This is a genomic window from Hydrogenophaga sp., from assembly GCF_019264445.1.
In the GTDB taxonomy this organism is placed as follows: Bacteria; Pseudomonadota; Gammaproteobacteria; order Burkholderiales; family Burkholderiaceae_C; genus Hydrogenophaga.
Genome location: NZ_JAHVAB010000069.1, coordinates 1 through 53,519 on the forward strand (window position 1 = coordinate 1; position 53,519 = coordinate 53,519).

The window sequence follows — 53,519 nt, forward strand, 5'->3', positions numbered from 1 at the left end:
GAGCGCAATGGCGGTTTCGGCATCGGGCACACGCAGCAAGGCTTCGGCCAGCCGCATCAAGGCCAGGCCCTCGGCGCTGGAAATCGGGTATTCCTTCAGCAGACTCTCCATCGCCCAGAACGGCGGCGGGTTGTCGCGCACCGAGCGCACCCACGGCGCTGCTTGCGCCGCCGCGGCCATCCAGTCGAGCGCCCCCTGCAAAGCCTGGAGCCGGTGGGCAAGCACCCCGGCTTCGGGGCGATAAGGGAAGGGCAAACGGTCCTGAGGGCGGGGCATGATGAACTCCAGGCGGCATCAAGTTGGTGAATTCACGCATCGTGCCGCCAAAACGAACGAGTTTTTCACCAAATATCCATTCCATGACTGGATAATCCTCGGCCATGCCGGACAACCCCGAACCCGACCGCATCGACCTGAAGATCCTGCAGCTGCTGCAGGCCGATGGCCGACTGACCAACCTCAAGCTCGCCGAAGCGGTGGCCCTCTCGCCCACCGCCGTGCTCGCCCGCACCCAGCGGCTGCAGCGCGACGGCTACATCCTGGGCTACGAGGCGCGCCTCAATCCGCTGAAACTGGGGCGCGGCATGATGGTCTTCGTCGAAGTGCTGCTCGACCGCACCACCCCCAACGTGTTCAATGAGTTCAAGGCGGCGGTGCAGGTGCGCGACGAAATCATGGAATGCCACATGGTCGCCGGCGGCTTCGACTACCTGCTCAAGACCCGCATGGCCGACATGGCCGCCTACCGCGACTTCGCCGGCAGCGTGCTCTGGCAACTGCCCGGCGTGCGCGAGACGCGCACCTACGCGGTGATGGAAGAAGTGAAGAACAGTTCGCGGCTGCCGTTGTGACGCATTGCCACCTGCGTTGACAGTCGCCTCCGGCTTCGCACAATGGCCCCATCACCATCAGGAGCCGCCATGCCACCCCACATCAACACCATCCTCCTGCTCGGCGGTCTCACCTTGAGCCTCGGTGCCCACGCCCAGAGCATCAAGCCGGGCCTGTGGGAGATGAACCAGAAGATGGGGGGCAATGCCGAGATGGACCAGGCGATGGCCCAGATGCAGAAGCAGATGGCAAGCATGCCGCCCGCCCAACGCAAGCAGATGGAAGACATGCTCGCCAAACAGGGCATGAGCATGCCCACCGCGGGCGCTGGTGGCGGCATGGCCATGAAGGTGTGCATCACGCCGGAGATGGCCGCTAAGCAGGAGATGCCGATGCAGAACGAAGGCGATTGCACCACCCGCATCACTTCGCGCAGCGCCAGCGCCATGAAGATGAGCTTCGTCTGCAAGAACCCGCCTTCGTCCGGCGAAGGCACCTACACCTTCAGCGGCGACACCGCGTACACCATGAAGATGGTGATGAACAGCACGCACCAGGGCAAGCCACAAACCACCACCCTGGACGGTCAGGGCAAGTGGCTCGCCGCCAGCTGCGGTTCGGTCAAGCCGGTGAAGTGAGCTTGGCGGGGCGCCCGCCAAACACGGCTCGGCCCACGCGCACCATGGTGGAGCCGGCGGCCACGGCGGCCTCCAGGTCGTCGCTCATGCCCATGGACAAGGTGTCCAGCGCAAAGCCTGCTGCGTTGAGCCGATCGAACACGGCCCGGGCCTGCTCGAACACCGCGCGCTGGGCATCGAAGCCCTCGGCCGGTTCGGGAATGCACATCAGGCCACGCAGCTTCAGCCTCGGCAGGCCCGCCACCGCCTGGGCCAGCGCGGGCAGCGCGTCGGGCGTCACGCCGGCCTTGGTCAGACCTCCGTCCACATTGACCTGCAGGCACACCTGCAGAGGCGGCAGGTGATCGGGGCGCTGTTCGCTCAGGCGCTCGGCAATCTTCAAGCGGTCCACCGACTGCACCCAGTCGAAGTGCGCGGCGACCAACCGGGTCTTGTTGCTCTGCAGCGGGCCGATGCAGTGCCATTCCATCGGCATCGACGCAACAGATGCATCGCGCAGCGCCAGAATTTTCTCGACGCCTTCCTGCACGTAGTTTTCGCCGAAACACCGCTGGCCGGCGGCCAAGGCCTGACGAACGGCATCTGGTCCGAAGGTCTTGGAAACAGCGAGCAAAACGACCTCGTCTTCATGGCGGCCTGCGCGTGAACAAGCACTCGAAATGCGCGCCTTCAGCCCTTGGAGATTGCATTCAATGGTCGTCATAATCTGCCGTCATACCTCAACACCGCACGGGACCCCGGGATGGATATCACCCAATTGCTCGCCTTCAGCGTCAAGAACAAAGCATCCGATCTTCACCTCTCGGCCGGTCTTCCACCCATGATACGGGTGCATGGTGATGTGCGACGCATCAACGTCGAACCGCTGGACCACAAGCAGGTCCACGGCATGGTGTACGACATCATGAACGACAGCCAGCGCAAGCAGTACGAAGAGTTTCTCGAGTGCGACTTCTCGTTCGAAATCGAAGGCCTGGCGCGTTTCCGTGTGAATGCGTTCAACCACAACCGCGGCGCTGGCGCGGTGTTCCGCACCATCCCGAGCAAGATCCTCACGCTGGAACAGCTCAACGCGCCCAAGATCTTCGGCGACCTCGCCTTGCGGCCCCGCGGCCTCGTGCTGGTGACCGGCCCCACGGGCTCGGGCAAGTCGACCACGCTCGCCGGCATGGTCAACCACCTCAACGAAACCGAGTACGGCCACATCCTCACGGTGGAAGACCCGGTGGAATTCGTGCACGAATCCAAGAAGTGCCTGGTGAACCAGCGCGAGGTTGGCCCGCACACGCTGAGCTTCTCCAACGCCCTGCGCTCGGCGTTGCGCGAAGACCCGGACGCGATTCTGGTCGGTGAAATGCGCGACCTCGAAACCATCCGCCTGGCCATGACGGCGGCGGAAACCGGCCACCTGGTGTTCGGCACGCTGCACACGTCGAGTGCGGCCAAAACCATTGACCGCATCATCGACGTGTTCCCCGCCGAAGAAAAAGACATGGTGCGCGCCATGTTGTCCGAGTCGCTGGTGGCCGTGATCTCGCAGACGCTGTGCAAGACCAAGGACGGCTCGGGCCGCGTGGCGGCGCACGAGATCATGCTGGGCACCAGCGCGATCCGAAACCTGATCCGGGAGGCCAAGGTGGCGCAGATGTATTCGGCGATCCAAACCGGCAACAGCGTGGGCATGCAGACGCTCGACCAGAACCTCTCCGAGCTGGTCAAGCGCAACGTGATCAGCCCTGCAGAAGCGCGCGGCAAGGCGAAGATCCCCGAAAACTTCCCCGGCTGAACCCGACAGGACCATCGAGGCAGGACACATGGAACGCGACCAGGCATCCAAATTCATCAACGACCTGCTGCGCCTGATGCTCAGCCGCACAGGCAGCGACCTGTTCCTCACGGCGGATTTCCCGCCCGCGATCAAGGTCGATGGCTCGGTGGTGAAGGTGTCGCCCCAGCCGCTGAACGCCTCGCACACGCTGGCCCTGGCGCGCGCGATCATGAACGACAAGCAGGCCGCCGAGTTCGAACGCACGAAGGAATGCAACTTCGCCATCTCGCCGCCCGCCATCGGACGCTTTCGCGTGAGCGCCTTCATCCAGCAAGGCAAGGTGGGCATGGTGTTGCGGACCATCCCGGCCGTGCTGCCCACCATCGACAAGCTGGGCCTGCCGCAGGTGCTCAAGGACGTGGCGCTGTCCAAGCGCGGCCTGTGCATCCTGGTGGGTGCCACGGGCTCGGGCAAGTCCACCTCGCTCGCGGCCATGGTGGACTGGCGCAACGAGAACACGCACGGTCACATCATCACCATTGAAGACCCGGTGGAGTTTGTGCACCCGCACAAGAACTGTGTGGTGACGCAGCGCGAAGTGGGACTGGACACCGACAGCTGGGAAGCGGCACTGAAGAACACGCTGCGACAGGCGCCTGATGTAATCCTGATGGGCGAGATCCGCGACCGCGAGACCATGGAGCATGCGATCCAGTTCTCCGAGACCGGCCACCTCTGCCTGGCCACGCTGCACGCCAACAGCGCCAACCAGGCGCTGGACCGCATCATCAACTTCTTCCCGGAAGAACGTCGCGCCCAGCTGCTGATGGACCTCTCGCTGAACTTGCGCGCCCTGGTGTCCCAGCGGCTGGTGCCACGCCAGGACAACAAGGGCCGGCACGCGGCGGTGGAGATCATGCTGAACTCGCCACTGATCTCTGACCTGATCTTCAAAGGCGATGTCGCCGAGATCAAGGAGATCATGAAGAAGAGCACCCAGCTGGGCATGCAGACCTTCGACCAGGCGCTGTTCAACGCCTTCGAGGCCAACCTCATCACGCTCGAAGACGCGCTGCGCAACGCCGACTCGCTCAACGATCTGCGCTTGCAGATCAAGCTCAACAGCCAGCGCGCCAAGTCACTGGACCTCGCTGCGGGCACCGAGCACCTCACGATAATGTGATTTCCCCCGCGCCGCGCCTGCGGCGCGTACCCCCCAGGGGGCAATGCCTGCGGCCTGGCAAAGCCAGTTCTGCGGCATTCTTGAACACCCAACAGAGAGCACTTCATGAGCAGCATTGCCGAACGCACCTACGAATCCACTCCCGCCCGCAAAGTGGCCTTCATTGGCCTGGGTGTCATGGGCTATCCCATGGCGGGCCATCTGGCGCGCGCCGGGCACACCGTGACGGTCTACAACCGCTCCACCGCCAAGGCGGCCGCCTGGGCTGCCGAGTTTGGCGGTGCGCACAAACCCACACCACGTGAAGCGGCGCAGGGCGCCGAGATCGTGTTCGCCTGCGTGGGCAACGACGACGACCTGCGCTCGGTCACGCTGGGCGCTGACGGCGCGTTCGCCGGCATGTCGCCAGGCGCGGTGTTCGTGGACCACACCACTGCATCGGCGGACGTGGCGCGCGAGCTCTATGGCGCGGCCAAGGCGCTGGGCATCGCCTTCGTTGACGCGCCGGTGTCCGGCGGTCAGGCGGGCGCGCAGAACGGCGCGCTCACCGTGATGTGTGGTGGCGACGACGCGGCCTTCAATGCCGTCAAACCGGTGGGCGTGGCGTTTTCACGCGCGTTCACGCTCATGGGCACCAGCGGCGCAGGTCAACTCACCAAGATGGTCAACCAGATCTGCATTGCTGGTCTGGTGCAGGGCTTGTCAGAAGCGATCGCCTTCGGGCAGAAGGCCGGGCTGGACATGAACCAGGTGCTGGATGTCATCGGCAAGGGCGCTGCGCAGAGCTGGCAGCTCGACAACCGTGGCAAAACCATGGTGGCCGACAAGTTCGACTTCGGCTTTGCCGTGGACTGGATGCGCAAAGACCTCGGCCTGGTGCTCGATGAAGCCAAGCGCAACGGCGCCCGGCTGCCGGTGACGGCACTGGTGGACCAGTTCTATGCCGACGTGCAGGCCATGGGTGGCCAGCGCTTCGACACCTCAAGCCTCATCAAGCGCCTGAAGTAGGCGCCCCCCGCGCACGCAGCAACTTACTGTTTCTGCGTGGCGATGTTGGCGAGTTCCTGCTCGCTGATGACCTCCAGCACCCGCACCACGCGCGCCACGCCCTGCGTGTTGCGGGCGATGTCGGTGGCGCGGTCGGCTTCGCGCTGGGTCACACGGCCCATGAGGTACACGGCGCCCCGCTCGGTCACGACCTTGAAGGCGCTGGCCGACAGGTCTTTGGCGTCCACCAGCGACGCCTTCACACGGCCGGTGATGAGCGTGTCGCTCGCGCGCTCCTTGAGCGAAGGGCTGCTGGTCACACCCAGCTCATTGATGACTTCCCGGACATTCTCGACACCCGAGACGAGTTGCGTGATCTGCGTCTTGATGGCCTCGTTGGACGCCTCGCCCGTGATCAACACGCGGCGGTTGTAACTGGAAATCGAGAAGCGCGCGCGCGCATCGCCGATTTCGTCCTTGATGCGGTTGCTGGCGCGCAGCTCGATGCCCTGGTCGTCCAGTTGGGCGCCGGAGGTGCGCCGGTCCACCGCCACCAGTGCGGTGACCGCAGCGCCGCCCACTACCAGTGGGGCACACGCGCTCAGCGTGGCACCCAGTGCGGCCACCGCGAGGGTGGCGGCAGCGATGCGTTGAAAGGAAGCTGTTTTCGAAGGGGTCATGGGGCACTCTCCATAGGGGTGTTGGATTCATCGGGCAGGCCCAGCAACTGGGCGTCCACACCGTCGCAAATGCAGTGCAACACCAGGTGATGCACTTCGAGGATGCGCGCCGGCAATTCATGCGGCACACACAGGTGGACGTCGGTGTCGCGCAGCTGCATGGCCAGGCGACCACCGCGCGCGCCGGTCAGCGCCACCACAGTCATTTCACGTTCGTGCGCCGCATCCACGGCCGCGAGCACGTTGGCCGAGTTGCCACTGGTCGACAAGGCCAGCAACACGTCGCCGGCCTGCCCCAGCGCGCGGACCTGGCGGGCAAACACCGCGCGGGCATCGAAGTCGTTGGCGATGCCGGTGAGCACCGCCGCGTCGGAAGACAGGGAGAAGGCAGCGAGCTCGGGCCGCTCGCGTTCGTAGCGACCCACGAAGCTGGCCGCAAAGTGCTGGGCACCCGCAGCCGATGCACCGTTGCCACAGGCCAGCACCTTGCCACCGCCCGTGACGCTGGCCAGCACGGCGCTGATGGCCGACTCGACCTGCGGTGCCAGCGATTGGGCGCACTGGTACTTCAGGTCGGCACTGTCGATGAACTGTTGCTGGATGCGTTGCAGAAGCATGGGGCGATCATAGCGGTGAGGGGTGTATCAAAATGCGCCAGATGCATCGAAGGCCGCGCGCAGCCAGTCGATGCGCGGACCATCGGGAGCGTCCAACGCTCCCTCGAGCAACACCACATCGAATCGGCATGGAGGCTCTGAGCCCAGCCGCAGCAAAAAGTGCCGCGCAGCAAACACGATGCGCCGTTGCTTCACGCCCGTGATGCTCGCGCCGGCCCCACCCCGGCTCGCACTGGCGCGCTGTCGCACCTCGACGAAGACCAGCGTGCCATCGGGCTCGCGCATAATCAAATCGACCTCGCCGCCACCCCGGCCCGGCGTCTTGAAGTTGCGATGGACCAGCGTCAGGCCATGGCGCCTGAGGTGCGCCAGGGCCGCATCTTCTGCGGCATCGCCCCGGACCTTGGTGGTCTGCCTTGCGGCACCGTTGGCGGCGCTCGCTCCCTGTTTTCTGGATGTCCACATTGTCTGCAAGCACTCCATCCCTGTTGGCGGCCGCCCGTGACGCGGCGACGCATCAGCATTATCCGCAGGGTGCCCTCTACATGGTCGCCACGCCCATCGGCAACCTGGCCGATATCGGGCTGCGTGCACTGCACGTGCTCTCGATCGCCGACACCGTGGCCTGCGAAGACACCCGCCACACCGCCGGGTTGCTGCAGGGGTACGGTTTGCACAAACCGCTGCTCGCGCTGCACGAGCACAACGAGACCGAGGCCGCACAGACGGTGGTGCAACGCCTGCAGGCGGGCCAGCGCGTGGCCTATGTGAGCGACGCCGGCACACCCGGTGTGAGCGACCCCGGTGCGCGGCTGGTGGCGGCCGTTGCCGCCGCGGGCCTGCGCAGCGTGCCCATTCCGGGCGCCAGCAGCATCACGGCACTGCTGAGCGTGGCCGGCCATGTGGGCTGGAGCGGGCAGTTTGTCTTCAACGGATTCCTGTCGCCCAAAGCGGCCGAGCGGCAGCGCGAGGTGCAGCAGATCGGCGCCGATGCGCGGGCCTGCGTGCTGCTGGAGGCGCCTCACCGCATCGAAGCCTTGGCCAGGGACCTGGCCTCGCTCGGGCCCCGCACCGTGACCGTGGGACGCGAGCTCACCAAACAGTTCGAAGAGGTCGCGCAACTCCCGGCGCACGGTCTTCCAGACTGGCTGCAAGGCGGCGCCCACCGCACGCGCGGCGAGTTCGTGCTGATGGTGCATCCGCTCTCGGCAGACGCCACGAGCGCGGGCGAGCTCGATGCCACGGCCCTGCGCACGCTGGACCTTCTGCTGGCCGAACTGCCTTTGAAAACGGCGGTGCGCCTGTGCGCCGAGATCAGTGGGCAGCCTCGCAATGCGTTGTACGACGCGGCGCTCGCCCGCCGCAAGGGCAACGACGAGGCGTGAGACCTCAGCGGACGACGCGCGCCATGTGATCAGGACCCGAGCGCGGTGCGGGAGCCGGCTTGTCGGTCACGTCTGTCGCTTCCACATCCACCACATCGCCCATGGGCCGACGCACAGCGCCCGGCCAGACGCCCTGCGTGTAGCGCTGTGAGGTCTGACGAAAGCGGCTGAACACCACCGCTGGCGCAGGCTTGCGTCCGGTCACCAGAGCCCAGAGAGAGAGGCCCAACACCACCACCAGCGAAGCCAGGAGCAAGCTGAGCACAAACACCAGCGCAGCCACGGCCAGCACCAGCCTGAGCACAGCGCGCAGCACGCGGCCAAAGAAATCGAAAAGTGCGTTCATGGATGAAAGAGCCCGCGGGCTCCGTGGAGTTCCGGAACTGGCACGAGCGCCAGACGTGCGGCCCGGCATCGGGCGTGCAACGGGCAGATGGGGCCATTGTCGGCGTTTGCAAGCACCCGGCTGATATGCTCCCGCGAGATGGCAGGCGACCGGCCTGCGGCAACCTTCAGAGCCCCATGAAACCGATTTACCAGTACTTCTTCCGCGGCCTGATCACCTTCCTGCCGGTCGCGATCACGGTCTACGTGCTGTACCTGTTCATCGCCTGGCTGGAGTCCATCGCCATGTGGGCCGTCCGCCCGCTCATTGGGGATTACTACCTGCCCGGGCTGGGCATCGTGATCGGCGCGGCCATGATCTTCGGGTTGGGCTTCCTTATCTCGCAGCCGGTCGCGGCGCGCTTGCTGTCGTGGCTGGAGTTGCCCTTCACCAACCTGCCGGTGGTCAAGAGCATTTACTCCTCCCTCAAGAGTTTTGCCGACTACTTCTCGCCCAGCAAAGGCGAAGCGCAGCAGCAGGTGGTGATGCTGAAGATGCCGGGCAACGAAATGACCATCGTCGGCCTGGTGACCCGCCAGAGCATGGCCGGCCTGCCTCCGGCGCTGGCCGAGCTCGATCACGTGGCGGTGTACCTGCCCATGGGTTACATGATCGGCGGCTACACCGTGTTTGTGCCGCGCAGCTGGACCACGCCCATCGAGATGTCGGTGGAAGAAGCCATGCGCGCGTCGCTGCTGGCGTGGATGGGGACGAAGTAGGTCCCCCCCCTGCGCCGCCTGCGGCGTCACCCCCCGAGGGGGGCAACACCTGCGGCCCGGCGGAGCCGGTTCCGCGGTGTTCTGGATCTGGAACTTGCGCGCCGGATGCTCTTCCAACAGGGCCCTGTCGCCTGGAGTGTTTCATGCCTGTTCTGCCTCGCCGTCGCCTTCTTCTGGCCGGTGCCGCCGCCGTCGCCGTCGCCGCGCCAGCCTGGCTCACGCCGGCTTTGGCGCAGGGGCCGGCGCTGCGGCCCACGCCGCGCCAGACCGAAGGACCTTTCTACCCCGTCACACTGCCGGCCGACAGCGACGCCGATTTGCTGAAAAACGGTCAGGTGGTCTATGGCCGGGGGCAGCCGGCCTGGGTGGAGGGCACGGTCACGGATCTGGCGGGTGTGCCGGTCTCGGGCGCGGTGGTGGAAATCTGGCAGTGCGACCACCAGGGCCACTACCACCACCCGGGCGACGGCGACCGGGCCGACCCCGCGTTTCAGGGCTTCGGACGCGTGAGCGTGGGGCGTGACGGGCGCTACCGCTTTCGCACGCTCAAACCCGTGCCCTACACCGGCCGCACGCCTCACATTCACGTCAAGGTGCGGCTGGAGCGCCGCGAGCTGCTCACCACACAGCTCTATGTGGCGGGCGATCCGGGCAACGAGCGCGACGGCATCTGGCGCCGGCTGGACGAGCAGGCGCGCGCCGCCGTCACGGTGCCGTTCACGCCCGGCAGCGATGGTTTGCGGGCGCTGTTTCCCATCGCAGTGCAGGCCTGACGCGGCGCACTGCAGCTAAGCTCGCGCCATGGATTCATTGACGCAAATTGCGCTGGGCTCGGCCGTGGGCGTGGCCGTGATGGGGCGGCGCACCGCCGCGTGGAAAGCCGCGCTCTGGGGCGCCGTGGCCGGCACCCTGCCCGACCTCGATGCCTTCATCGACCACGGTGATGCCATCCTCAACATGACGCGCCACCGGGCTGAAAGCCACGCGCTCTTCGTGCTCACCCTGGCCGCCCCCGTGCTGGCCTGGATCGTTTCGCGCCTGCATGGCGAAAGCGCCTTGTTCAAGCGATGGTGGCTGGCGCTGTGGCTCGCCCTCATCACGCACCCGCTGCTCGACACCATGACGGTGTACGGCACGCAACTGCTGCAACCGTTCAGCGACCACCCGTTTGGTGTGGGCAGCGTCTTCATCATCGACCCGGCCTACACCGTGCCGCTGATCGTGGGCGTGATCGCGGCGTTGCGGTTGAAGTCCACGCGCGGTCTGGCGTGGAACACCGCAGGCCTGGTGCTCAGCACGCTCTACCTGGTCTGGAGCGTGGGAGCACAGCAGCACGTGACACAGATCGCGCGCGCTTCATTGCAGCAAGACGGCGTGGCGCCCGACGGGCTGCTGGTCACGCCCGCCCCTTTCAACACGTTGCTCTGGCGGCTGGTGGCCACCACGCCCACACAGTATCTGGAGGGCCACTACTCGCTGCTGGACGACTCGAAGCGCATCGTCTGGACAGTGCACGCGCGCGGCGCCGAGCTGATCGAGAAACACCGCGACGACCCCTACATCGCGCGCATGGCGGCGTTCACCCATGGCTTCTACAGCGTGTCGGCCGCCGATGGCCGCCTGTTCGTGACCGACCTGCGCATGGGGCAGGAGCCCACCTACACCTTCCGGTTTGACCTGGGCACCGACGCCGCGCGCGCCAGTGGCGCCCACCGACCCACGCGCAGCGTGATGTCGCCCGACCTGCGCCAGGCCCTGCCGTGGCTGTGGCGCCGTTTGCAGGGTGAGCGCATGGCCCCCCCGGGTGTGCCACCTGCCACGCCGAGACTGGGCGCGGCGCCCGCCTGAAACCTGGGCCTCAGCCCATCAGCAGCGTGACGACGATGATGGCGATGCCGATGCACAGGTTGACGAACACCCAGGTGCGGATCGACGCCATCGCCGCGCTCGCAGCGGGCCAGTCACTCGCCTCCAGGGTGCGCGTGAAGCGCTTGAACAGCGCGAAGCGGATATGGCCGAAGATGGCGATCATCACGATGCCCAGCGTGGCCATGATGGTCCAGTCCAGCGGCATGTTGAACGCGAGACCGGCCTGCACGGTCTCCTTGGCCACGCGGCCGATCATCCACAGGCCGGTGACCAGCACCACCAGCGACGCCACCAACACCGCCGAGAAGAAGCGCTTCATCACCGCGTGCAGCAGCCGCAGGCGCACCGGCGCTTCCAGCGTCTGCACCGACGGGCGCAGGAAGAAGTGCGCGAACGCCATGCCGCCCACCCACAGGATGACGGCCAGCACGTGAATGAGTTTGAGGGCGGAGAAGATCATGGGCGTGTGGCTTTCGGGTGGGGGAATGGACTTCAGGCGTCGGTGAGCACACCGTCGACGCGGCGCTGCAGCCGGTAGGGCGGCAAGCCCTTGAGCATGCGCCGGCCGTAGGACTGGCGCAGCAGCCGGGCATCGTAACAAACGACCACCGCTTCGTCGGTCTCGGTGCGCAGGGCGCGACCGGTCCATTGCAGCAGGCGGGCACCCGTGGCGGGCACCACCAGTTCGCTGAACGGATCGCGGCCCTGGCTCTTGAGCCAGTCGGCGCGCGCCTGGCCCACCGGGTCGCTGGGCGAAGCAAACGGCAGCTTGGTGATGAACACCCATTCGCACAGCTCACCGGGCAGGTCGAGCCCTTCGCCAAACGACTGCAGGCCAAACAGCACCGAGGGCTGGCCGTCGGCCACGCGCTCGGCGTGGCGGCGCAGCAGCACGGTGCGCGAGGCTTCGCCCTGCACCAGCACGCGCTCGCGCAGGGCGCCGTGTTCACCGCGCTCCAGCAAGGCCTGCGCCTGGCGCATCTGCGCGCGCGAGGTGAACAGCACCAGCGCGCCGCGCGACACCTCGCGCAGGTCGACCAGCAGCGCGGCGAGCATCTCGCGGGTGTAGGCGTCCACGTCTTTCGGGTCGGCCGCGGTCTGCACCACCACCAGGCGGCCCTGGCGCGCGTGGTCAAACGGGCTCTGCACTTCGCGCGCGGCCACCGCGCCATCGAAGGCCAGGCCCGACTCGTGCAGGAAGTGATCGAAGCTGCCGCAGGTGGTCAGCGAGGCCGAGGTGACCACCGCCGCGCGCACCTGGTTCCACAGGTGGTTGCGCAGCAGGCTGCCGGGCTGCAGCGGGCAGGCGTGCGCAGTGAGCGTGACCAGCCCGTGGCTCACGCCCGCCTCCAGCCACTTGGCCAGCGGCGGGCGGCCTTCGCCCGCGTCCTGCATCCAGTAGGTCGCGGTTTCCTGAGCGCTTTGCAGGCGCGGCGCGAGCGCACCCAGGCGGCTGTAGAGCTTGGCGCAGCGCGCGGCGTCACCGGGGTTTTCGCGGGCGGTGGCCTTGAGCTGCGTGGCCAGTGCCTCGAACACTTTGAGCAGGCTGCTGGCGTGGGCGTGCATGCGGGTCACCACCTCGCGCCAGTCGGCGGGCAACACACCCCCCTCGAAGCGCTCCACCACGGGTGCGCCCTCGGCACGGCGTTCGGGTGCAACCAGCCGGTGAGCGGGGCGCTCAGCGCCGGTGAGCTGCGCCCACGCCGGCAGCGCGCCGATGCGCTGCATCGCCAGGCGGGCCAGCTCGCTCTGCGCGCTCTTGAGTTCCTTGGCAAACGAGGCCACGTCGATGGTGGGCCGGTACTCGATCGCACTGGCCACCTCGTCCACCGCGCGCGGCAGCTTGTCGAGCCACTGGCTGCGCATGAGGTCCATGGACGCCGTGAACTGGCCTTGTGCGACCGAGCCGAGGTGATGCGCCTCGTCGAACACGAGGTAGCAGTCTTGCGGCGCGGGCAGCGCGTGCAGGCCCAGCGTGGAGAGCAGCAGGTCATGGTTGACCACGATCACCTTGGCCTGGGCCAGCCGCGCGCGCGCCTGGTAGTAGCTGCAGCTGTTGTAGCTCGGGCAATGGCGCGCGGTGCAGGTGTGGCGCTCGGCCGCCACGGGCGCCCACAGGCCGCCCTCGGGCGGTTCGTCGAGGCGGTCGCGGTCGCCGTCCCAGGTGCCGCCGTCCAGCGCCTCGGCCCAGCGGGCGTACTGCACGCCGCGCTCCTGCCAGCGCGCGGCCGCAGCCGCCGTGGCCACGGCCTGGGCGGCCACGCCGGCTGCGCTGGTGTCGGTGGCGCTGTCGTCGGCGTCGAACAGGTCGGCGCTGGCCGCGTCGCCACCGCTGAGCTGGTCGAGCTTGAGGCGGCACACATAGCGCCCGCGCCCTTTGGCGAGTGCAAACGTGAAAGGCTCCGGCAAGGCGCTGGCCAGCGCCGGCAGGTCTTTGGCGATCAGCTGCTCCTGCAGCGCCACGGTGGCGGTGCTGATGATCACGCGCTTTTGTTGCGCCAGCGCCAGCGGAATCACCGTGGACGCGTACGCCGCCGATTTGCCCACGCCGGTACCGGCCTGCACCACCGCAATACCGCGCGCGGGCAACGCCGCGTCGCTGGCCACGGCACCGTCGCCCAGCGTCACGCCCGAGAGCGTGTGGGCGATGTGGGCCGCCATCTCGCGCTGGCCTGCGCGCGCGCGGTAGCCGGGCGCGTGCGACACCACATGGTCGAAAGCCGCCAGCGCCAGGGCTTCGCGCGCCAGCGGGCCGGACACCGGCGGTGCGGCGCCTGCGTCGGTGGCAGAGGGTTCGTCGAGAAGGGGGGAGGACATGCGCAGCGCGAAGGCAAAGCGCGATTGTCCCAGACGGTGCAAGCCCTCGCCGAGTCATGGTGCAATGCAGCAAGCCGTTCCCGGAGAACCCCGCCATGCCCACCCGCCCAAGCCCCAAACCCACCGCGCGCAGCCGCCCCGGCAAGCACCCGATCGACCTCGCCCTGCAGGGCGGTGGCTCGCACGGCGCCTTCACCTGGGGCGTGCTCGACCGGCTGCTGGAAGACGAGACACTGGAAATCTCCGCCATCAGCGGCACCAGCGCGGGCGCCATGAACGCCGTGGCGCTGGCCGCCGGCCTGATGGAGGGCGGGCGCGAAGGCGCGCAGCGCGTGCTGCGCCAGTTCTGGACGCGGGTGGCCGAACTCTCGCCTTTCCACCGCCTGCAGACCAGCCCGCTGGGCGCCCTGCTCGGCCCCGCCGAGGCACTGATGGAACCCTGGCTGGCGCCGATCAAGCAATTCAACGAAGCCCTGGGCAGCCAGCTCTCGCCCTCGCAGCTCAACCCGCTCAACCTGAACCCCCTGCGCGACATCCTGCTGGAAACGGTGGACTTCGAGCGCGTGTGCCAATGCCACAAGACGCAGCTCTTCATTGCCGCCACACAGGTGCGCACCGGCGCCCTGCGCGTGTTTGGGCAGCACGAGCTCACGGCCGACATGGTGATGGCCTCGGCCTGCCTGCCCATGCTGTTCCAGGCGGTGGAGATCGACGGCGAGGCGTACTGGGACGGTGGCTACGCGGGCAACCCCTCGCTCATGCCGCTCATCACCGACTCGCCCGCGCACGACATGCTGCTGGTGCAGATCAACCCCACGCAGCGCGACACGGTGCCCACCAGCACGCAGGAGATTGCCGACCGCATCAACGAGGTGACCTTCAACGCCAGCCTCATCAAGGAGCTGCGCACGCTCGCGCTGATGAAGCAGCTCATTGGCGACGCGCCCGCCAAGGGCAGCCCCGAGCTGTTCCAGCGCGTGCAGCAGCTTCGCGTGCACTTCATCGACGGCGGCACCGCGCTGGCCGACCTGGGCGCGGGCAGCAAGACCCACACGCAATGGACCTTTCTCTCGCGCCTGCACGAGCTCGGGCGAGACGCCGCCGCCCAGTGGCTCAAGCAGCACCGGCGCGACCTGGGCCAGCGCAGCAGCTTCGATTTGAACCAGGTGCTGCAGGGGTGATAGCCTGAAGGCCTTGTTCAACGTCCCGCCAGGCCTGCGAAGGAGCCCCTGCATGCAACCCTCCATCGAACACGAAGAAGCCGGATCGCGCGGCGCGTTTCGCATTCAACGCGACGGCCGGCGCGTGGCCGAGATGACCTACAGCCGCACCAACCCGTCACTGGTGGTGGTGGACCACACCTTTGTGGACCCCAGCCTGCGCGGTGGCGGCGTGGCGCGCCAGCTGCTCGACGCCATGGTGGCCTGGGCCCGCGAGACGCACACGCGGGTGGTGCCCCTGTGTTCCTACGTGCAGGTGCAATTCGACCGCGACCCCTCCACGCGCGACGTGCAGGCCTGATCCCCACCCCCCACCGGAGACCCCATGACCCACCCCATCCAGCAGCAGGAAACCGAATCGCGCGGCGCCTTTGTGTTTCTGCACGAAGGCCGGCGCCTGGCCGAGATGACCTACAGCCGCACCAACGCATCGCTGATCGTCATCGACCACACCGAAGTGGACGAAAGCCTCAAGGGACAAGGCGTGGGCCGGCAACTGCTGGACGCGCTGGTGGCCTGGGCGCGCGAGACCCACACGAAAGTGATCGCGCTGTGCCCGTTTGCCAAGGCGCAGTTCGACAAGGACCCGTCGATCCGCGACGTGCTGAAGTGAATTCGGCGCTCACGCCGATCGGTGCATCGCCCGCGACAAGGTCGACGGCCCGGCGTAACCGGTTTCACGCGCCACGCGCTTGAGCCCCATGCCCGTGGCCACCATGCGGTGGGCCATGGCGAGACGCAGGTTCTCCAGGTACTTGCCCGGTGGCACGCGCATCACCGCCTTGAAGTGGTTGGCAAACGAGGTGCGCGACATGCCGGCTGCCTGCGCCAGTGTGGTCAGCGTCCAGGGGCTGGCCGGCGCGGCATGCATGGCCACGAGCGTGCGCGCAATGCGCGGGTCGGCCAGTCCATTGAACAAACCGAAGGCGCCCTGCGGCGCCGACACGAGGTGGCGCAGCAAACCGATCAGCAAGATGTCGCCCGCGCGGTTCATCAACAAGGGCTGACCGCAGCGCCGCGTCTGCATCTCCGAGGCCATCAGGTGGACGATCTGCACCAGCGACGGATCGGCTTGCGCCAGGCCGATCTCCAGCGGCTGCTTGAACTCGTCCAGAAACAGCGGGCCCACAGGGCCGTCGAAAGCGACTTCGAAACTCATCCAGACCGACAGGCCTCGGGCCTGCACGGCCATGGCATCCAGCGCCTGGCCTGGCGGGTTCACCCACAGCATCAACGCCGCCAGCGCGGGCGGCGCACCCTCTGCGCTGCCGCTGCGCACGATGTGCAGCGTGAGCTCGCGGCTGCCGCTGGAAGACCACACACGGGGCGCAAGCCCTTCGAGCAAGGCCGAGAGGCGGTCCAGGCGAAGTTCGGTCATTTCTGTACGGAAGGCTAACAAAAGTGGGGCGATTGTTGCACCAAGTCATACAGAATGGGCGACTTCCCACCCCAAGCCCTCGCCCATGCTGCTTCAGATCGCCGGAATCACGCTGCCCATTCTGGTGATCGTGCTCATCGGTTTCTTCTACGGCCGCGCGGTGCGCCCCGACTTGGGCGGTGCCAACAAACTGGTGGTGGACATCGCGCTGCCGCTGCTCATCTTCACCTCGCTCTCGACCAAGCAGTTCGATGCGCAGACCGCCTTGGCCTTCACCGGGGCTTCGGTGCTCTTGATGCTGGCGAGCGGGCTGCTGGCCTGGCCGCTGAGCCGCGTCGTGGGGGCATCGGCCAGGGCCTTCGTGCCCAGCACCATGTTTGCCAATGTGGGGCCGGTCGGCATTCCGCTCACCGTGCTCACCTACGGGCCGGACGGCCTCGCGCCGGCGGTGATCCTGCTGGTGCTGTCCAACCTGCTGCACTTTTCGCTGGGCTCGGGGATTATGAGCGGGCGCGTGGACTGGCGCATGGTGTACGCCAACCCGCTGGTCTGGTCCACGCTGCTGGGCGTGGTGTTCTCGCGCATGGCGTGGGGCCTGCCCGAGTGGCTCGCCACGCCACTGACCATGGTGGGCAGTGTGCTGGTGCCGATGATGCTGCTGGCGCTGGGCGTGCGGCTGGCCACGGCGCAGGTGGGCGATGTGCGCGTGGGCGCCGTGGGGGCGGTGGTGGCCATGCTGGTTCGCCTGGTGGCATGCGGCCTGGTGCTGTGGGCGATCCCGCTGCAAGGTGTGGAGCGCGGCGCGCTCATCCTCTTCGCGTGCCTGCCACCCGCCGTTTTCAATTTCATGCTGGCCGACCGCTACCAGGTCGAGCCCGGCAAGGTCGCTTCCGTGGTCATCATCGGCCACCTCGCGGGCCTGGCCTTTTTGCCGCTGGGCATCTGGCTGGCCTTCCTCCCCTGACCGGCAAGGTCCATCCATGAAAGGCATTGCGCCGTGATCCGCTTCTATTTCCACCCATCGCCCAACCCGCTGAAGATTGCGCTGTACCTGGAAGAAACCGGGCTGCCCTACGAGGCTGTGGCGGTGGACACGCGAAAAGGTGACCAGCATCTGCCGGCATTCCGTGCCATCAACCCCAACGGCAAAACACCCGCCCTGCTCGATGGCGACATCCGCGTGTTCGACAGCAACGCCATGCTGCTCTACCTGGCCGAGAAGTGTGGCCAGTTTGTGCCGGCCAACACCCCGGCCGCGCGCGCCGAAATGCACTCGTGGCTCATGTTTGTGGCCACCGGCATCGGCCCGTACTGCGGGCAGGCGGTGCACTTCAAGCATTTCGCACCCGAGCCCAAGTCGTATGCCGTCAACCGCTACGACTTCGAAGCCTGGCGCCACTGGAGCATCGTCAACGAGCACCTGGCCAACCAGCCCTACATGCTGGGCGACACCTACACCTTTGTCGACATGGCCGTCTGGGGCTGGGCGCGCGTGATCCCGTTCGTGCTGGGCGCCGATGCCTGGGAAACGCTGCCCCACGTCAAGCGCCTGCTCGACGAGATCAACGCACGCCCCGCTGCGCAGCGGGCCGAAACGCTGAAGACGCGCTTCACGTTCAAGGCCGAGGTGGACGAAGACGCGCGCAAGGCGCTCTTCCCGCAAAACGCGCGCCTGGTCAGCTGACCTGCAGCAGCCCGCGCAGCAGCTCGCTCACCCCGTCCCACACGATCTGCACACCCAGGCACAGCAGGATGAACGCCGAGAGCCGCAGGAAGATCACGGTGCCGGCTTCGCCCAGGGGCTTGAGCAGGCGCTGCGCGTAGCGAAACGCCAGGTACAGCAGCACGCCGATGGCCAGCAGCGCCAGAATGCCGCCGCTGATGCGCGCCAGCGAGAGCGCGAGCTGCGCGTCGTGCAGCGCCACGCCCACCGTGATGGCCGCGGCAATCGAACCCGGCCCACAGCTGATCGGAAAGGTGAGCGGGTAAAACGCTTGCCGGCGCGCCTGCTCGGGTGTGAAGGCCTCGGCGAGTTCGGTGCGGCTGTCTTGCGTGGCATGCCCGGCGTTGAGCAGGCGCCACGCCGAGGCCGCCACGATGAGCCCGCCGCCCACGCGCACGATCGGCAGCGAGATGCCGAAGAAGTCGAGCACGTAGGAGCCCACCAGCATGGAGCCGACCATGAGCGCAAACATGTTGCGCGCGATGCGCCGCGCCAGCAGCTTGCGGGTCGACGCCGATGCCCCCTCGGTAAGCCCGAGGAAGATCGGCGCCGTGGCCGCCGGGTTCAGGATCGGCAGGATCGCCGCGAAGACAAAGAGAAAACTCTTGCCAAACGCCAGCGCAAACTCAGGGCTCATGGGCGCTGCGCGGTGCCGTCACTTCAGGGCTTCGCGCATGCGGCGGCGCAAGGCCTTTTCGCGCTGCTGTTCTTCTTCGTGGTCGTCGCGCACGCCGCGCCACAGGGCCACGGCCATCAGCACGATCACCACCGCAAAGGGCAGCGCAAACACGATGGTCGCGGTCTGCACGGCTTTGAGCCCGCCGGCCAGCAACAGGCTGATGGCAATGCCGGAGACGAGCACACCCCAGATGATCTTCACGCGGGCGCCGGGGTTTTCCTGGCCGCCCGTGCTCATCATGCCCAGCACGAGGGTGGCCGAGTCGCCCGAGGTGACGAAGAACAGCAACACCAGGAGCGTGGCCACACCCGACAGCAGCGAGGCCATGGGCAAGGCATCGAACATGGTGAACAAAGCCGTGGAGACATCTGCACTGACAGCGTCGGCAATGGGCAGGTTTTGCATGATCTGCAGGTTCAGGGCCGTGCCACCAAACACGGAGAACCACACGAACGCGGCCAGCGTGGGCGCCAGCATGGTGCCCATGATGAACTCACGGATGCTGCGGCCGCGCGACACACGCGCGATGAACAAGCCCACAAACGGCGACCAGCTCACCCACCAGGCCCAGTAAAAAACGGTCCAGCCGCCCACCCAGCCGCTGTCGCGGAACGGGGTCATGCGCAGGCTCATGCGCACAAACTCGCTCACATAGCTGCCCAGCGTGGTGGTGAAGGTGTCGATGATGGCCACCGTCGGGCCGAACACAAAGACCGCCAGCGTGAGCAGCGCGGCCAGCACCAGGTTGGTGTTGGACAACCACTTGATGCCCTTGGTGACACCCGTGACGGCCGAGATCAGGAACAGCACGGTGGTGACCACGATGATGCCCACCTGCGAGGTTTCGCTCACGGGAAGGCCCAGCACGGCATTGAGGCCGCTGTTGATCTGCAGCGCGCCCATGCCCAATGAGGCAGCAACGCCAAAGGCCGTAGCGATGACGGCCAGCACGTTGACCACGGGTCCGATCTTTTTGAGCGGCGCCCAGGGCAAGGACTCCACCGCCGTGCTCACCAGCGCCGAGCCGCCCTTGCGGAACTGGAAGAACGCGATCGCCAGCGCCACGATGCTGTAGACCGCCCAGGGGTGCAGGCCCCAGTGGAAGAAGCTGTAGCGCATGGCGGCGTTGGCCGCTTCGGGTGTGTTGGGCGCGATGCCGGGGGGCGGTGCGCCGTAGTGGGAAATGGGTTCGGCCACGCCCCAGAACACCAGGCCGATGCCCATGCCGGCGGCAAACAGCATGGCGAACCAGGTGCCCATCGAGAACTCCGGCTCATCGTCTTCTCCGCCCAGCTTGAGGTCGCCGTAGCGGCTGAACGCCAGCACCAGGGCGAACACCACGAGGCCCAGCACCACCCACAGGTAGAACCAGCCGAAGTCGCGCGTGATGACGGCCAGCGCCGTGTCAAACACGGATGCCAGTCCATCGGGCGCGACAACGCCCCACAAGACAATGGCCAGGATCAACCCGGCCGAGACGATGAGCTGCATGGAAAACTCCTCCAGATGCATGGCTGGCAATGGCTCCGCGCCACCGGCCCATCGCATGGGGATGGTCCGGGGTGGCCGGCCCGCGGTCAAGGCGCGGGACTGGGTAGGGGCGAAGGCACCAGCTCGGTGGTGAAAGACAAGACGGCGGCGGTGGCCCGATGTGTCAGGGTTCCCCACCCGGCACACGAGGTGGACCGGGCTTGAAAAACCACCCGGGGCGGGTGGCTGGTGTTGGGGCTGTCAGCAAGGGCCGGCACCGCCAGCGCGTCGTGTTGCGCGCCAGTTGCTGCCGTCAGAAGAGCCAATATTGTGCCTTGCCTTGAGGCCATTCATGGGTCCAATGTGCGGCGTGCGCGCAGGCCCAAAGCACGCGCTCACTCACCGCCATCCTGCGTCGGCGGCGACTGCGGCCGCGCATCCACCATGCCCGCGACCTTCGACTGCAGGGTGTCGAGCATCGCGTCGAGCTGCCGGCGCTGCGACAAGCTCAACCCCGATGTGAGCTCGCGGTTGATGGCGGCCACGCGCGGAAAGATCTGCTCATACAAGCGCCGCCCTGCCTCGCTCAAATACACATGCACCTCCCGCCGGTCAGACGGCCGGGGCTGCCGCACCACGAGCTTCTTGGTCGCCAGCGAAGTGAGCGTGCGCGAGGTGCGGGCGCGGTCCAGCATGGCGTGCTCGGCCAGCTGCGACGACAGCGCGCCTTCCCGCTCGGCCAGGAACGACAGGATGCGCCACTCGCGCCGCGTGATGCCGAACTCGCTCTCGCACAGGTGCACCACCATGCGGCCGGCGGTGGTGTGGATGCGGTAGAGGCGATAGAGCAGCAGATCGGCCTGGTGCTGCGGCTCGCTCATCCGGTCGGAAGGGCTCATGGATCGAGGCTCAGGGAAAACACCCGCAATGATTGATTTCTGCAATTGATTGTCCCTGCATAGCATGAAGGACTGCACCGGGAAACACCGGAGCCCTCTCAGGAGACACCCCATGACCACCCGCCGCCAACTCTTGTCCTTCACCGCCACGATGGCCGCCGCCGTGGCACTGCCCACGCTGGCCCAAGCGCAAGAAGGGCCCCTGCGCATCGTGGTGCCCTACGCACCGGGCGGCTCCACCGACCGCGTGGCGCGCTTGGTGGCCGACAAACTGGGGCCCAAGCTGAACACCACCGTGGTGGTGGAAAACCGCACCGGCGCGGGCGGGCGCCTGGCCGCCCAGCAGCTGCGCGGCGCACCCGCCAGCCAGAACGTGCTGCTGATGGCCAACCCGGCGGTGATGCTGGTGGCCCCGCTGGTTTTCAAGGACGCGGGCTACGACCCCGAGAAAGACTTTGTGGCCGTGTCGCAAGCCAACAGCTACGAGTTCGGCGTGGCCGTGGGCGCCGGCGTGCCCGTGCGCGAACTCAACCACCTGCTGGCCTGGCTGCGCGCCAACCCGCTGCAGGCCAACTTTGGCGTGCCGGCCACCGGCAGCCTGCCGCACTTCTTCGGGCTGATGGTGGGCGAGAAGGCCGGCGTGAAGGCGCAGGTGGTCGGCTACCGCGGCTCCGGCCCGCTGGCCACCGACCTCATGGGCGGCCAGGTGCCGGTGGCCTTTGACACCTTCGACACGCTGCTGCCCCTGCACGAAGCCGGCAAGATCCGCGTCCTGGCCGTCTCCAGCGCGCGCCGCTCGCCGTTCGCGCCGGCCATCCCCACCTTCCGCGAAGCCGGGCTGGACATCAGCGCCGACGGCTGGAACACCTTCTTCGCGCCAGCCAGCACGCCCACCGCGCGGGTGGAACAGCTGGGCCAGGCCATCCGCGAGGTGATGCAGGACCCCGACACGGTCAAGCGCTTCCAGGACGCGCGCATGCGCCCGGTGGCCAGCACGCCCGCGCAGACCCGCGCCTCGCTCGCGGCCTACCGCGCGCAGTGGGCGCCGGTGGTGCAGACCTCGGGCTACCAGCCTTGAATTTTTTTCTTTCTCTTGTTCCCCGACCCTTCATGAAACGCACCGCTTTCCGTCTCGCCCTCGCCCTCATCGCGGCCACCGCCGCGCACCTGGCCACGGCCCAGGACACCTACCCGAACAAGCCCGTTCGCTTCGTCAACAACTTCCCCGCAGGCGGCCCGTCGGACCTGCTGGCGCGTTCGGTCGCCGCTGTGCTGCAGGAATCGCTCAAGCAAGCCTTCGTGGTGGACAACAAGGCCGGTGTGGCCGGCAACATCGGTGCCACGGAAGTGGCGCGTGCCCCGGCCGATGGCTACACCGTGCTGTTCGGTATCGACACCACGTTCACGGTGAACCCCCACCTGTACGCGAACATGCCGTTCAAGCGCACCGATCTCAAGCCCCTGGTGGTGATGGCCTCGTCGGGCCTGCTGGTTGGCGTGAACCCGTCCACCGGCATCAAGACCCTGGCGGCCATGGTGGACGCCGGCAAGACCAGGGGTTTGAACTTCAGCTCCGCCGGCAGTGGCAGCCCCGGCCACCTGGCCATCGAGGTGATCAAGGAATCGACCCAGGCCAAGCTCACGCACATCCCCTACCGCGGCAACACGCCCGCGGTCACCGCCGTGCTCGCGGGCGAGGTGGACGGCGGCGTGCTCGCCACGCCCGGCATGCTGCCGCATGTGCAGACCGGCAAGATCACGGCGCTAGCCGTCACCAGCCGCCAGCGCTCACGCCTCGCCCCCGAACTGCCCACGGTGGCCGAAGCGGGCCTCAAGAGCCTGGAGCAGGAGGTGCTCTATATCGTCATGGTCCCCGCCGCCACGCCCGACGCGGTGGTGCAGACCCTGCAAAAGCACATCGTCGACGCGCTCAAACGCCCCGAGGTGCAAGCCCGCATGAACAACCTCGACCTGTTCTTCGAAGGCCTCACCGGCGCACCGGCCGCGCAACGCATCGACGCGCTGTACCACCGCTACGGCCCCATCGTGAAAGCCACCGGCATGAAGGTGGAGTGAGCACCCCATGAAGCAACGCCCCAACCTCATCTACATCGTCTGTGACGACCTCGGCTACGCCGACTTGGGCTGCTACGGCGGCCGCGAAGCCGAGTTCGGCGCCGTCTCGCCGAACATCGACCGACTCGCCGCCGGCGGCGTGAAGTTCACGCAGGGCTACGCCAACTCGCCGGTGTGCTCGCCCACGCGCTTTGCCCTCATCACCATGCGCTACCAGTACCGGCTGCGCGGTGCGATGGAAGAGCCGATCAACAGCCGCAGCAAAGGCAGCACCACGCTGGGCCTGCCACCCGAAGTGCCCACGCTGCCCTCGCTGCTGAAGAAGGCGGGGTACCACACCGCGCTCATCGGCAAGTGGCACCTGGGCTACCCGCCGTCGTTCGGGCCGCGCCGCTCGGGCTACGACGAGTTCTTCGGCATCATGGCCGGTGGGGTCGACTACTTCACCCACTGCTCCTCCAGCGGCGAGCACGACCTCTACATCGACGAAGACGAGCACCACGAGGTGGGCTACCTCACCGACGTGCTCTCGCAGCGAGCGGTGGACCACGTGCACCAGCGCGCGGCCGACGCGAAAGCCGGCAAGCCCTTCCTGCTCAGCCTGCACTACACCGCGCCGCACTGGCCCTGGGAAACGCGCGACGACGCGCATGTGGCCAGCGACGTGGCGAAGAACCTCTTTCACCTGCACGGTGGCGATGTGAACACCTACCGCCGCATGATCCACCACATGGACGAAGGCATCGGCAAGCTGATGGCCGCGCTGCGCGAAGAGGGCCTGGAAGAGAACACGCTGGTCGTCTTCACCAGCGACAACGGCGGTGAACGCTTCTCCGACAACTGGCCGCTGGTGGGCGGCAAGATGGACCTCACCGAAGGCGGCATCCGCGTGCCATGGATCGCGCACTGGCCCGCCGCCATCCCGGCCGGCACGGTGAGCACCCAGCACTGCATGACGATGGACTGGTCCGCCACGATGCTCGAAGCCGGCGGCGGCCAGGCCGACCCGGACTGGCCGCTGGACGGCGTGAGCTTGCTCAACGTGTTGCGCGAGCCCGCGCAGCGCTTCGAGCGCGCGCTGTACTGGCGCATGAACCACCGCGGCCAGCGCGCGCTGCGCGAGGGCGACTGGAAGTACCTGCAGGTGGACGGCCACGAGTACCTCTTCAACATCGCGAAGGACGAGCGCGAGCGCGCCAACCTGGCCACGCGCGAGCCCGAGCGGCTGCAGCGCATGCGCGCGCAGTGGGAAGCGTGGAATGAGAGCGTGCCGCCGATTCCGGTCGACGCCACAGTGAGCCTGGGTTACTCCGCCAAGGACATGCCGGGAAGGTGAACTCCCCCCTGCGCCGCTGTGCGGCTTCCCCCCTCTGTGGCGCGCCTTCGGCGCTTCGAGGGGGGACGGCATCTCGGGCCGGCTGAGCCGGACCCTGGATGCCTCTGGTCGTGCGCGCTTCTCCTGCATGCCCAAGCCCCCGCTACGATCGCCCCATGAGCCGAATTAGACGCATGCTGCCATTTCTTGCCTGGCCTCGGCCCGACGCTGCCTTGCTGCGCGGCGAGGCCATGGCCGGCCTCACCGTGGGGCTGATGGTGATTCCGCAAGGTGTGGCCTATGCGGCGCTGGCGGGCATGCCGCTGGTCACGGGCATTTACGCCTCGCTGCTGCCGGCACTGATTGCCGTGTTGTTCAGTGCCTCGCCCCGGCTTTCGGTGGGACCCACCGCCCTCACCTGTCTGCTCGTGGGTGCATCGCTCACGGGGTTGGCGCAGCCCGGCAGCCAGCGCTGGATCGAACTCGCGGTGTGGCTCGCACTGCTCACGGGCCTGCTGCAGATCGTGCTGGGCTATGCGCGGTTTGGCTGGCTGCTCAACCTGGTCAACTCGCCCGTGCTCATGGCCTTCACGCAGGCCGCTGCGGTGCTCATCATTGCCTCGCAGCTGCCAGCCCTGCTCGGCTTTTCCGCCTGGGACACCCTGCTCACGCAGCCCTTTGTGCACTGGCCTTCACTGGCCTTTGGCCTGGGCAGCTTCGCGCTGCTGGTGCTGGCGCGCCGCTGGCGCCCGGGCTTTCCCACGGTGCTCACGGTGGTGGTGGCCAGTGCCGCCATCAGCTGGGCCGTGGGCTTTGAAGGGCGCGGCGGAGCGGTGATTGGGGCCCTGCCGCAGGGCCTGCCCATGCCGTACTGGCCCGGCTGGCCCGGCTGGGCCACGATGGGCCAACTGCTGGTGCCCACACTGGTCATCACCCTGGTGAGCTTTCTGGAAACGGCTTCCAGCGCCAAGGTGGACAACGGGCAACGCGGCCAGCGCTGGGACCAGGACCAGGACCTGATTGGCCAGGGACTGGCCAAGCTGGCCTCGGCCATCAGCGGCGCGTTTCCCACCAGCTCGTCGTTCTCGCGCTCGGCGCTCAACCTCTACGCCGGCGCCAAGACCGGCTGGGCCACCGTGTTCTCGGTGGCGGTGGTGCTGATCACGCTGCTGCTGTTCATACCGGTGCTGCACCACGTGCCGCTGGCGGTGCTGGCGGCCATCGTGCTGGTGGCGGTGATGGGCCTGATCAAGCCGCGCGCCTTCGTGCACCTGTGGAAGCTCTCGCGGGTGGAAGCGGTGATTGCCGGCATCACTTTTGCGGTGACCGTGCTGGCCGCGCCGCGCCTCTACTGGGGCGTGCTGGCCGGCGTGCTCATGGCGCTGTCGCACTTTCTGTACCTGCGGCTGCACCCGCGCATCATCGAAGTGGGCCTGCACCCCGATGGCAGCCTGCGCGACCGCCACCTCTGGAAGCTGCCCCCGCTGGCGCCCGACCTCTTTGCCCTGCGCATGGACGCCGCGCTGGACTTCGCCACCGCCAACGGCTTCGAACGCGCGGTGTCCGAGCACATCGCCGCGCACCCGGGCACGCGCCACGTGATGTGGATCGCACACCCCATCAACTGGATCGACGCCACCGGCGCCGAAGCCTTCGCGCGATTGCGCGCGCAGCTGGACGACCAGCGCATCGAGCTGCACCTGGTGGGCATCAAGCTGCCGGTGGAGAACCTGCTGCGCGCAGCCGGCCACCTCGACGACAGCCCACGCCTGCACCTCTACCGCACGGAAGCCGAAGGCCTGCGCGCGGCGTCGAGGCTGATACCGGAAGAGCCGTCGATCTGACGCAGCCTTACTGCAGTTCGATCGTCTGCTTGACGAGTTCTTCGCGCGTGAGGCGCGGGAACATTTCGGCGTACATGTAGCTATAGCCCTCGTTCTGCCACTTGGCGAGATCGATCACGGCGGCAGGCACCACGGTCACGACGTCGTAAAACTCATCGGGCTTGTAGCCGCGCGAACGGGCTGCATTGCTGCACACGCGAATGGTCACGCCCGCTTCCTTCAATGCCTTGAGTTCTTCGTACATGTCGGGGTAGGCCGCGCGGTTCAGCCGGGAGAACGCATGCAGCTCGTTGCCGTGCGCGACGATGACGATGTGCGACTTGGCGGGGTCGCCGTATTCCTTGATCGCGCGCAGGTGGTTCTTCACATAGCCAAACGCGGCCTTGCCCTCCAGGGGCTTGGCGAAGTTGAAGTCGTACAGCGCTTTCTGAGGCGCATAGCGCGTGCCATCAAACGGCGATGGGTCGGCGGGGCCGGCCCATGCGGCGGCGCTCATCAGGCAGGCAACGGTCAAACCAAGCAGGCGGGTCATGGTGGTGTTTTCCGGGTGGGGGTTGCAGGAAGGAGGGGCACGTGAGCGCCCGAGATTAACTTGAACATCCAGATATTCGCAATCGGTTTTTCTTGGCCGTCAAAATCCGGCCACCGACCTCCATCCATTCCCTCCCACCACCGCACACCCCATGGAACTCCCCCGCCACCAACTCAGCATGACCGTGCTGATGACACCCGACACCGCCAACTTCTCCGGCAAGGTGCACGGCGGCAGCGTGCTCAAGCTGCTGGACCAGGTGGCGTTTGCCTGCGCCAGCCGCTACGCGTCGTCCTATGTGGTCACACTCAGCGTGGACCAGGTCATGTTCCGCCAGCCCATCCATGTGGGTGAACTCGTCACGTTTCTGGCAGCGGTGAACCACACCGGCAACTCGTCGATGGAGGTGGGCATCAAGGTGATTGCGGAGAACATCCGCACGCAGGTGCAGCGGCACGTCAACAGCTGCTTCTTCACCATGATTGCGGTGGACGACAGCGGCAAGCCGCAGGCCGTGCCGGCGCTGGACCCGGGCACACCCGACGAGCACCGCCGCCACGCGGCTGCCACGATGCGCAAGACCATGCGCCAGGAAATGGAGCAGCGCTACGCCGCGATCCGCTGAGGATCAGGTGCGGACCTTGCCGTCGCCGGTGAGCATGGAGAGCTCGGCGTAGCGTGAGGCCACGTGGTTGCTCGCGCTGAGCGACACCTGAAACCCGCCCAGCGAGGTTTCGCCGATGGCCTCCATGCCGCTGATGAAGCTCTCGCGCGTGGCGCGCGAACCTGCACGGCGCAGGCCTTCGGCAAACAGCTTGGCGGCCAGAAAGCCTTCCATGCTGGAGAAGTTGGGCTGCACCTTGTTGCCGCCCTTGCCGATGGTGTCGATGAACTCGCGCGTGATCGGGCGCGAGGCGCTATAGGGCGTGGGCACCACCTGCGACACCACCACGCCGGCACCGTCCTTGCCGAGCTCGTCGGCCAGGGCCTGCGTGCCCACGAAGGACACGTTGTAGAAGGTGCCGCCGTAACCCGCGGCTCGCGCCGCGCGGATGTAGGCCGCGCACGATTTGTAGGCGCTGATCTGCACCACCGCGTCGGGCTTGGCCGCGGTGATGGAGGCCACAGCCGCCGCCACGTCCACCGAGTTGCGCTCCACCGTGGCCGTGGCCACCGGCTGCAGGTTGCGCGAGGTGAGCGCGAGCACGGTGCCGTCGAGCCCGGCCTTGCCGTAGGCGTCGTTCTGGTGGAACACGGCCACCTTGTTCAGGCCCAGGTTGGTGAGCTGGCGCACGATGAGTGCGGTTTCGTCGTTGTAGGACGCGCGCAGGTGAAAGGCCAGTTTGTTGAACGGCGTGCGCAGGCCCATGGCACCGGTGAAGGGGGCGAAGAACGGCGTCTGCGCCTTGGTGGCCAGCGGCAGCGCCGCCAGGCTGGTGGGTGTGCCGATGTAGCCGAACAGCGCGAACACTTCGCTGTTGAGCAGCTTGTTGGTGTTTTCCACGCAGCGGTCGGGCTCGTAGCCGTCGTCGAGCTGCGCGATCTCCACGCGCTGGCCATTGACACCGCCCTGCGCGTTGAGCTGATCAAAGAACAGCCGCGCACCCGCATGAAACTGGATGCCCAGCTGGGCCGCCGCACCGGTGAACGCGGCCGACTGACCCAGCACGATCCGGTTGCCCGACTGCGCGCGCAGGCTGGGTGCGCCCACCAGGGCGGCACCGGCCACGAGGCCGTTGAAATGGCGGCGCGAGATGCCGGACTCGGATTTCAGTGGATTCATGCAGGCTCCAGCGCAAGGAAAAGATCCAACGCCACACTGCGTGTGACGAAAGGTTTCCATGCTATCGGCTACCCCCCTGGGGTATGCCTTCACTGGGCGCGCAGATTCAACCGCTCATCGATCCGGAATCGCTCTGCCCTCCCCGCCCAGACTGGGCAACCCATCGACGCGACCCACAGAACCCCGCCGGCGTCCTCCGTGGCGGCGGTCCGCTTTCTCGGGCAACGGTTTGGACTTGACCAGCTCGTCCGCTGCATGGGTCAACTTGGTCAAGGCTTTGTCGAAGGTCGCGCGCTCCGACGCGCTCAACGTTGACAGCACCAGGTTGTTGAGGCGCACCGACTCCGGAAAGAACTCGGCGTGCAGTGCGCGCCCGCGCGCGGTGATGTCCACCCAGGCGCGGCGGCGGTCCTCGGAGTCGCCCACGCGCGCGAAGAGTTTCTTGTTCACCAGGTCGGACACGTGGCGCGAGACACGCGGGCGCTCGAGGTGCGAGCGCTCGGCCAGTTGCGAGGGGGACATGGCGCCGTGGTCGACCAGGATGCAGATCAGCCGCCATTCACGTCGGGTGATGCCATAACGTCCTTCGCAGATCCGCGTGACCAGCGCACCACTGCTGGCCAGCAGGCGGCTGAGCCGGTAGTTCAGCAAGTCGTCGACGGTGGCGGGTTGGGCGAAGGACATGGTCTGATAACTGCAAGAACGAGGCCAAGCCAGTGTGTACGGCGGGCCTCCGCCTGGCAAGCGGACCGCGAGATAGTTGTATAGAAGAACTACGGCATTCGATCCTAGACTGGTTTTCGACGACCCACTCTGGAGCCCTTGAATGACACAGCAGTTGCCCTCGCAGGGCATGAAGATCGCCGACTCGGATGTGTTCGACCTCAACATGTCCTGGCGCGGCCTGCGCATCAACACCATGTGCAACGCGCTCTCGGATCCCGCCAACCGCGAAGCCTGCAAAGCCGATGAAGAAGCCTTCATGGAACGTTTCGAACTGACGGAATCCGAGAAGCAGCTGGTGCGGGCGCGCGACTTCAGCGGCCTGCTCGCTGCGGGCGGCAACATCTATTTCCTGCTCAAGCTGGGCGTGGTCACGGGCAATGGCCTCTACCGGATGGGTGCCTCCATGCGCGGGGAAACGCACGAGCAATTCCTGGCCACCCGCAACGACAGCGGGGCGGTGTGATGGGCGGAAAGATCATCGCCGGCATCGGCACCTCCCACGTCCCATCCATCGGTGGCGCCTACGACCGCGGCCGCACACAGACACCCGCGTGGAAGCCCTTGTTCGACGCCTACGTGCCGGTGCGCGAATGGCTTCAGGACATCAAACCCGACGTGGCCATCATGGTCTACAACGACCACGGCGCGGACTTCTTCTTCGACAAGTACCCGACCTTCGCCGTAGGCTGTGCAGACCGGTACGCCATCGCCGACGAAGGCTTCGGCACGCGGCCGCTGCCGGCCATTCCGGGTGACCTCGCCTTTTCGCAGCACCTGTGCCGCGCGCTGGTGTACGACGAGTTCGACATCACGGTGTGCCAGAAGATGGCCGTGGAGCATGGGTTCCTCGTGCCCATGCACCTGTGCTTCGACCACGACAAAGGCACCTGGCCCGTGGCCTCGGTGCCGATTGCGGTCAACGTGCTGCAGCACCCACTGCCGACGGCACGCCGCTGCTTCCGGCTGGGGCAGGCGATCCGCCGCGCGGTGGAGAGCTATGAAGATCGCGACCTGCGCGTGGCCATCATCGGCACCGGCGGCATGTCGCACCAGCTCACCGGCAAACACTTCGGTGACATGCAGCGGGACAACGATCTTGATTTTCTGGACCGCATCGAGAACGACCCGCAGAGCCTGACCGGGCTGACGCACCAGACGCTCATGGAGAGGTTCGGCGTGGAAGGCATCGAGCTGATCATGTGGTTGGTGATGCGCGGGGCGCTCTCGAACCAGGTGAAGCGGGTGCACCGCCACTACTACGCACCCATGACCACCGGCATGGGCCTGATCACGCTCGAGGAGACCGTCTGATGCGCACACAAGTCGGCATCATCGGTGCGGGCCCGGCGGGGCTGATGCTCTCGCACATGCTGCACCTCGAGGGCATCTCGTCCGTGATCATTGAACGCTCGGCACAGGAGCATGTGCAGAGCCGGCTGCGCGCCGGTGTGCTCGAGCAAGGCACTGTGGAGATGATGCGTTCGCTCGGTCTGGGTGAGCGCATCGGGCAGCTCGGCCTGGAACAGCACAGCATCGACTTCCGTTTCGGCGGTGAATCGCACCCGATCAACTTCCACGAAGCCACGGGCGGGCGCAGTGCCTGGGTGTATCCGCAACACGAAGTGGTCAAGGACCTGATGACGGCGCGCAGCGCCGCCGGTGCCCGGATGCTGTTCGAAACCCCGGTCACGGCCCTTGAGGGCATCGACGGGCCGACCCCGGTGGTGCGCTTCGAGAAAGACGGCGTTGCCGGCGAATTGCACTGTGACTTCGTGGTCGGCTGCGACGGTTTTCGCGGCATCAGCCGTCACGCCATTCCGGCGCAAAAAGCGCAGGTGCACGACCGCATCTATCCCTTTGGCTGGTTGGGCATCCTGGCCGAGGCGCGGCCCGCCATCAAGGACATCACCTGGGGCTGCCACGAGGACGGCTTCGCGATGATGAGCATCCGCACGCCATCGATCACGCGCCTGTATCTGCAGTGCGAACCCGATGACAGCCCCGACAACTGGTCAGACGACCGCATCTGGGCCGCACTGCACAAGCGGCTCGACGTGCCAGGCCTGCCGACGATCAACGAAGGTCGCATCACGCAGAAGGGCGTGACGGCCATGCGCAGTTTTCTGTTCGAGCCCATGCAGCACGGGCGACTGTTCCTCGCGGGCGACGCCGCGCACATCGTGCCGCCCACCGGCGCCAAGGGTCTGAACTCGGCGATGGCCGACGTGAAGGTGCTGGCGCGCGCGATCGAACGGCATTACAAGCGCGGCGCCGACGAGCTGCTGGAGCGCTATTCGGCCACCTGCCTGAAGCGCATGTGGCTGGTGCAGCGTTTCTCCGCCGGCCTTTGCACGATGGTTCACAGCTTCGCGGGCGACAGCTCGTTCGTGCGGCGCCTGCAACGCGCCGACCTGGAATACATGACCGGCACGCATGCAGGCCGCCTGCAGTTTTCCGAGAATTTCACCGGCCTTCCCGTCGACGCTTGAAGGAGCTACCCATGAAGAAAACACCCTCGACTTCTTCGGTCTGCCGCCGCGCCCTGCTGACCTGCGCCAGCACCGCCATGGCGTTGCTGGCCTGGCCCTCCACCGCGCTGGCCCAAGCCGGCGCATGGCCGTCCAAACCCATTCGCGTGGTGGTCAATTTCCCGCCGGGAAGCTCGCCGGATGTGCTCGCGCGCGCGGTGTCACAGCCGCTGCAACAAGCGCTGGGCCAGCCCGTCATCATCGAGAACCGCGCGGGTGCCAGCGGCATGATCGGTGCAGAGGTGGTGGCCAAGTCACCGGCCGACGGCCACACGCTGCTGATGACGGCAGGCAGTGCCATCACCACCAACCCGTTCATCTATGCGTCGATGCCGTACGACAGCGACAAGGACCTTGTTCCTGTCGCGGCAGCGGCCCGGATCACGCTGTTCCTCGTGGCCCGAGCCGACCTGCCGGTGAAGAACGCCCAGGAGTTTCTGGCGTACCTGAAAGCCAACCCCGGCAAGCTCAGCTACGCATCAGCTGGCAACGCCACTGGCCTGCATCTGGCGGGCGAGATGCTCAAGAGCCAGGCGGGTGTGTACGCGCTGCACGTGCCCTACCGCGGATCGACGCCCGCGCTGCAGGACTTGCTCGCGGGGCAGGTGGACTTTCTCTTCGACCCCGGCATCAGCCTGGCCCACGTGCGCAGTGGCAAGCTGCGCCTGCTCGCGGTGGCCGGCATGCGCCGCTCGCCCGCATTCCCCGACGTGCCCACACTCAACGAGGTGGGGCTCAAGGGCTTCGATGCAGGCCAAACGCACGGTTTCTACGCACCCGCGGGCACACCTGCGACCGTGGTTGAACGCCTCAACAGCGAGATCAACCGCATCCTGGTCATGCCGTCGGTCAAGGCGCAGATGGACACCCTGGCCGCCGAGGCCACGCCACTGACGGTGGCTCAGTTCGCTGCGGTGATGGCAGAAGACAGCAAGCGATACGGCGCGATCATCAAGGAACGCAAGATCAAGGCCGACTGAACGAATGCGTCAGCGCCGATTGAAGCCGCCGCCGAAGAAGCGAACCACACCCATGACGATCAGTTCGATCGCCACGATGTGGTCCGGCACGCGCGGCATCACCACGAGAGGATGCCGACGATCTGGGCTGACGCAGGCCGGTGCTCAGGGCGGGCAGGTGTTCGCCGGGTTCGCGGCAATGCCCGCGCGCAAGGCCGGCACCGGCGCGCCATCGTCAGGTCCCAGCGTGTTGTTGGTGAACGTGCAGCCGTAAGAAGACGCGGCCACGGTGGCCGGCGTGATCACATCGTCACCGGCTGGCCGGGGTCCGCCTTGCTCCCACGCCACCATGTCGGTGAACGCCTGCACCTGTTCAGCCACGGTGAAGTCGCAATGGCTGGCGCCCCGGATCGCGCGCTGCACGAGCCAGCTGCTGTTGCCCTTGGCGGCCGTGCGCTGCTGATACACCTGCTGCATGCTGAAGGGCACAAACAGGTCGCCCAGCGTGTGGATGGACACCACAGGCACCTTGAACTCGCCGTTGATGACAGGGACCCAGCGCAGACCGTCGCGACGCAGGCGGTTGGCATCGGGCGCCGCCGTGAGTTTGGGCGTCGTGGCGTTGAGCGTGGCCGAGCCGGGCGCATCACCGTCGATCACATAGGTGAGCGCGTTGGTGTCGAGCACGTTGCGGTTGAGGATGCCGGTGACGGTGCCGTCGCTCCCAAAGGTGCCATACGCCGAGGGGAAGCTGCCGCCGAAGCCAATGCCTTCGTTGAACATGGGGCGCTGGCCGCCGGTGAGGTTCTTGACCACCGAGAGGTACTTCTGCCCTTGGGCGGTGGGCACGCTCGGAAAGGTGGTGAACAAGGTGTTCGTTACCAGCCCCACGATCTCCGACCACTTGTCGGTCGGGTAGCTGGGCACGCCCGCCAGCGTTTGCGCCGTGACCTGCATGCCCGCAAAGCGGTTGAACAGCTCGACGTCGCCCATCACGCCGCACATGGGCACCGCGCCGTGGTACTGCACCTTGTTGCGGGCGGTGGCATAGGTTTCGGCTTCGATGGCCGCTCCGGTGACGTGGCCGCCCATTGAATGGCCGGTGATGTACAGCCGGGTGGGGATCGGCAGGGGACGGCCCCGCGCAGCAGCGATCTGGTTGAACGCGAGCGCGAGCGCGTTGGTGTCTTCCACACCGGCACGCACGTCATAGAAGTTGGTCGAGTAGCTCGATGCCGCCCACGCGTAGCCGTTTTCAATGAGGTAGCGGCGGATGGATGGGTTGGACACCGTGAGCGATGCGCCCTCACCCCGGAAGCCATGCGCGTACATCACCAGGCGGCCGTTCCAGTTGGCGGGCACCTCGATGCGGTATGCCGCGCCACCGAGCACACCGGCCCAGCGGTCGGTGCCGGCGACCACGCCCGACATGGCCGCGAACGTGGTGGCGCTCGGGTCGGCGGGTGTGAAGACGCGGCGGTCTTGCGCGCGGGTTTCTTCCGGCACCGTGGGCGTGGCGGCCACGGGCGGGCTGTCCCCGCCGCCGCCGCAGGCGGCGAGCCACGCGGTCGCCGCCAATACCGCCAAACGAAGTCTGTGAGGTGTTTTCAAGCTGGTCTCCTGTCGTTGTGGGAAATCGCGTCCTGCCCCGCCAAGCGTGAACAGGGTCACGGTTATGCGACTGGAGATCGCAGAGAAGCACCGGGATTACCCGGAAGAAGTCACGCAGGCGACGCGGCGCCAGACGGACGGCGCATCGGCCTCGCCCTGACCGCGCCACGCCACCACCTGGTCCGGCCGCACGAGCAACAGCCCTTCATCCAGCAGGTCACCCACCTCGTCTGCCGACAGCGCCAGCACGCTCACCGTCAACCCCGCAGAGCGCCCCGCCTGCGCCAGCCGAGCGGCCTCTGCGGCCAGCGCGGGTGGCGCCAGCACCGTCCACTCGAAGCCCAGCAAGTCGTAGAGCGAACGCGCGCCAGGCAGCCAGCGGTGGGGCAGCCGACCGCCTGGCACGGTGCTGGGCACGTAGGCATTGGCCTGGTCGGGCGGGACCAGGGCGGGCTCGCTGAAGACGAGGGGCGATGCGTCCACCCGCTCACCGAAGGTGACGCCCGGAATGTTGAACTCGCGCCGCACATGGGCGTTGAGCACCTCGCTGGCTTGCGTGCGCAGGCTGTCACCGGCGCCGCCTTCGGCCTCCAGCGCGGGCGTCACTTCAAAGAGGCCCACCGAGTCGGCGAAGTCGCGCGCATAGGCGGTGTTGCGCAGGCCGATGGGGCGGCGTTCCTGCTCATAAGTGTCCAGCAGCAAGGGCTGAGCCTGGCCCTTGACCACGGCCGCGAGCTTCCAGCCCAGGTTCACCGCGTCGCCCACCGCCGTGTTGTAGCCCAGCCCCCCGGTGGGTGTGAACAGGTGTGCCGCATCGCCGGCGATGAACACGCAGCCGCGCTGGTAGCGCTCGGCCACGAGCGAGTGTCCGGCGATCCAGATGCTGGTGGAGAGGATCTCGATGTCGATGTCCATGCCGCTGGCCTCGGCAAAGATGCGGCGCGCATCGGCGTGGGTCCAGTCTTCGGGCGTTTCACCGGGGTGTACGGCGGCATGGAAGGCGAACTCGCCGCGCCCGTCGACCGAGGCCATGAACACCCGCCGCTCGTGGTTGACGGACACGTACATCCACGCAATGTCGTGCGGGAAGCGCTCGTAGAACGCCGGCGCGCGCAGGTAGATGGCGAACATCTTGCCGCCCATGAACTGGCGCTGCAGGCCGGTGGCACCCGCCAGTTCAAGGCCCAGCGCGGTGCGCACAGCGCTGCGCGCGCCATCGGCGCCCACGAGGTAGCGCGCGCGCACCGTCACCGGCTCGCCGCCTGCCGCAGGCACCACCTGCGCCACCACGCCTTCGCCCGTGTCGTCAAAGGTTTGCAGTCGCCAGCCAAACGCAATGGCGCGGCCCGTGCGCTGCTCGGCGTGCTCGCGCAGCACCGCTTCCACGTACTTTTGCGACACGCGGTGCGGCAGCTCGGCCGCGCTCCAGGAGCCCGACATCGTCTTGATCTGCTCCGTCGCCTGCGCGGCCGTGGGCAGGCGCAGGCGCGCGAGTTCGTGCCGGGCGAAGCGGGTGAAGTAGGCGATGTCGGTGGGGTGGTCGCCCGGCAGGCCCAGCGCTCGGATCTGGTGCGCGATGCCGATGCGGCGAAAGTGCTCCATCGTGCGCGCCTGCGTGGCATTGGCCTGCGGGTTGAAGGCGGTGGTGGCTTTGGGATCGACCACCAGGCACGTTACATTGCGCAAGCCCAGTTCGTTGGCCAGCATCAGCCCGCACGGGCCGGCACCGGCGATCAGCACATCCACGCACACGTCGCGCCCTGCGGACTGTGCCTGCTCCAGCGTCAAGACTTCATTCACGCCCGTCTCCGTTTTTCAATTTGATTAGGCTACCTAAGCAAATTCATTGTACGCATGAACGCCAAAGCCTCCAAACCCCGAGCCGCCGCCGACGCCTGGCGCCTGGGCAACGCCGGCCGCGTGCTGGGCAACGCCGTCACGCGCTTCGAATCGCGCGTGCTCGAACTCATGGCCACGGCCGGCCATGCCGACACGCGGCTCTCGCACGTGAACCTCACGCGCCACCTGGACCTGGAAGGCACGCGCATCACCGAGCTGGCGCGCCGCGCCCGCATGACCAATGCGGCCATGACCGAGCTGATCGACCAGTGCGAGGCCATGGGACTGGTGGTGCGCGAGCCCGACCCGAACGACAAACGCGCCCGCACGGTGCGGTTCACCGAGGGCGGGCGCGAATGGCTGCGGGCGTTTGGTCAGGCCGTGAAGAAGGCCGAACGCGAGCTGATCAAGGAGATCGGCGAGGACGCCGCCGATGTGCTGCTGCAGGGGCTGGCGCGCTACGCGGGCACTGTGGAATCGATCCGCGTGGCAGGCCCTTGAGGCGGTGCGCCGCCCCACCTCACTCGATGGTGACGTTCGCGTCCTTCACCAGCTTGCCGAACTTCTCGGTTTCCGCCTTGATGGTCGCGGCCATTTGCTCCTGCGTGTCGCCAATGGGGTCGGCACCGATGTCGGCCATGCGCAGGCGGAACTCGGGCGACTTGAGGATCTTCACCATCTCGGTGTTCAGGCGCGCCTGGATGTCCTTGGGGGTGGCCACGGGCGCGAGCACGCCGAACCAGGTGCCGATGTTGAAGCCCTTCAGGCCGGCCTCGTCCAGCGTCGGCACATCGGGCAGGGCCGGTGAGCGCGTGGCAGTGGTCACGGCCAGCGGCCGCAGCTTGCCGGCCTTGATGTGCGGCAGCACCGGCGTGATGGTGTCAAACGACATGAGCACCTGGCCGCCCAGCAGGTCGGTGGCCAGCGGCCCGCTGCCCTTGTAGGCGATGTGGGTGATCTTGGTGCCGGTGTTGTTCTGGAACTGCGTGCCGATCAGGTGCTGGGCGGTGCCGTTGCCGTTGGAGCCGTAGTTGGCTTTCGCGGGCTCTGCCTTGAGCAGGGCCACGAGTTCATTCACGTTCCTGGCCGGCGTGTTGGCGTTGACCACCAGCACGTTGGGCACCATGGCGATGGTGGTGATCGGGGCCAGGTCTTTCTGGAAGTCGTAGGGCAGCTTCTTGTAGACGCTGGTGGCGATGGTGTGGTGCACCGCACCCACAAGCAAGGTGTAGCCATCGGGCTTGGCCTTGGCCACGAAGTCCGCACCGATGGTGGCGCCAGCCCCCGGCTTGCTCTCGATCACCACCGGCTGCCCCAGGCTCTGCTGCAGCCGCTCGCCCAGCGCGCGGGCCAGCACATCGGTGGTGCCGCCCGCCGCAAACGGCACGATGAGCGTGATCGGGCGGCTGGGCCAGGCCTGGGCCATGGCGCCGGAGGCGGTCAGGGCGGCGGCCAGGGCGACGCCCTGAAGCACAAGGCGGCGAGAGAACGGGCGGACGAGGTTCATGAGGGTCTCCTGTGGCACGGTGTGCCTGTGTGGCGCCGGGCGAACTGCCCGGTCGTTGGCGCGGAATGCGCAAAAGGGGCGCAAAAGGGGCGCAGGGATCAGGCGGCCTTGCGTTGCAGGCTGGCGCCCAGCAGGTCGCACACGGCTTGCGTGACCTGCGCGGTGGTGGCCTTGCCCCCGAGGTCGCCGGTGTGCAGTGCCGGGTTGGCGGTGACCTGCTCGATGGCCTGCATGAGGCGCTGCGCGGCGTCGAACTCACCCAGGTGTTCGAGCAGCATCACGCAGCTCCAGAACGTGCCCACCGGATTGGCCAGGCCCTTGCCCATGATGTCGAACGCCGAACCGTGGATGGGCTCGAACATCGAGGGATAGCGGTGCTCGGGGTCGATGTTGCCGGTGGGGGCAATGCCCAGGCTGCCCGCAAGTGCGGCGGCCAGGTCGCTGAGGATGTCGGCGTGCAGGTTCGTCGCCACGATGGTGTCGAGCGTGGCGGGGCGGTTCACCATGCGCGCGGTGGCCGCGTCCACGAGCTCCTTGTCCCACTTCACGTCGGGGAACTCCTGGGCGATCTGCACAGCGATCTCGTCCCACATCACCATGGCGTGGCGCTGCGCGTTGCTCTTGGTGATCACGGTCAGCAGTTTGCGGGGCCGCGACTGCGCCAGCTTGAAGGCGTAGCGCATGATGCGCTCCACCCCCACGCGGGTCATCATGCTCACGTCGGTGGCCGCTTCGATCGGGTGCCCCTGGTGCACCCGGCCGCCCACGCCGGCGTATTCGCCCTCTGAGTTCTCGCGCACGATCACCCAGTTCAGGTCTTCGGCCTTGCAGCGCTTGAGCGGTGCGTCGATGCCGGGCAGGATGCGCGTGGGCCGCACGTTGGCGTACTGGTCAAAGCCTTGGCAGATCTTCAGGCGCAAGCCCCACAGCGTGATGTGGTCCGGGATGTGCGGATCGCCTGCGGAGCCAAACAGGATCGCGTCCTTGTCGCGCAGCGCATCCAGGCCGTCGGCCGGCATCATCACGCCATGCTCGCGGTAGTGGTCACCACCCCAGTCGAAGTCTTCGAACTGGAAACGGAAAGCGCGGTCGCCGGCGGCCAGCGCTTCCAGCACCTGCTGGCCCGCAGGCACGACTTCCTTGCCGATGCCGTCTCCGGGAATGGTCGCGATGGCGTAGGTTTTCATGGGTTCACTCAGAGGGTTGGGGAGGGATGCATGGACTGTAGAAAGTCGACAGGCCATGCAAACGCCGATAAAGTGAATCCATCGTTAACCTGAATTCAACAATGGAAATGCCATGGGTTCTGCCATCCAGCCCGCCGATCTCGGCTTCTTTTCCGTGCTCGCCAGCGCTGGCAGCCTGAGCGCTGCCGCACGGGAACTCGGTATCACCACACCGGCCGTGAGCAAGCACCTCGCGCTGATGGAGTCGCGCGTGGGCGTGGCGCTGGTCAACCGCACCACGCGGCGCATGAGCCTCACACCGGAAGGCGAGGTCTACCTCGAACACGCGCGCCGCATCCTGGGCGAGATCGACGGCATGGAGGAGCTGCTGGGCGTATCGCGCTCCACGCCCACGGGCCTGCTGCGCGTCAATGCCACGCTGGGCTTTGGCCGCAGCCATGTGGCGCCCCTCATTTCGCGCTTCGTGCGCAAACACCCGAAGGTGGAGGTGCAGCTGCAGCTGTCGGTGAACCCGCCACCGCTCACAGAGGACGCCTTCGACGTCTGCATCCGCTTCGGGGCACCGCCCGACTCGCGCATGATCGCGCGCCAGATCGCACCCAACCGGCGGCTGCTCTGCGCCTCGCCCGCGTACCTCGCCAGGCACGGCATGCCCAAGGTGCCCAACGACCTGGTGCGGCACAACTGCATCGGCATCCGGCAGGGCGAAGAGGCCTACGGCGTGTGGCGCCTGTCCAGCGGGCGCGGCAAGTCGGTGACCACGGAAGCGGTCAAGACGCGCGGCAACCTCACCACCAACGACGGCGAGATCGCGGTGAACTGGGCCCTCGACGGACACGGCATCCTCATGCGCGCCGAATGGGACATCGAGCGCTACCTGCGCAACGGGCGCCTGGTGCAGGTGCTGCCCCAGTACTTCACGCCTGACGCGTCCATCCACGCCGTGTACCCGCAGCGCCACCAGCTCGCGGCACGCGTGCGCGCCTTTGTGGATTTCGTGTCGCTGTCGTTCACGCAGCAGGCGGCCAGCAAGTGAAGCAGGCTAGCCGCTGCCGCGGCGGATTGTGTCGTTGAGGTTAACGGCATATTAACTTTCGGGTCGGTCTTTCACCCGACGGTTCCCTACAGTCGCGCGGTGTGGCCGTTCTGGCCAGACACCTCAACCACCATGGAGACCACACCGGTGCCATTCACGACGGGCCGCACGAGCGCGCAATACGTCCCCGACATTCCTGCGCCCGTGGCCGCCACCCGCACACCCGCCGTGCGCCTCCCCGCAGGCGCGTGCGACAGCCACGCCCACATCTTTGGCCCGCCCGAGCCCGAACGCCTGCAGCCCAACACGCACTTTCGCCCGCACGAGACGCCCCTGCCTGACTACCTTCGCATGCTCGGCGTGCTCGGTGTGCAGCGCGCGGTGCTGGTGCAGCCCAGCGTGTACGGCAGCGACAACAGCCTGATTGCCGAGGCCCTGCGCAGCCATCCTTCCAGCCTGCGCGGGGTGGCCGTGGTGGCACCCGACATCGCACAGCACGAGCTGGAGGCGATGCACCAGCTGGGTTTTCGTGGCGTCCGCATCAACACCGCGTCGGCCACACCCGGCCTGCAACTGGCCGACGTGCCCGCGCTGGCCCGGCGCATCCAGCCGCTGGGCTGGCACCTGCAGTTCTTCGTGGACCTGCAACGCCAGCCCGAACTGGCCGACGACATTGCCGCGCTGGACATCCCTGTCGTCATCGACCACTTCGGCAAGGTGCCCGTGAGCGGCGGCCTGGAGTCGCCGGCGGCGCGCGCCTTGCTGCGCGTGCTGGCCCGGCCGCATTGCTGGGCCAAGCTCATGGGGCCGTATTTCGTCTCGCGCGACTTTCCACGGCACCGCGACGTGGACGCGCTCGCTCAAGCCATGGTGGCCACGGCACCCGATCGCCTGCTGTGGGGAACCGACTGGCCACACCCCAGCGCACGCGAGCAGATGCCCAACGACGGAGACCTGGCCGACATGCTCGCGCGCTGGGCGCCCGACGAAGTCACACGCCACCGCATCCTGGTGGACAACCCGGCACGGCTGTACGGGTTCTGACACGTCCCCGCCGCAGGGACACGCCGCCTGCCTTCAACACAACAGGAGACCTCATGAAACTCATCCGCGCCATTGCCTTCGCATCCTTCAGTCTGCTGGCCTTGTCCGCTGCCTCGGCGCAAGACAAGTTTCCGTCCAAGCCCATCAAACTGGTGGTGGGCTTCCCGCCGGGCGGGGGCGCCGACGTGGTGGCCCGCCTGGTGGGCACGCATCTGGGAGAGGCGCTGGGCCAGCCCTTCGTGATCGAAAACAAGGGCGGCGCATCGGGCTTCATTGCCGGCTCGGCGGTGGCGCAGTCGGCGCCCGATGGCTACACCCTGCTGCTCGGGCACGTGAATGCCCTGGCCATCGCACCGCCCGCATCAAGCAAGCCTCCGTACGACGCCCTCAAGGATTTCACCCCCATCGGTTACATCGGCTTTGCGCCCAACGTGCTGGTGGTGAACCCGAAGGTCACGCCGGTCAAGACACTCAAAGAGCTCACCGACCTCGCCCGTGCGAAGCCGGGTGAGCTGACCTTCGCATCGCCCGGCGTGGGCAGCGCCAACCAGATCGCGGGGGTGATGTTCATGAACGCCACCAGGATCAACATGACGCACGTGCCCTACCGGGGCAGCGGTCCGGCCATCAACGACCTGCTGGGCGGACAGGTCTCCATGAACTTCGACGCCATGACATCGGTGACCGGCTACATCAAGGAAGGCAAGATGCAGCCGCTGGCGGTCACCACGCGCGAGCGCAATGCACAGCTGCCCGACGTGCCCACCATGCAGGAGCTGGGTGTGAAGGATTTCGATGTGTCGATCTGGTACACGCTGATGGGCCCGGCCGGCCTGCCCAAGGCCACGACCGCGCTGCTCAATGACAAGCTCAACGAAGTGCTGCGCAAGCCCGAGCTCCGGGACCGCCTGCTGTCGCTCGGCGTCACCAGCAAGGCCATGTCACCCGAGCAGGTGACCGAGATGCTGCGCACCGACATTGCCCGCTACGCCACGGTGGTCAAGCAGAACCACATCCGCATGGACTGAGCCCGCCGCATGTTGCACAGCCCTGAAACGCAGATCGTCCGCTTCTTTCACTTCCTGGACGCGCGTCGCTACGAAGCCCTGCTCGACCTCATGACACCCGACGCGCTGTGGCTGCGACAGAACCAGATGCACCACGGCCGCGCCGAAGCACTGGCCACGCTGCAATCGCGGCACCCCGGCATGCGCGTGCGGCACGCGGTGAGCAACGTGGTGCGAGATGAACCCGACCCCGTCTGGCGCGACCATGCACAGGCCATGGCGCCGCGCGGGGCATCGGAGGAAGTGTTCGTCTCCAACTACCTCACCGCCTACCGCTTCGATGACCCCGGCCACCAGCCAGCGCCCTGGCGCGTCCGGGGTCCGCACAAGTTCTCGGTGGTGCACACGCGCTTCGTGCGGCTGGGCGACACCTGGCAGATCGCGGCGCAGCTGATGCTGCCGGAGTTCGTCTTCGAGGAGTGAGCGCGGCCAGGCAGCGCCTGCGCCCTCAGCGCACGGGGCGGTGTTGCAGGTCGTGCTTGTTGTGGGCGATGCGGCGGCTGGCCTTGTCTTGCGCGCGCTCCATGCGCAGCGCTTCCTTGCCGGTCACTTTGCCGTCCGCCTCCATGCGGTGTTCCATGCGCGTGATGTGGGCCTGCTGCGCATCGAGCCGCGCCGTCTCGCGGCGGGTGAGCTCACCGGACGCCACACCCTGATCGATGCGCGCTTCCTGCCGGTCCTGCCGGTTGTCCACGCGCGCTGCCTGACGCTCACCCATCGTGACGCCCTGGGCGTGTGCGGCGGTGGCGCCCAGACTGGCCAGCGCGAGGAGGCTGGCCGCCAGCAGACGCGAAGGGGCCAGGGGTCGGGAAGTGTGTGACATGTGAATTCCTTGAGAAATGCGGTGCCGGACAAATGGACCGGTGACGCTTGAACCCGCTGGCACACGCAGCGCTTACGCCCCGGCCGCCATACCCGCAGAAAACGCTCGGGATTGCAGCTTGCAGCGTAAGAGAGCACCGCGCGCCGGGTTCAACCGGCACACTCCATGCTCATGCCTGCCCACACGCCATGAACCCCGCATCCGCCCAAGCCTTGGCCTCGCACCGTTTCGGACTGAGCCAGATCAGCCTGGCCAGCGTGGGCGCCGACCCGCGCGCCTGGGTCATGGGCCAACTGCAGCGCCCCGCGCTGCTCGACACACGCGACCTGCCCGACAGCACCAGCGTGACCGAGACCACCCGGCGGCTGCGGCAGATGCCCGAGCCCGACGGCGAAGTGCGGCAACGCCTGCGCGAGGGCAACCAGCAGGCGCTGCGCCTTCGCTGGCAGCACCAGATCGAAACGCCCACGCCGGTGTACGAGCGCTGGGTGATGTTCTGGGCCAACCACTTCACCGTGGCCGCCACCAAGGGCGCCACGCTGGGCATGGTGTGGCCGTTCGAGAACGAGGCCATTCGCCCCCACGCCACGGGCCGCTTCGCCACGCTGCTGCGCGCGGCCACCGTGCACCCCGGCATGCTGCTCTACCTGGACAACGCACAGTCGATCGGCCCGCAATCGCGGCAGGGCCAGCGGCGCGGGCGCGGCCTCAATGAAAACCTGGCGCGCGAGCTGCTGGAGCTGCACACCGTGGGCGTGCGCGCGGGCTACACCCAAACCGACGTGCGCGAACTGGCCCGCCTGCTCACCGGCTGGACGGTGGGCAACGAGCAACGGCCCGCGCCCGGGTTTGTGGCCGCGTTGCACGAACCCGGCGTGAAGCAGGTGATGGGCCGCAGCTACGGCGAAGGCCCGCAGGCGCTGGACGAGGTACTGACCGACCTCGCGCGCCACCCGGCCACCGCCGAGCACCTGGCCCACAAACTGGTGCAGCACTTCGTGGCCGACGAGCCCCCCGCTGCCCTCACGAAAGCCGTGGCCCGGCGCTACCAGGACACCGACGGCGACCTGCTGCAGGTGGCCGATGCCCTGTTCGGCCACGAGCAGGCCTGGGCCCTGCACCCGCCCGGCAAGGTGCGCCGCCCCGAAGAACTCATGCTCAGCGCGCACCGCCTGCTGCAGATGCCCATGGGGCGGCCCGAGCGCGCGCTCGCCGACCTCACCGCCATGGGCCAGGCGGTGGGGCGCGCGCCGTCGCCACAAGGCTGGCCCGACCGCCAGGACGACTGGCTTGGCCCCGATGCGCTGCTCAAGCGCGTGGAGTGGGCCATGTCGATGGGCCGCGGCGCCGGCAACCTGGCCGACGCACGCCAGCTGGCCGACCTGGCCTGGGGGCCCGCGCTGTCCACCGACACGCGGCAGCAGATCGCCCGCGCCGAAAGCGGCGCGCAGGCGCTCACCCTGCTGCTGGCCAGCCCCGAGTTCCAGCGCCGCTGAGCGCGCACCTGTTGCGGATCCGTTCATGACACCCCTGCCCTCCTCGCCCTCTTCCCTGCCGCAGGCTTCGCGCTGGCGCCGCCGCGAGTGGTTGCAAGCCGCTGGCGCGCTGGCGCTGCTCGCCAGCCCCGGCGTGCGCTCGGCCTTCGCGGCCATCCCGCAGGCCCGCGGCAAGCTCGTGGTCGTGATGCTGCGCGGCGCGCTCGACGGTCTGGCCGCCGTGCCCGCCACCGGCGATCCGCAATGGGCCGCGCTGCGCGCCTCAACCGAAGCTGCGGCCGGCAGCGCGCCGCTGCCGCTGGACGCGATGTTCGGGCTGCACCCCGCGCTGCCCGAGCTGCACCGCTGGTACGGCCAGGGGCAGCTGCTCGTGGTGCACGCGGTGGCCAGCCCCTACCGCGAACGCTCGCACTTCGACGCGCAGCAGCTGCTGGAGAGCGGCGGCCAGCGCCCGTTCGAACTCAACACCGGCTGGCTGGGCCGCGCGCTCGATGCCAGCGGGCAGCGCGGCGTGGCGCTCAGCCCTGCCATGCCCGTGGCCCTGCGCGGTGCGCGCGGCGCCAGCACCTGGACACCCGCACGCAGCGCCTCGCCCGACGCCGACCTCATGGCGCGCATCGCGCAGACCTACCAGAACGATCCCGCGCTCAGCGGCCTGCTGGAGCAGGCGTTGTCGCAGCGCGGCACGCTCGGTGCCGGCGTGCGCGAAGCGGGCATGGGCGCAGGCACCGGCAGCGCAGGCGCCTTCGTGGGCCTGGCCCGGCAGGCGGGCCGCTTCCTCGCCGAGCCGGGCGGCCCCGATGTGGCCTGGCTGGACTTCGACGGCTGGGACACCCACACACAACAAAACGGGCGGCTGCAGCGCCAGTTCACCGCGCTCGACAGCGGACTGGCCGCGCTGCGCGAATCGCTGGGCGAGCGCTGGGCCGACACCACCGTGCTGGTCATGACCGAGTTCGGCCGCTCGGTCGCGCTCAATGGCAGCGGGGGCACCGACCACGGCACCGGCGGCGTGGCGTTTCTCGCCGGCGGTGCGGTGGCCGGCGGCCGCGTGCTCGCCGACTGGCCCGGTCTGGCCAGCCGCGACCTGCTCGACGGGCGCGACCTGCGGCCCACGCGCGACGTGCGCAGCCTGCTCGCCCCGCTGCTGCAACGCCACCTCGGCGTGGGCCAGGCGGCCATGGGGCGCGTGTTGCCCGGCGCGCCGCCCGCCGCACCCGACCTCTGGAGAACCTGATGCCCACGCGCTCCCTCCTCGGCACCCTTGGCGCCCTGGCCCTGCTGCTGGCGTGGACCTGCCCGGCGCAGGCCACACCCCAGGTGCCCGACCCCCAGGCCTGGGCCCAGCTCACACCGCAGCAGCAGGCGCAGCGGCGCGAAGCTCTGCAGCGCGAGCTGGACGCGGCCACGCCCGCCGAACGCCAGGCCTTCCGGGCCCGGCTGCGCCAGCGGCTGGAAACGCTCTCACCCGCCGAGCGCAAGGCACTCGTGGGCCAGACGCGCGAGCGCTGGCAGGCGCTGTCGCCTGAAGAGCGCCAGGACCTGGCCGAACAACGCCGCGCGCGCATCCAGGCCATGACGCCCCAGGAGCGCCGGCAGTTGCTGGAGCAACGCCGCGACATGCTCTCGCGCCTGAGCCCCGAAGAACGGGCCGCCCTGCGCGAAAAACTGCCCACCCGCTGAGGCCCCCATGCTGCACACCCTCACCCTGCCCGGTGCACCGCACCCCTTGCGCACCACGCTCACGCTGACGCTGGGCCTGCTGGAGACCACACGCCGCGTGGCGCGGCGCTGGCGCGCACCGCGTGAAGACGGCTGGGCGCTCTGGCAGCGCGCCTGCGAAGGCGACCCCGGCAGCGCGCGCTCGCTGGTGCAGCTGCTCACACCCACCGCGCTGGCCCTGGCGCGCCAGATGCTGGGCAAGCCCGAAGACGCCGAAGATGCGGTGCAGGAGTCGTTTCTGCGCCTGTGGAGCGCGCGCCCCGAAGACCTGCACGGCGCGCAGCTCTCCACCTACTTCAACACCATCGTGCTCAACCGCTGCCGCACGCAACTGGTGCGCCGGCGCGAACTCACCATGGCGCCTGACGACCTCGTCGTGCTGCAAGACCTGCAACAGGCCCACACCGACGCGGCGGACACGCCACCCTGGGACACCGTGACACCGCAGCAACTGCTCGACACGCTGGCGAAGCTGCCTGCCCGGCAACGCCTGGCACTGGCCATGTGGGCCTATGCCGACGCCAGCGCTGCCGACATCGCGCAGGCGCTGGAGATCGACGCCAACAGCGCGCACCAGCTGCTGCACCGCGCGCGGGCCGGTCTGCGCCAGGCGCTCAAGGGAGCGGCGACATGACACACCCGCTGACCGACAACCCCCTGCGCGCGCGGCTGCGCGCCGGACTGAACGCCGCTTCAGCGCACGACAGCCAGCACCTGGAAGAGCGCGTGATGGCGCAATGGCAGCAACGCCACGCCAGCGCCCAGGCCGGGCTCGCTGCGGCCGGTGGCGCGGCCTTGCGCGCGCCGGGCACGGGCCGCCGTGCGCTGCGGCTGGCCACCGGCGTGGTGCTGGTGGCGGCGTTGCTGGTGACCGCCTCCACCTGGCGTTCGCGCGACGCCGGCGTGGACGAGCTCATGCAGCTGGACGTGCTCTCCGAGATGGCACTGGGCGAGATGTGAGCGCCTAGGCCGCAGGGGCGATCACCACCGGCAGCGACACCTCTGGCGGCGCCTCCCGCGTGGCCAGCACCTTGTCGATGGTGCGCCCGTCCATGTCGACGATCTCCAGGCGCCAGCCTTCCCACGACACGCTGTCGCCCTCGCGCGGCAACCGCCCGGTGAGCAGCATCATCAGGCCGCTGAGCGTGTGGTAGCGGCCACGCTCTTCGTCGGGCACGCTGTCCAGCGCCAGCCGGTCCTTGAGCTCGGGCACGGGAATGTGCCCATCCAGCCACCAGCTGCCGTCCTCGCGCAGCAGGGCCCACGAGGTCTCGGGATCGCGCGGGCTGAACTCGCCCGTGATGGCTTCGATGAGGTCCTGCAGCGTCACGATGCCCTGCACCTCGCCGTACTCGTCGATCACGAACGCCATGTGCACATCGGACTGGCGGAAGTTGTCGAGCAGCTCCATGCCGGTGATGGTCTCGGGCACGTACAGCGGCGCCTGCAGCGGCTGCGCCTGCAGCTCGCGCTGGCCACCGCGCAGCGCCTGCGACAGCCACTGGCGCGCATTCACCACACCCACCACGTTGCCCAGGCTGCCGCGCACCACCGGGAAGCGCGCGTGGTCAGACGCATCGACGCGCGCCATGTTCACTTCAAACGACTGGTCGATGTCGAGCGCCACCACATCGCTGCGCGGCACCATGAGCGAGCCGATCTGGCGGTCGTCCAGGCGGAACACATTGCGCACCATGGTGTGCTCGTGCGACTCGATCACACCCGCCGTGGTGCCCTCGGCCAGCATGGCGTGGATCTCTTCCTCGGTCACGGCGCTGGCGCTGTTTTCCTTGATGCCGAGCAGCTTCATGAGCGCGCGCGTGGACACCGAAAGCAGCAGCACAAACGGCTTGGTGGCGATGGCCAGCCAGTTGATCGGCCGCGCCACCAGCCGCGCCAGCGTCTCAGGATGCGACTGGCCCAGCCGCTTGGGCACGAGCTCGCCGACCACGATGGAGAAGTAGGTGATGAGCACCACCACCAGCCCGGTGGCGGCGTAACCGCTGTAGGGCGCCGGCACGCCCAGGCCCGCCAGCCAGAGCGCCAGGGGTGCGGCCAGCGCGGCCTCCCCGACGATGCCGTTGAGCACGCCGATGGAGGTGATGCCGATCTGGATGGTGGAGAGGAAACGGGTGGGATCTTCGCCGAGCTTGACGGCAGCGGCCGCAGCGCCGTCGCCTTCGTCGATGAGTTTTTGCAGCCGCACCTTGCGGGCGGTGACCAGCGCGATCTCTGACATGGCAAACACGCCATTGAGCAGGATCAGCGCGAACAGTAAGGCAATTTCCATGGGGGTGGGGTCACCCGGGGTTGACCGGGTCTCGCTGGATGAGGAATGAAACGGAAACGGCAAAGCCCCGGCAGGACGCCGGTGGCTTCACACGCAGGGGGAACCGTTATTCCTCGCGGCCGCCGGCAATGCCGAGCAGGGCCAGCAGGCTCTGGAACACGTTGAACAGGCTCAGGTACACGCCCAGGGTGGCGCTGATGTAGTTGGTTTCTTCGCCGTCGCGCACGCGCTTGAGGTCGTACAGGATGAAGGCCGAGAAGATGCCGACCGCCAGCACGGAGAGCGTGATCATCAGCGCGCCCGACTGGATGAACACGTTGGCGATGCCCGCCACCACCAGCATGATCATGCCGATGAAGAGGAACTTGCCCATGTTGCCCAGGTCGCGCTTGATGACGGTGGACAGCGTGGCCATGCCGAAGAAGATCAGGCCCGTGCCGGCGAAGGCCGTCATGATCAGGCCGGCCCCGTTGGCCAGACCCAGCACCGAGCCGATCAGGCGCGAGAGCATGAGGCCCATGAAGAACGTGAAGGCCAGCAGCACGGGCACGCCCGCGGCGGAGTTCTTCGTCTTCTCGATGGCGAACATGAACCCGAACGCGCCGCCCAGGAAGACGACGATGCCGAGGAAGCCGGTGAGCGGCGCGGTGATGCCGGTGGCCACGCCGAACCAGGCGCCCAACACCGTGGGAATCATGGACAGTGCCAGCAACCAGTAGGTGTTGCGCAGCACGCGGTTGCGTTCAACGGCCACGGCCTGGCCGGCAGCGGCGGGGGACGAAAGATCAAGATGCGGGTTCATGCGGGGTCCTCAAAAAAAAGCGTTGTGAAATGAAAAGGGGTGCGCCGCGAAAGCTGCGGGCCTGGCCTGCCGGCATCGGCCGCAGGTGCTGCAAGGGGGTGGGTGTGCCGTCGCCGGGGCGGCGCAAGACCGGTCCGGGACCGGCCAGGGCGCGCTCAGGCGAGCACGGGCAGGCCGCGTGGCGGGCGCTGCGGCCCGTCGAGAACGGGCGACGTCAGGTCGCGCGCCACGGGGGGCGATGGGGCGCGCAAGGACTCGTGCGCGGTGGATGCAGCCATGGGCGCGTCCAGGCACTCGGGGAAATCGGGTTGGGCGTCGGTCAGCCCGTGGTCTTGCGCCGGGCCCGCGGGGAGCGATGTGTCGCCGGGAGCGACCTGGGCCGACGCTGGCGTGAGCGCCTGCGCCACCAGCGCCTGCGCCTGGCTTGGGGGCGGCGTGGCGCCTGGCAGGCTGCCAAAAGCGAACGCGCCCACACTCACAAAGAAGTGCAGGGCAAAAACGGCAACAAGCCAGCGGCGCATGGTGGGGCCAGTATACCGGTACCCCTCTCGCGCCGCTGCCGCCGGCGGTCCGGCCAGGGGACGGGCCGGACCCACCGCCAGGTCAGCGTTTGATCTTGGCCAGGAGCTGCGAAGCCTCTTCCCGACGGCCGGCATCGGCCATCGGGCGCCCCGGGCGGGCCGGGGCCTGCAGGGCGCGCTCGAGGTAGGCCACCGCCTCTTCGGACTTCTTGTTTTCAACCAGGTACTCGGCGTAGAAGAAGTTCGCATCGATGCCCTTGGGGTTGATGGTCAACGCCTTTTGCAGCAGCTCGCGCGCCTTGTCCTTGTCGCCAAAGCCCACAGGCCAGCCCGGCACCTTGTAATACAGCACACCCAGGCTGTTGTAGGCCGAACCATCGAGCACGTTGCCATCGATGCGGATGGCCGTCTCATACAGCGCCTTGGCCTTCTTCACCATCGAGAGCGCGCCCAGGCCGCCTTTTTCACCGGCCCAGGAGCTGACGATGATGCCCTCCCACACCAGCGGCTCGGCCCGCCCGGGGAAGGTTTCGCTGGCTTTGTGCGCCTTGGCCGAGAGTTCTTCGAAGCGCTTTTCGCGCTCGCTGGCCGGCGCCTGGTAGCGGATCACTTCCCAGTCGTGCTGCAGCTCGGCCACGGCATCGTCCACGGGCGCGGCCTGCGCCGCAGGGGCGAACGCCAGGAAAGACAGCGCCGACAGGGCACCAGCCAGCCAGCGGCGGCGCGCGGCAGATGCAGGAAAGCGGGAAGCGGGAAGGGACAGGGTGAAAATCATGGGAGAAGCTCCGGTGTCGTTGAACAGGGAAGTCAAGAAAGAGGGGCGGGCTAGACCGCAGCGGACGCGCGGGAGGCGCCGCCCGGCAAGCTCTGGCGGTGGCGCTTGAAGCTGCCGTCGAGCAGCGTGGGTGCCAGGCTGTTCAGGCGCAGCGCGACCGATTCGGGGAAACCGAAGAAGCGCTCGGCGGCTTCGCTCTGCAGGAGCGTCAACAGCTCGTGTGCCACGCGCTCGGGCGGGTCCATGGCGGTGCCGGTGGCGCGGTTGTAGGCCGTCACGCTGTCGCCGTTGAACGGCGTGTCGGTGCTGCGCGGCCCGAGGTACTGCACCTTCACCGGGGAGTCCTTCAACTCGCGCCGAAGCGATTCGGCAAAGCCGCGCAGGCCGAACTTGCTGGCGCTGTACACGCTGAAGCCCGGCAGGCCGATGCGACCCAGCGCAGAGCCCACGCAGATCACCTGGGCCATGCGCTGCTGCTGCAGATGGCCCAGCAGCGCCTGGGTGAGCAGCATGGGTGCGATCAGGTTGAGCTGCATCACGGCCTGCAGCTGGTCGGGGTCCTGGTGCTGCAAGGCGCCAAAGGCCGGCAGGCCCGCGTTGTGCACGACGACGTTACAGCGCCAGTTTTGCGCCTCGCCCGCCAGCCGGGTGATGTGACCCACGCGCGCGAGGTCGGCTTCTCGCCATGCGATGCGCGATGCGGCCGCGCCCGTTTGCGCTGCCAGCTCGACCGCCTGCTGGTCCAGCCGCTCGGGTGAGCGGCCCACCAGCATCACGGCGGCGCCGGCCTTGAGCAGTTCGCGCGCCACGTGCTGGCCAATGCCGCCACCCGCGCCGGTGAGCAGCACGCGTGCCGCCAGCGGCTTCATGCCAGGGCTCCAGCGGTGCGCTGCTGCGCGGCGACAGCCACTTGCGGCAGCGGCAGGTTGCGGAACACATCGCCATACAGGCGGAAGAAGGCGCGCGCCGCGTGCACGATGTCGGCCTGGTCCCGGGGGTCGGTGATGCGCTCCATGAGCAGCTCGAAGTGCGCGGTGTGCTCCTGGTCGAGCGTGCCGTGCGAGCGCAGGTAGCTGAAGGCGGCATCAGGCAGGTTCAGCGGCTTCTGGATGTTGTCGGCGGCCAGCAGCGCGAGCGACACGCTGGTGCCCTCCAGCACATGCACCATGCCGAAGAAGCCCAGCGGGTTGCGCCGTGCGATCGTGTCGTAGGCGTAGGCCACCATCACTTCGGCCGCGTGACCGGGCTTGCCATGGCGCACCGCCTCGGCATCGGCCCCGCAAGCGCGGATGTCGTTGAGGATCCACTCGTCGTGGCCCGTTTCTTCTTCCACGTATTCGTCCATCGCGTCGTAGAGCCAGACGTGGTGCGCCGGCAGCGCGGCCTTGCAGGCGCGCAGCAGGGGCACGGTGTGGCTGACGTGGTGGTAAGCCTCGGTGAGGAAGGCCACATAGCTGGGCAACGAGACCTGGCCCTGCAGGCAGCCCTGAATGATCGGTGCCGAGAGCAGGCCCATGCGGGCTTCCTGCGTTTGCTGAACGAGCTGGGTGTGAAAACTCATGGGAGGGGTCCTTGGTTCAATGGGTGCCGATCGCCGGTGCGGCGAGTGCATCGGCATGGAGGTGGAAAACGGCTTCGCGCTGCGGGCGACCGTTGGCGGTGGACATGCCCGCTTCGGCGCTGAAGGGCGCGCTGGCGCGCACCCAGTGATGCACCTGGGCGTAGTCGGGCAGCGTGGCATTGGCGCGCTCGACCGCGGCGGCCAGCGCGCTGTCGGGCAGCTCGGCGCGGGTGGGCCAGAGCACGGCGCTCAGCGCCGGCTGCGCCTCGCCAAACACCACGGCTTGCGCCACGGCGGGTTCGCCGCGCAGCGCGGTCTCCACCCATTCGGGCGAGACGTTGCGGCCAAAGGCGGTGATGAGCACGTGCTTGCGGCGGCCGCGCACGTGCACGAAGCCGTCGGCGTCGATGTGGCCGAGGTCGCCCGTGGGCCACCACGCCGGTGGCGCGGCCGCATCGCCGAGGTAGCCCTTGAAAAGGCTCCCCGCCACTTCGATCTCGCCCTCGGCGCTCACGCGCACACGTGCATGCGGCAGGGGCTTGCCGGCGCTGCCGGGGCGGTCTGCACCGGGCAGGTTGAGCGTTTGCACCGAAGCGCCTTCCGACAGGCCATAGCCCTCGAAGGCCGGAATGCCCACGGCGCGCGCGGCCTCGACCAGCGGCGTGCCCACCGAGGCGCCGCCCACCGCCACCATGCGCAAGGAAGCGGGCGCACGCTCGCCGGTGTGGGCCAGCCAGGCGGCCCAGGCGCGCAGCATTTGCGGCAGCAGGATCATGCTGTGGGGCTGGTGGCGCACCACGGCGGCCTGCAGCCGGGCGGGATCAAAACTCGACGAGCCGACCAGTCCCACGTCCTGCAGCGGCAGCACGATGCACTCGGCACCGTGCGCCAGCGGCGCCATGAGACCCGCCACGTTCTCCAGCAGCACGGCCAGGGGCAGCGCGCAGAGGTGACGGCGGATGTCCAGCGGTGCCAGGGCCTGAACGAGGCCGCGGGTGATGGCCTGCAAAGCCTCCCCATCCAGGCACACGCCCTTGGGTGTGCCGGTGGTGCCCGAGGTGAAGGTGATCTTGGCGGTGCCGGCTGGCAGGGCCACGGGAAGCATGGGCAGGCGCTGCAGGCACAGCGCCTGGCCCGCCACCTCGCAGTCCTGCGTGGGCGCGCCGGGCCAGCGGGCCGCGAGTGCCCAAGGCCCGAGCACGGTGTCCACCCCTGCCGCCTGCAGCG

At 67.8% G+C, this 53,519-nt stretch carries 60 protein-coding genes (1 of these 60 running past the window's edge); 33 read left to right on the plus strand and 27 right to left on the minus strand.

All coding sequences use genetic code 11. The features are described 5' to 3' along the window. Positions 1-276, minus strand: a 276-nt coding sequence (locus tag KXJ60_RS14950) for a hypothetical protein (RefSeq protein WP_291129571.1), incomplete at its 3' end; no start/stop codon positions are given. A gap of 104 nt (positions 277-380) precedes the next feature. Between KXJ60_RS14950 and KXJ60_RS14955 the strand changes: the two genes are divergently transcribed. Together KXJ60_RS14955 and KXJ60_RS14960 are read left to right on the plus strand one after the other, a co-directional pair. After that, the gene (locus KXJ60_RS14955) at positions 381-851 is read left to right on the plus strand and encodes an Lrp/AsnC ligand binding domain-containing protein (protein WP_291129573.1); all 471 of its coding nucleotides are present in this window, start codon (positions 381-383) and stop codon (positions 849-851) included. A 69-nt stretch (positions 852-920) separates the two neighbouring features. After that, the gene (locus tag KXJ60_RS14960; protein WP_291129576.1) at positions 921-1,469 is read left to right on the plus strand and encodes a DUF3617 domain-containing protein; all 549 of its coding nucleotides are present in this window, start codon (positions 921-923) and stop codon (positions 1,467-1,469) included. Here the strand turns inward: KXJ60_RS14960 and KXJ60_RS14965 are convergent. After that, positions 1,453-2,172: a YggS family pyridoxal phosphate-dependent enzyme gene (locus KXJ60_RS14965; protein WP_291129578.1), complete on the minus strand. Its 720-nt coding sequence runs from the start codon at positions 2,170-2,172 to the stop codon at positions 1,453-1,455. The two genes, KXJ60_RS14960 and KXJ60_RS14965, sit on opposite strands and share 17 nt — an antisense overlap. Before the next feature lie 39 nt (positions 2,173-2,211). Between KXJ60_RS14965 and KXJ60_RS14970 the strand changes: the two genes are divergently transcribed. The 3 genes from KXJ60_RS14970 to KXJ60_RS14980 all read left to right on the plus strand — a co-directional run bounded on the left by KXJ60_RS14970 (position 2,212) and on the right by KXJ60_RS14980 (position 5,428). Beyond that, positions 2,212-3,255 carry a type IV pilus twitching motility protein PilT gene (locus KXJ60_RS14970; RefSeq protein ID WP_291121788.1) on the plus strand — a complete coding sequence of 348 codons (1,044 nt, stop codon included), beginning with the start codon at positions 2,212-2,214 and terminating at the stop codon, positions 3,253-3,255. Positions 3,256-3,283: 28 nt separating this feature from the next. Further along, the gene (locus KXJ60_RS14975; RefSeq protein ID WP_291129581.1) at positions 3,284-4,420 is read left to right on the plus strand and encodes a PilT/PilU family type 4a pilus ATPase; all 1,137 of its coding nucleotides are present in this window, start codon (positions 3,284-3,286) and stop codon (positions 4,418-4,420) included. A gap of 105 nt (positions 4,421-4,525) precedes the next feature. Continuing rightward, positions 4,526-5,428: an NAD(P)-dependent oxidoreductase gene (locus tag KXJ60_RS14980; RefSeq protein ID WP_291129584.1), complete on the plus strand. Its 903-nt coding sequence runs from the start codon at positions 4,526-4,528 to the stop codon at positions 5,426-5,428. A 23-nt stretch (positions 5,429-5,451) separates the two neighbouring features. Here KXJ60_RS14980 and KXJ60_RS14985 read toward each other — a convergent pair whose 3' ends face one another. The 3 genes from KXJ60_RS14985 to KXJ60_RS14995 are packed head-to-tail and all read right to left on the minus strand — an operon-like array spanning position 5,452 to position 7,169. Further along, positions 5,452-6,087, minus strand: a complete 636-nt coding sequence (locus KXJ60_RS14985) for a BON domain-containing protein (RefSeq protein WP_291129593.1) — start codon at positions 6,085-6,087, stop codon at positions 5,452-5,454. Further along, positions 6,084-6,704 carry an SIS domain-containing protein gene (locus KXJ60_RS14990; protein WP_291129595.1) on the minus strand — a complete coding sequence of 207 codons (621 nt, stop codon included), beginning with the start codon at positions 6,702-6,704 and terminating at the stop codon, positions 6,084-6,086. The genes KXJ60_RS14985 and KXJ60_RS14990 overlap by 4 nt, the downstream gene beginning before the upstream one ends. Before the next feature lie 27 nt (positions 6,705-6,731). Beyond that, entirely contained in the window at positions 6,732-7,169 is a 438-nt protein-coding gene (locus tag KXJ60_RS14995) for a YraN family protein (protein WP_291129596.1), read from the minus strand. Here KXJ60_RS14995 and rsmI point away from each other — a divergent pair. Further along, entirely contained in the window at positions 7,169-8,089 is a 921-nt protein-coding gene (gene rsmI / locus KXJ60_RS15000) for a 16S rRNA (cytidine(1402)-2'-O)-methyltransferase (RefSeq protein WP_291129866.1), read from the plus strand. The two genes, KXJ60_RS14995 and rsmI, sit on opposite strands and share 1 nt — an antisense overlap. Before the next feature lie 4 nt (positions 8,090-8,093). On the opposite strand, the gene KXJ60_RS15005 is transcribed toward rsmI, so the two are convergent. After that, positions 8,094-8,435, minus strand: a complete 342-nt coding sequence (locus KXJ60_RS15005; protein ID WP_291129599.1) for a hypothetical protein — start codon at positions 8,433-8,435, stop codon at positions 8,094-8,096. 176 nt (positions 8,436-8,611) lie between these two features. Here KXJ60_RS15005 and KXJ60_RS15010 point away from each other — a divergent pair, with 176 nt between their 5' ends. The 3 genes from KXJ60_RS15010 (at position 8,612) to KXJ60_RS15020 (ending at position 11,041) form a co-directional block, all read left to right on the plus strand. Further along, a complete protein-coding gene (locus tag KXJ60_RS15010; protein ID WP_291129602.1) occupies positions 8,612-9,193 on the plus strand; it encodes a DUF502 domain-containing protein in 582 nt (193 codons plus the stop codon). Positions 9,194-9,336: 143 nt separating this feature from the next. Then, a complete protein-coding gene (locus KXJ60_RS15015; RefSeq protein ID WP_291129604.1) occupies positions 9,337-9,966 on the plus strand; it encodes a protocatechuate 3,4-dioxygenase in 630 nt (209 codons plus the stop codon). A gap of 28 nt (positions 9,967-9,994) precedes the next feature. Then, positions 9,995-11,041, plus strand: coding sequence for a metal-dependent hydrolase (locus KXJ60_RS15020; RefSeq protein WP_291129607.1), 1,047 nt, complete (start codon positions 9,995-9,997; stop codon positions 11,039-11,041). A gap of 10 nt (positions 11,042-11,051) precedes the next feature. On the opposite strand, the gene KXJ60_RS15025 is transcribed toward KXJ60_RS15020, so the two are convergent. Both KXJ60_RS15025 and dinG read right to left on the minus strand, forming a co-directional pair. After that, complete coding sequence (locus KXJ60_RS15025) at positions 11,052-11,522, minus strand: CopD family protein (RefSeq protein ID WP_291129609.1); 471 nt, start codon at positions 11,520-11,522, stop codon at positions 11,052-11,054. 32 nt (positions 11,523-11,554) lie between these two features. Next, positions 11,555-13,879: an ATP-dependent DNA helicase DinG gene (gene dinG / locus KXJ60_RS15030; protein WP_291129612.1), complete on the minus strand. Its 2,325-nt coding sequence runs from the start codon at positions 13,877-13,879 to the stop codon at positions 11,555-11,557. A gap of 95 nt (positions 13,880-13,974) precedes the next feature. Here dinG and KXJ60_RS15035 point away from each other — a divergent pair, with 95 nt between their 5' ends. From KXJ60_RS15035 to KXJ60_RS15045, 3 genes are read left to right on the plus strand one after another with little or no spacing between them, the layout of a single operon-like run. Next, complete coding sequence (locus tag KXJ60_RS15035) at positions 13,975-15,060, plus strand: patatin-like phospholipase family protein (protein WP_291129615.1); 1,086 nt, start codon at positions 13,975-13,977, stop codon at positions 15,058-15,060. A 13-nt stretch (positions 15,061-15,073) separates the two neighbouring features. After that, the gene (locus KXJ60_RS15040) at positions 15,074-15,400 is read left to right on the plus strand and encodes a GNAT family N-acetyltransferase (protein ID WP_363318070.1); all 327 of its coding nucleotides are present in this window, start codon (positions 15,074-15,076) and stop codon (positions 15,398-15,400) included. 24 nt (positions 15,401-15,424) lie between these two features. Further along, positions 15,425-15,712, plus strand: a complete 288-nt coding sequence (locus KXJ60_RS15045; RefSeq protein ID WP_291129620.1) for a GNAT family N-acetyltransferase — start codon at positions 15,425-15,427, stop codon at positions 15,710-15,712. Between the two features lie 9 nt (positions 15,713-15,721). Here KXJ60_RS15045 and KXJ60_RS15050 read toward each other — a convergent pair whose 3' ends face one another. Beyond that, positions 15,722-16,477 (minus strand): helix-turn-helix domain-containing protein, encoded by a 756-nt coding sequence (locus KXJ60_RS15050; protein WP_291129623.1) that lies wholly within the window; start codon positions 16,475-16,477, stop codon positions 15,722-15,724. Between the two features lie 85 nt (positions 16,478-16,562). Between KXJ60_RS15050 and KXJ60_RS15055 the strand changes: the two genes are divergently transcribed. Together KXJ60_RS15055 and KXJ60_RS15060 are read left to right on the plus strand one after the other, a co-directional pair. After that, positions 16,563-17,441: an AEC family transporter gene (locus KXJ60_RS15055; RefSeq protein WP_291129624.1), complete on the plus strand. Its 879-nt coding sequence runs from the start codon at positions 16,563-16,565 to the stop codon at positions 17,439-17,441. 33 nt (positions 17,442-17,474) lie between these two features. After that, positions 17,475-18,161: a glutathione S-transferase N-terminal domain-containing protein gene (locus KXJ60_RS15060; protein ID WP_291129627.1), complete on the plus strand. Its 687-nt coding sequence runs from the start codon at positions 17,475-17,477 to the stop codon at positions 18,159-18,161. Here KXJ60_RS15060 and KXJ60_RS15065 read toward each other — a convergent pair. From KXJ60_RS15065 to KXJ60_RS15075, 3 genes are all read right to left on the minus strand, one after another. Continuing rightward, positions 18,154-18,837 (minus strand): MarC family protein, encoded by a 684-nt coding sequence (locus KXJ60_RS15065; RefSeq protein ID WP_291129629.1) that lies wholly within the window; start codon positions 18,835-18,837, stop codon positions 18,154-18,156. The two genes, KXJ60_RS15060 and KXJ60_RS15065, sit on opposite strands and share 8 nt — an antisense overlap. 18 nt (positions 18,838-18,855) lie before the next feature. Beyond that, entirely contained in the window at positions 18,856-20,370 is a 1,515-nt protein-coding gene (locus tag KXJ60_RS15070) for a BCCT family transporter (protein WP_291129632.1), read from the minus strand. 374 nt (positions 20,371-20,744) lie between these two features. Further along, positions 20,745-21,248 carry a MarR family winged helix-turn-helix transcriptional regulator gene (locus KXJ60_RS15075; RefSeq protein WP_291129635.1) on the minus strand — a complete coding sequence of 168 codons (504 nt, stop codon included), beginning with the start codon at positions 21,246-21,248 and terminating at the stop codon, positions 20,745-20,747. Between the two features lie 112 nt (positions 21,249-21,360). Between KXJ60_RS15075 and KXJ60_RS15080 the strand changes: the two genes are divergently transcribed. The 4 genes from KXJ60_RS15080 to KXJ60_RS15095 all read left to right on the plus strand — a co-directional run bounded on the left by KXJ60_RS15080 (position 21,361) and on the right by KXJ60_RS15095 (position 26,483). Further along, entirely contained in the window at positions 21,361-22,326 is a 966-nt protein-coding gene (locus KXJ60_RS15080; RefSeq protein WP_291129637.1) for a Bug family tripartite tricarboxylate transporter substrate binding protein, read from the plus strand. Positions 22,327-22,358: 32 nt separating this feature from the next. Continuing rightward, positions 22,359-23,324, plus strand: coding sequence for a tripartite tricarboxylate transporter substrate binding protein (locus KXJ60_RS15085; RefSeq protein WP_291129638.1), 966 nt, complete (start codon positions 22,359-22,361; stop codon positions 23,322-23,324). Positions 23,325-23,331: 7 nt separating this feature from the next. Beyond that, a complete protein-coding gene (locus KXJ60_RS15090; protein WP_291129640.1) occupies positions 23,332-24,660 on the plus strand; it encodes a sulfatase-like hydrolase/transferase in 1,329 nt (442 codons plus the stop codon). Between the two features lie 173 nt (positions 24,661-24,833). Further along, positions 24,834-26,483: a SulP family inorganic anion transporter gene (locus tag KXJ60_RS15095; protein ID WP_291129643.1), complete on the plus strand. Its 1,650-nt coding sequence runs from the start codon at positions 24,834-24,836 to the stop codon at positions 26,481-26,483. Positions 26,484-26,490: 7 nt separating this feature from the next. Here the strand turns inward: KXJ60_RS15095 and KXJ60_RS15100 are convergent, their stop codons facing one another. After that, positions 26,491-27,015: a DsrE family protein gene (locus tag KXJ60_RS15100; RefSeq protein ID WP_291129646.1), complete on the minus strand. Its 525-nt coding sequence runs from the start codon at positions 27,013-27,015 to the stop codon at positions 26,491-26,493. A gap of 151 nt (positions 27,016-27,166) precedes the next feature. Here KXJ60_RS15100 and KXJ60_RS15105 point away from each other — a divergent pair, with 151 nt between their 5' ends. After that, positions 27,167-27,640, plus strand: coding sequence for an acyl-CoA thioesterase (locus KXJ60_RS15105; protein ID WP_291129648.1), 474 nt, complete (start codon positions 27,167-27,169; stop codon positions 27,638-27,640). A 3-nt stretch (positions 27,641-27,643) separates the two neighbouring features. Here KXJ60_RS15105 and KXJ60_RS15110 read toward each other — a convergent pair whose 3' ends face one another. Both KXJ60_RS15110 and KXJ60_RS15115 read right to left on the minus strand, forming a co-directional pair. Further along, on the minus strand, positions 27,644-28,798 hold the full coding sequence (locus KXJ60_RS15110) for an ABC transporter substrate-binding protein (RefSeq protein WP_291129649.1): 1,155 nt from the start codon (positions 28,796-28,798) through the stop codon (positions 27,644-27,646). A gap of 114 nt (positions 28,799-28,912) precedes the next feature. After that, on the minus strand, positions 28,913-29,482 hold the full coding sequence (locus KXJ60_RS15115) for a MarR family winged helix-turn-helix transcriptional regulator (protein WP_291129651.1): 570 nt from the start codon (positions 29,480-29,482) through the stop codon (positions 28,913-28,915). A 142-nt stretch (positions 29,483-29,624) separates the two neighbouring features. Here KXJ60_RS15115 and KXJ60_RS15120 point away from each other — a divergent pair, with 142 nt between their 5' ends. The 4 genes from KXJ60_RS15120 to KXJ60_RS15135 are packed head-to-tail and all read left to right on the plus strand — an operon-like array spanning position 29,625 to position 33,032. After that, entirely contained in the window at positions 29,625-29,987 is a 363-nt protein-coding gene (locus KXJ60_RS15120; RefSeq protein WP_291129654.1) for a protocatechuate 3,4-dioxygenase, read from the plus strand. Further along, positions 29,987-30,835 (plus strand): class III extradiol dioxygenase family protein, encoded by an 849-nt coding sequence (locus tag KXJ60_RS15125; RefSeq protein ID WP_291129657.1) that lies wholly within the window; start codon positions 29,987-29,989, stop codon positions 30,833-30,835. Before KXJ60_RS15120 ends, KXJ60_RS15125 begins: the two co-directional genes overlap by 1 nt. Continuing rightward, positions 30,835-32,013, plus strand: a complete 1,179-nt coding sequence (locus KXJ60_RS15130; protein ID WP_291129660.1) for a 4-hydroxybenzoate 3-monooxygenase — start codon at positions 30,835-30,837, stop codon at positions 32,011-32,013. Before KXJ60_RS15125 ends, KXJ60_RS15130 begins: the two co-directional genes overlap by 1 nt. 11 nt (positions 32,014-32,024) lie before the next feature. Then, positions 32,025-33,032 (plus strand): tripartite tricarboxylate transporter substrate binding protein, encoded by a 1,008-nt coding sequence (locus KXJ60_RS15135; protein WP_291129663.1) that lies wholly within the window; start codon positions 32,025-32,027, stop codon positions 33,030-33,032. Between the two features lie 144 nt (positions 33,033-33,176). Here KXJ60_RS15135 and KXJ60_RS15140 read toward each other — a convergent pair whose 3' ends face one another. Together KXJ60_RS15140 and KXJ60_RS15145 are read right to left on the minus strand one after the other, a co-directional pair. After that, a complete protein-coding gene (locus tag KXJ60_RS15140; protein ID WP_291129665.1) occupies positions 33,177-34,622 on the minus strand; it encodes an alpha/beta hydrolase in 1,446 nt (481 codons plus the stop codon). A 96-nt stretch (positions 34,623-34,718) separates the two neighbouring features. Further along, positions 34,719-36,422: an FAD-dependent oxidoreductase gene (locus KXJ60_RS15145; RefSeq protein ID WP_291129667.1), complete on the minus strand. Its 1,704-nt coding sequence runs from the start codon at positions 36,420-36,422 to the stop codon at positions 34,719-34,721. A 54-nt stretch (positions 36,423-36,476) separates the two neighbouring features. On the opposite strand from KXJ60_RS15145, the gene KXJ60_RS15150 reads away from it, so the two are divergent. Beyond that, on the plus strand, positions 36,477-36,962 hold the full coding sequence (locus tag KXJ60_RS15150; RefSeq protein WP_291129669.1) for a MarR family transcriptional regulator: 486 nt from the start codon (positions 36,477-36,479) through the stop codon (positions 36,960-36,962). A 19-nt stretch (positions 36,963-36,981) separates the two neighbouring features. On the opposite strand, the gene KXJ60_RS15155 is transcribed toward KXJ60_RS15150, so the two are convergent. Both KXJ60_RS15155 and KXJ60_RS15160 read right to left on the minus strand, forming a co-directional pair. Beyond that, positions 36,982-37,968, minus strand: coding sequence for a tripartite tricarboxylate transporter substrate binding protein (locus tag KXJ60_RS15155; RefSeq protein WP_291129673.1), 987 nt, complete (start codon positions 37,966-37,968; stop codon positions 36,982-36,984). Positions 37,969-38,066: 98 nt separating this feature from the next. Next, positions 38,067-39,155, minus strand: coding sequence for a tartrate dehydrogenase (locus tag KXJ60_RS15160; protein ID WP_291129676.1), 1,089 nt, complete (start codon positions 39,153-39,155; stop codon positions 38,067-38,069). Positions 39,156-39,267: 112 nt separating this feature from the next. Here KXJ60_RS15160 and KXJ60_RS15165 point away from each other — a divergent pair, with 112 nt between their 5' ends. From KXJ60_RS15165 to KXJ60_RS15180, 4 genes are all read left to right on the plus strand, one after another. Further along, positions 39,268-40,191, plus strand: coding sequence for a LysR substrate-binding domain-containing protein (locus KXJ60_RS15165; RefSeq protein WP_291129678.1), 924 nt, complete (start codon positions 39,268-39,270; stop codon positions 40,189-40,191). A 132-nt stretch (positions 40,192-40,323) separates the two neighbouring features. Next, positions 40,324-41,235: an amidohydrolase family protein gene (locus tag KXJ60_RS15170; protein WP_291129680.1), complete on the plus strand. Its 912-nt coding sequence runs from the start codon at positions 40,324-40,326 to the stop codon at positions 41,233-41,235. Between the two features lie 53 nt (positions 41,236-41,288). Further along, entirely contained in the window at positions 41,289-42,263 is a 975-nt protein-coding gene (locus KXJ60_RS15175; protein WP_291129683.1) for a tripartite tricarboxylate transporter substrate binding protein, read from the plus strand. A 9-nt stretch (positions 42,264-42,272) separates the two neighbouring features. Then, on the plus strand, positions 42,273-42,725 hold the full coding sequence (locus KXJ60_RS15180; RefSeq protein ID WP_291129684.1) for a nuclear transport factor 2 family protein: 453 nt from the start codon (positions 42,273-42,275) through the stop codon (positions 42,723-42,725). 25 nt (positions 42,726-42,750) lie between these two features. Here KXJ60_RS15180 and KXJ60_RS15185 read toward each other — a convergent pair whose 3' ends face one another. Beyond that, on the minus strand, positions 42,751-43,125 hold the full coding sequence (locus tag KXJ60_RS15185) for a hypothetical protein (RefSeq protein ID WP_291129685.1): 375 nt from the start codon (positions 43,123-43,125) through the stop codon (positions 42,751-42,753). A 188-nt stretch (positions 43,126-43,313) separates the two neighbouring features. On the opposite strand from KXJ60_RS15185, the gene KXJ60_RS15190 reads away from it, so the two are divergent. Genes KXJ60_RS15190 through KXJ60_RS15210 form a run of 5 tightly spaced genes read left to right on the plus strand, consistent with a single transcriptional unit; the run spans position 43,314 to position 47,303 of the window. After that, positions 43,314-44,621, plus strand: a complete 1,308-nt coding sequence (locus KXJ60_RS15190; protein ID WP_291129687.1) for a DUF1800 domain-containing protein — start codon at positions 43,314-43,316, stop codon at positions 44,619-44,621. Between the two features lie 25 nt (positions 44,622-44,646). Continuing rightward, entirely contained in the window at positions 44,647-45,858 is a 1,212-nt protein-coding gene (locus KXJ60_RS15195) for a DUF1501 domain-containing protein (RefSeq protein ID WP_291129689.1), read from the plus strand. Next, positions 45,858-46,304: a DUF3106 domain-containing protein gene (locus KXJ60_RS15200; RefSeq protein WP_291129692.1), complete on the plus strand. Its 447-nt coding sequence runs from the start codon at positions 45,858-45,860 to the stop codon at positions 46,302-46,304. Before KXJ60_RS15195 ends, KXJ60_RS15200 begins: the two co-directional genes overlap by 1 nt. A gap of 7 nt (positions 46,305-46,311) precedes the next feature. Further along, a complete protein-coding gene (locus KXJ60_RS15205) occupies positions 46,312-46,977 on the plus strand; it encodes a sigma-70 family RNA polymerase sigma factor (RefSeq protein WP_291129694.1) in 666 nt (221 codons plus the stop codon). After that, complete coding sequence (locus KXJ60_RS15210) at positions 46,974-47,303, plus strand: hypothetical protein (RefSeq protein ID WP_291129696.1); 330 nt, start codon at positions 46,974-46,976, stop codon at positions 47,301-47,303. Before KXJ60_RS15205 ends, KXJ60_RS15210 begins: the two co-directional genes overlap by 4 nt. A 4-nt stretch (positions 47,304-47,307) precedes the next feature. On the opposite strand, the gene KXJ60_RS15215 is transcribed toward KXJ60_RS15210, so the two are convergent. From KXJ60_RS15215 to KXJ60_RS15245, 7 genes are all read right to left on the minus strand, one after another. Continuing rightward, positions 47,308-48,633 (minus strand): hemolysin family protein, encoded by a 1,326-nt coding sequence (locus tag KXJ60_RS15215; RefSeq protein WP_291129699.1) that lies wholly within the window; start codon positions 48,631-48,633, stop codon positions 47,308-47,310. A gap of 106 nt (positions 48,634-48,739) precedes the next feature. Continuing rightward, entirely contained in the window at positions 48,740-49,435 is a 696-nt protein-coding gene (locus tag KXJ60_RS15220) for a Bax inhibitor-1/YccA family protein (RefSeq protein ID WP_291129701.1), read from the minus strand. 155 nt (positions 49,436-49,590) lie between these two features. After that, positions 49,591-49,956, minus strand: coding sequence for a hypothetical protein (locus tag KXJ60_RS15225; protein WP_291129703.1), 366 nt, complete (start codon positions 49,954-49,956; stop codon positions 49,591-49,593). Between the two features lie 82 nt (positions 49,957-50,038). Next, positions 50,039-50,731 carry a tetratricopeptide repeat protein gene (locus KXJ60_RS15230; RefSeq protein ID WP_291129706.1) on the minus strand — a complete coding sequence of 231 codons (693 nt, stop codon included), beginning with the start codon at positions 50,729-50,731 and terminating at the stop codon, positions 50,039-50,041. Between the two features lie 50 nt (positions 50,732-50,781). After that, positions 50,782-51,600 (minus strand): SDR family oxidoreductase, encoded by an 819-nt coding sequence (locus KXJ60_RS15235; RefSeq protein WP_291129708.1) that lies wholly within the window; start codon positions 51,598-51,600, stop codon positions 50,782-50,784. Beyond that, positions 51,597-52,292, minus strand: a complete 696-nt coding sequence (locus tag KXJ60_RS15240) for an iron-containing redox enzyme family protein (RefSeq protein WP_291129710.1) — start codon at positions 52,290-52,292, stop codon at positions 51,597-51,599. Before KXJ60_RS15240 ends, KXJ60_RS15235 begins: the two co-directional genes overlap by 4 nt. A 16-nt stretch (positions 52,293-52,308) precedes the next feature. Then, a protein-coding gene (locus KXJ60_RS15245) for an AMP-binding protein (protein ID WP_291129713.1) crosses the window boundary here: on the minus strand, positions 52,309-53,519 show its 3' portion. Its footprint extends 235 nt past the window's final position; the window shows 1,211 of its 1,446 coding nt (coding positions 236-1,446); the start codon falls outside the window, past its right edge — the gene reads right to left on this strand; its stop codon occupies positions 52,309-52,311.

Bases quoted from the DNA above. Each gene is read 5' to 3' on its own strand.
- KXJ60_RS14955 (WP_291129573.1), top strand. From the start codon at position 381: ATGCCGGACAACCCCGAACCCGACCGCATCGACCTGAAGATCCTGCAG.
- KXJ60_RS14960 (WP_291129576.1), top strand. From the start codon at position 921: ATGCCACCCCACATCAACACCATCCTCCTGCTCGGCGGTCTCACCTTG.
- KXJ60_RS14965 (WP_291129578.1), bottom strand. From the start codon at position 2,172: ATGACGACCATTGAATGCAATCTCCAAGGGCTGAAGGCGCGCATTTCG.
- KXJ60_RS14970 (WP_291121788.1), top strand. From the start codon at position 2,212: ATGGATATCACCCAATTGCTCGCCTTCAGCGTCAAGAACAAAGCATCC.
- KXJ60_RS14975 (WP_291129581.1), top strand. From the start codon at position 3,284: ATGGAACGCGACCAGGCATCCAAATTCATCAACGACCTGCTGCGCCTG.
- KXJ60_RS14980 (WP_291129584.1), top strand. From the start codon at position 4,526: ATGAGCAGCATTGCCGAACGCACCTACGAATCCACTCCCGCCCGCAAA.
- KXJ60_RS14985 (WP_291129593.1), bottom strand. From the start codon at position 6,087: ATGACCCCTTCGAAAACAGCTTCCTTTCAACGCATCGCTGCCGCCACC.
- KXJ60_RS14990 (WP_291129595.1), bottom strand. From the start codon at position 6,704: ATGCTTCTGCAACGCATCCAGCAACAGTTCATCGACAGTGCCGACCTG.
- KXJ60_RS14995 (WP_291129596.1), bottom strand. From the start codon at position 7,169: ATGTGGACATCCAGAAAACAGGGAGCGAGCGCCGCCAACGGTGCCGCA.
- KXJ60_RS15005 (WP_291129599.1), bottom strand. From the start codon at position 8,435: ATGAACGCACTTTTCGATTTCTTTGGCCGCGTGCTGCGCGCTGTGCTC.
- KXJ60_RS15010 (WP_291129602.1), top strand. From the start codon at position 8,612: ATGAAACCGATTTACCAGTACTTCTTCCGCGGCCTGATCACCTTCCTG.
- KXJ60_RS15015 (WP_291129604.1), top strand. From the start codon at position 9,337: ATGCCTGTTCTGCCTCGCCGTCGCCTTCTTCTGGCCGGTGCCGCCGCC.
- KXJ60_RS15020 (WP_291129607.1), top strand. From the start codon at position 9,995: ATGGATTCATTGACGCAAATTGCGCTGGGCTCGGCCGTGGGCGTGGCC.
- KXJ60_RS15025 (WP_291129609.1), bottom strand. From the start codon at position 11,522: ATGATCTTCTCCGCCCTCAAACTCATTCACGTGCTGGCCGTCATCCTG.
- dinG (WP_291129612.1), bottom strand. From the start codon at position 13,879: ATGTCCTCCCCCCTTCTCGACGAACCCTCTGCCACCGACGCAGGCGCC.
- KXJ60_RS15035 (WP_291129615.1), top strand. From the start codon at position 13,975: ATGCCCACCCGCCCAAGCCCCAAACCCACCGCGCGCAGCCGCCCCGGC.
- KXJ60_RS15045 (WP_291129620.1), top strand. From the start codon at position 15,425: ATGACCCACCCCATCCAGCAGCAGGAAACCGAATCGCGCGGCGCCTTT.
- KXJ60_RS15050 (WP_291129623.1), bottom strand. From the start codon at position 16,477: ATGACCGAACTTCGCCTGGACCGCCTCTCGGCCTTGCTCGAAGGGCTT.
- KXJ60_RS15055 (WP_291129624.1), top strand. From the start codon at position 16,563: ATGCTGCTTCAGATCGCCGGAATCACGCTGCCCATTCTGGTGATCGTG.
- KXJ60_RS15065 (WP_291129629.1), bottom strand. From the start codon at position 18,837: ATGAGCCCTGAGTTTGCGCTGGCGTTTGGCAAGAGTTTTCTCTTTGTC.
- KXJ60_RS15070 (WP_291129632.1), bottom strand. From the start codon at position 20,370: ATGCAGCTCATCGTCTCGGCCGGGTTGATCCTGGCCATTGTCTTGTGG.
- KXJ60_RS15075 (WP_291129635.1), bottom strand. From the start codon at position 21,248: ATGAGCCCTTCCGACCGGATGAGCGAGCCGCAGCACCAGGCCGATCTG.
- KXJ60_RS15080 (WP_291129637.1), top strand. From the start codon at position 21,361: ATGACCACCCGCCGCCAACTCTTGTCCTTCACCGCCACGATGGCCGCC.
- KXJ60_RS15085 (WP_291129638.1), top strand. From the start codon at position 22,359: ATGAAACGCACCGCTTTCCGTCTCGCCCTCGCCCTCATCGCGGCCACC.
- KXJ60_RS15090 (WP_291129640.1), top strand. From the start codon at position 23,332: ATGAAGCAACGCCCCAACCTCATCTACATCGTCTGTGACGACCTCGGC.
- KXJ60_RS15095 (WP_291129643.1), top strand. From the start codon at position 24,834: ATGCTGCCATTTCTTGCCTGGCCTCGGCCCGACGCTGCCTTGCTGCGC.
- KXJ60_RS15100 (WP_291129646.1), bottom strand. From the start codon at position 27,015: ATGACCCGCCTGCTTGGTTTGACCGTTGCCTGCCTGATGAGCGCCGCC.
- KXJ60_RS15105 (WP_291129648.1), top strand. From the start codon at position 27,167: ATGGAACTCCCCCGCCACCAACTCAGCATGACCGTGCTGATGACACCC.
- KXJ60_RS15110 (WP_291129649.1), bottom strand. From the start codon at position 28,798: ATGAATCCACTGAAATCCGAGTCCGGCATCTCGCGCCGCCATTTCAAC.
- KXJ60_RS15115 (WP_291129651.1), bottom strand. From the start codon at position 29,482: ATGTCCTTCGCCCAACCCGCCACCGTCGACGACTTGCTGAACTACCGG.
- KXJ60_RS15120 (WP_291129654.1), top strand. From the start codon at position 29,625: ATGACACAGCAGTTGCCCTCGCAGGGCATGAAGATCGCCGACTCGGAT.
- KXJ60_RS15125 (WP_291129657.1), top strand. From the start codon at position 29,987: ATGGGCGGAAAGATCATCGCCGGCATCGGCACCTCCCACGTCCCATCC.
- KXJ60_RS15130 (WP_291129660.1), top strand. From the start codon at position 30,835: ATGCGCACACAAGTCGGCATCATCGGTGCGGGCCCGGCGGGGCTGATG.
- KXJ60_RS15135 (WP_291129663.1), top strand. From the start codon at position 32,025: ATGAAGAAAACACCCTCGACTTCTTCGGTCTGCCGCCGCGCCCTGCTG.
- KXJ60_RS15150 (WP_291129669.1), top strand. From the start codon at position 36,477: ATGAACGCCAAAGCCTCCAAACCCCGAGCCGCCGCCGACGCCTGGCGC.
- KXJ60_RS15155 (WP_291129673.1), bottom strand. From the start codon at position 37,968: ATGAACCTCGTCCGCCCGTTCTCTCGCCGCCTTGTGCTTCAGGGCGTC.
- KXJ60_RS15160 (WP_291129676.1), bottom strand. From the start codon at position 39,155: ATGAAAACCTACGCCATCGCGACCATTCCCGGAGACGGCATCGGCAAG.
- KXJ60_RS15165 (WP_291129678.1), top strand. From the start codon at position 39,268: ATGGGTTCTGCCATCCAGCCCGCCGATCTCGGCTTCTTTTCCGTGCTC.
- KXJ60_RS15170 (WP_291129680.1), top strand. From the start codon at position 40,324: ATGGAGACCACACCGGTGCCATTCACGACGGGCCGCACGAGCGCGCAA.
- KXJ60_RS15175 (WP_291129683.1), top strand. From the start codon at position 41,289: ATGAAACTCATCCGCGCCATTGCCTTCGCATCCTTCAGTCTGCTGGCC.
- KXJ60_RS15180 (WP_291129684.1), top strand. From the start codon at position 42,273: ATGTTGCACAGCCCTGAAACGCAGATCGTCCGCTTCTTTCACTTCCTG.
- KXJ60_RS15185 (WP_291129685.1), bottom strand. From the start codon at position 43,125: ATGTCACACACTTCCCGACCCCTGGCCCCTTCGCGTCTGCTGGCGGCC.
- KXJ60_RS15190 (WP_291129687.1), top strand. From the start codon at position 43,314: ATGAACCCCGCATCCGCCCAAGCCTTGGCCTCGCACCGTTTCGGACTG.
- KXJ60_RS15195 (WP_291129689.1), top strand. From the start codon at position 44,647: ATGACACCCCTGCCCTCCTCGCCCTCTTCCCTGCCGCAGGCTTCGCGC.
- KXJ60_RS15200 (WP_291129692.1), top strand. From the start codon at position 45,858: ATGCCCACGCGCTCCCTCCTCGGCACCCTTGGCGCCCTGGCCCTGCTG.
- KXJ60_RS15205 (WP_291129694.1), top strand. From the start codon at position 46,312: ATGCTGCACACCCTCACCCTGCCCGGTGCACCGCACCCCTTGCGCACC.
- KXJ60_RS15210 (WP_291129696.1), top strand. From the start codon at position 46,974: ATGACACACCCGCTGACCGACAACCCCCTGCGCGCGCGGCTGCGCGCC.
- KXJ60_RS15215 (WP_291129699.1), bottom strand. From the start codon at position 48,633: ATGGAAATTGCCTTACTGTTCGCGCTGATCCTGCTCAATGGCGTGTTT.
- KXJ60_RS15220 (WP_291129701.1), bottom strand. From the start codon at position 49,435: ATGAACCCGCATCTTGATCTTTCGTCCCCCGCCGCTGCCGGCCAGGCC.
- KXJ60_RS15225 (WP_291129703.1), bottom strand. From the start codon at position 49,956: ATGCGCCGCTGGCTTGTTGCCGTTTTTGCCCTGCACTTCTTTGTGAGT.
- KXJ60_RS15230 (WP_291129706.1), bottom strand. From the start codon at position 50,731: ATGATTTTCACCCTGTCCCTTCCCGCTTCCCGCTTTCCTGCATCTGCC.
- KXJ60_RS15235 (WP_291129708.1), bottom strand. From the start codon at position 51,600: ATGAAGCCGCTGGCGGCACGCGTGCTGCTCACCGGCGCGGGTGGCGGC.
- KXJ60_RS15240 (WP_291129710.1), bottom strand. From the start codon at position 52,292: ATGAGTTTTCACACCCAGCTCGTTCAGCAAACGCAGGAAGCCCGCATG.